Below are 57,671 nucleotides of genomic sequence, written 5' to 3' on the forward strand. Positions count from 1 at the left end.
GCCGGACGACGCGGCCCCCGAACCTGACTCGATATCGGAGAGCAGCCGGTCCGTTTCTTCGAGGAGGTCGTTGGTAGCGCGGGCGTCCCGTTCCCGGCTCTCGGTCACCTCGTCAGAGCGGTCGTTCATAGTCGATCGGTGGGCCGCCTCCATCATGGACCTTTCCCCACCAGCGACGGCCCAATCCTATCGGGTAGTGGCTGTCACATCGGTACTATGACCTGGGTCGCAACGGCCGCGTCGGGGTCTTTGCTGTCGGAACCGGTCCCTTGGTCTTCCTCCTCGTGACGGACCTCGAGCCCCAGCCCAAATATCCGGAACTGATGACCTCTCCTGTGGCTCGTCGGAACAGTGATCGCTGTCTGTGGCATGACGATCGGTTCGGCGTTTCTCGTCGCTGCCGCGTACGTCTATCACCGTTAACAGATTGCAGCCGATCGCCCGCGTCTGTCGGTGTCAACGACCGTTATCGGTACCCGCTGAGAACGTCGACGTCACCCGCCGTGCACGTTACTGTCGATCGTCGAGAACGTCAATGTCACCCGCTGTGAACGCCGTTTTTTCACTGTCATACTGGTAGTCCACTGTCATGGATGCCGAACTACTCGCGTTCGGACTCGCCGCCCTGGCGCTCGGCCTCGGGTTCCTGATCGTCTCCCGTCGGGTCTACGCCAGGCTCGAGGTATCTCCCGACGTCCGCCGGTCACTGCAGCTGTTGACGATCCTGATCGCGGCCGTACTCGTCCTCACTGGTCTCGGCCTCCTCGTGGTCGGCGTCGTCTCCTCGTCGGCGGTGCTACCGAGCTGATCGGTCGATTCGACGGACGACTCGAGAAATCGGACAACTGCCGCGTTCTCGGTTCTACAGGCGGAGCAGGCCGAGGCCGGTTCACCAGTGACCGAACCCGCGACCGTGGCCGTCGACGGCCGTTACCGGATCGAATCGAGCAGCAGCTTCTGCTCGACTCGCTTGACCTCGTGTTGGACGTCGCGAACGGCGTCGATGTTGGCCGAGATCGAGCTGATTCCTTCGTTGACGAGGAACCGGGCCATCTTTGGCTTGGAGCCAGCTTGCCCGCAAATGCTCGTATCGACGTCGTGTTCACGGCAGGTCTCGATGACGTCACCGATGAGTCGCAACACGGCGGGGTGAAGTTCGTCGAAGCGGTCGGCGACGTTCTCGTTGTTCCGGTCGACCGCGAGCGTGTACTGGGTGAGGTCGTTGGTTCCGAACGAAGCGAAGTCGATCCCGGCTTCGGCCATGTCCTCGACCGAGAGCGCGGATGCCGGCGTCTCGATCATCGCACCCCAGCGGCGTTTGTCCGGGTCGATCCCCGCTTCTATCATTTGTTCTTTCGCTCGACGGACGTCCTCGGCGTCGTTGACGAGCGGGAACATGATCTCGACGTTGTCGTATCCCATCTCGTAGAGCCGACGGAACGCCTCGAGTTCGTGTGCGAAGACGTCCGGACGATCGAGCGACCGCCGGATGCCGCGGTAACCGAGCATCGGATTGTGTTCTGCCGGTTCGTCCTCGCCGCCCTCGAGTTGGCGGAACTCGTCGGTTGGAGCATCGAGCGTGCGGACGCGAACGGGACGCGGGTAGAACTCGTCGGCGACGCCTCGGATCCCATCGACGAGTTCCGTGACGTAGGCGTCCTCACCGTTTTCCGCGATGAACTTCGCCGGCGTCTGATTCAGCGAGAGGATCATGTGTTCGGTCCGCAACAGGCCGACGCCGTCGGCGCCCGTTGCCGCCGCGCGTTCGGCAGCTTCAGGGATCGAGACGTTGACCTTCACCTCCGTCGCGGTCATCGGTTTGACTGGCGCCTGCGGGCGGACCTCCTCGACCGGTTCGGTCTCGTCTTCGGGTTCGACTTCGGCCCCTTCGAGGACGGACCCCTTGTCGCCGTCGAGCGTGACGACTTGCCCGTCGTCGAGAACGGTCGTCGCGTTGGTCGTCCCGACGATGGCGGGGACGCCAAGTTCCCGAGAGACGATGGCGGCGTGGCTGGTCATGCCGCCTTCGTCGGTGATGATGCCCGAGGCACGCTTCATCGCGGGCACCATGTCGGGCATCGTCATCTCGGTGACGATGATGTCGCCGTCGCCCACTTTGTCGAGGTCGTCGAGTTTCTGGACGATTCGTGCGGGACCGCTGACCGTCCCTGGACTCGAGCCGAGGCCGTCGACGAGAACCTCGTCCGACGAACTCGAGTCTGCCGCGTCGTCGCTTTCGGCCGCCTGAACGCTTCCGCTGCCGTCGGTGAGCCCTTTCGCCGCATCAACGGTTCCGGTCGCTTCCGCACCGCTGGACCCGTTCTCGTCGATGGTAGTGATCGGTCGCGACTGGAGCATGAAGACCTCTCCGCCGACGATTGCCCACTCGACGTCCTGGGGTTCGCCGTAGTGGTTTTCGACGCGCTCGCCGAGGTCCATGAGGGCGTCGATCTCCTCGTCGTCGATAACTCGTGCCCGTCGCTTGTCTTCTGGCACCTCGCGCTCGACGGTCTGCCCGGTCGCTTCGTCTTTCTCGTGCATGACCTTCTTCTCGGCGACGGTGACGTCGGCCGATCGGTCTTCGCGGTCGATGACGTAGTTGTCCGGCGAGACGGCGCCGGAGACGACGGCTTCGCCGAGCCCCCAGGCGGCCTCGATGATCATCGTCGGATCACCCGTCGAGGGGTGACTCGTAAACATCACGCCGGATTTCTCGGCGTCGACCATCTGCTGGACGACGACCGCGATGTTCACAGCGGAGTGGTCGAAGCCCTGTTCTTGCCGGTAGTAAATCGCCCGCTGGGTGAACAGCGAGGCCCAACACTCTCGGACGCGGTCGAAGAGGGCTTTCTCGGTTACGTTGAGGAACGTCTCCTGCTGGCCCGCGAAGGAGGCGTCGGGCAGATCCTCGGCCGTCGCCGACGAACGGACGGCGACGAACGCCTCGCCGGTGCCAATCTCGCGGTAGCTCTCTACGATTTCCGATCGGAGGTCCTCGGGGAACGGCGTTTCGAGGATGAGTTCCTGTGCACGATCCGCGGCGTCGGCCAGTGCGGCCGAATCGTCGACGTCGATGTCGACGGCCGCGAACAATTCGTCGTCGATTTCGGCTTCTTCGATGAACGATCGATAGGTGCCCGCGGTTACGACGAATCCCGGCGGAACGGGGAGCCCCGCACCCGTCAACTCGCCCAGAGAGGCGCCTTTGCCGCCGACCCGCTCGAGGTCGCCGGCACTGATTTCGTCCAGCCAGAGTACAGCCATCTCTATTGACGTGGACACTCGTCCGAATAAAGAAGGTTGCGAACGGCGGCTCTCAGTTCTCACTCGATCGCGAATTAATTTCTTCGAACATCACAGTCACGTCAATCGCGGCGGCGGTGAGAAAAACCGGGACGAGGGCTGAGATTCGTTCGCCGAGTCGGACCGACCGACTCATACAAACTACTGTACGTCATTGCCGGTGCAACCGCGACCGTCCTGCGGGTGCATCGGTACATCGGTACAGCAGACTGTATCAGGCCTCGAGTATCTCGTCGTCGTCGGCCGGGGGGACGACAATCGAGCCGTCGAGTACGATCACGCCGCGTCCGCCGACCTGTACCGCGCCGTCGAGGCGGACGCGAACCCGTCCGGGTCGATCGACGTAGTGACCCTGCTCGAGGCGGAGTTCCTCGGGCAGGTCGTCGTCGAACGCCCCGAAGTGATCGAGGTACGCGCCGATGGCCCCGCTCGCGGTGCCGGTGACGGGATCTTCAGGAACGCCGGCCCCTGGCGCGAACATTCGCCCGTGCGCGGTCGACTCAGCTTCGAGCGCATCGAACGTAAAGAGGTAGATGCCCGCGGCGTCGACCGCCTCAGTGAGCCGTTCGATCGCGGCCATGTCGGGCTCGGCGTTGCCGAGGTCCGAGAGGTACGTTATCGGGACGATCAGGAACGGTAGGCCGGTCGAAACGACCGCTAGCGGGAGGTCCGCACGCGCTCCCTCGAGTGCGGTGCGTTCGACCCCGAGCGCGTCAGCAACGCGGTCGTAGTCGACGTCGACGTCGCCGACTGTCGGCTCGTCCTGGGTCATCCAGACCGCTCCGTCGGACGCGACGTCGATCTCGAGGACGCCGACGTTCGTCTCGAGGGTCGTTATCCCGGGTTCCAGTCCTTCGTCGTGAAGGTGTGCGAAGGTACCGATCGTCGCGTGGCCACAGAGGTCGACCTCCTGTGTGGGCGTGAAATACCGAATTCGACGGTCGGCGACGTCGCTCGATCGGACGAACGCCGTTTCGCTGACGGCCATTTCGGCGGCGATCGCTTGCATCTGGTCGCTCGAGAGTCCGTTCCCGTCGGGGACGACTCCCGCCTGGTTCCCGGTCAGGGGCTCGTTCGTGAAGGCGTCGACCTGCAAGATCCGAATCGTCTCCATACGATGTGGATCGGACGACCGGCGTATCAATCCTCGGTCGACGAACGGGATCGGTCGGCGGGTGAGTCCGACGCACATCTGGCACCTGCTACAATTTGCCGATCCAGTTCGCGAGATCGGCGACGACCCGTTCGGCGACGTTGTTTCGAACGGCGTAGGCGAACTCGACCGACGGACCCTCGCCCGGCATGAACAGATGGTTGAGTTCGTCGTACGTTTCGACCGTTGTCTTCGATCGGCCCTCGAGTTCGTTCTGCCACCGTTCTAAGTCGTCGGCCACGGAGACCTGAAAGTCGCGTTTGCCCTGTACCAGATGCAGCGGCACGTCGACATCCAGTGCCGTTTGCAGGTGATCGTACGCCGCGAGGCTGTCCCAGAACGCGCCGGGTTTCCCGAGCAGGACGTCGCTCGATTCGTACTCGTCATCACGGATTCGCTTGATTTCCGCCGTCCACCGTTCGTAGACGCTCGCCAGGTCGCGCCACTTGTGCGAGCCGACCGATACCTTGTATTCGAGTTGCGTGAGCGTCAGTTCGTGATATGGCCGGGCCGGCGCAGCCAGTCCGACGATGCCGGCGAGATTCCCGTCCCGGGCGGCGATTCTCGGTGCTGCCGTTCCGCCGAGACCGTGTCCGACGACGACGATTTTGTCGGCGTCGACGCCCTCGGTACTCCGGAGTCGCTCGATCGCGACGAGCGCGTCGTCGACGGTGACGCGATTGAGGGTGTAGGCGCCGGCTTCGATCTCGCAGGCGGGGACGCGCTTGTCGTATCGAAGGGTCGCGATGCCCTGCATCGCGAGTCCCTCGGCCAGATCGACGAACGCTTTCGTTCCGCCCTGCGCGGTGTCCCGAGTCGATGGGCCGGAGTCGTGTACGAGGACGACACCGGGGCTCGCATCACCGCTCGCAGGCGTCGTCACGGTTCCCCGGAGGGAGCAAGTGTCGACCTCGAGGCGCAGATCCCGTTCCGCCACTGCACTCGGATCGACGTACGACGGTCGTTCGTACTGGTCCGCGATCCCGCAGTTGAGAAGCCGTTGTGAGTCATCCACAGCGACCCGGCACGTGTGCGCGCCGTTCTCGAACGAGAGCGTCGTGTCGATCACGACGACGTCGTTTCGCGTCGATTTGCTCGTTCCGTCGATCCCGTCGAACGCACCGGCGACAGCGGTGAAACCCATCCAGAGCCGCTCGAGTCGGGCAGGAGCGCCGTAATTGCCGCGCTCGCGTTCGACGAATCGCTTGCTCGCTCGCTCGAACCGCTGGTTCGTGAGGTCGTCGACGAACGCGTTCGCGACGTCCGTAGCGGTTTTCGTGTCGCCTTCGTCGTTCGATTTATTAGCGAGCAGTTCGGAACAGCCGGCCGCTGCCGACGCTGTCGCCGTCGATACTGCTGCGAGTACAGTCCGCCGTCGGGGTGCCATCGGTACCGGACCGTCCACAGTGTGTCGGATAAAGACGAGGTCGTTTCTCTGTGACTGTATTCAGAATTTATATTCGAAGCGCCGCGGTGTCCGCCCGCCGGTCCTGCCACGGCCGTTCGAGGACGGTCCGATGCGGTGTTCGTTCCGCACCCGTTCATACGGACTACTGTAAGTCATTACCGGTGCAACCGCAGGATAGTCGCGGTTGCACCGGTACATCGTTACAGCAGACCGTATCAATCGTCGCCCGATTCCTCGAGCGGGTCGGCGTGGTCCGCGACCGGCGAGAGGTCGCCCGATTCGTGGCTGCCAACTGGTGGCACGTTGACTGATGCCGCAGGCGAGGCATCGAGGTCGGTTCCGGCGTCGGTCTCGAGCGACTTCATTTCGCCGTCAGCCCTCGCATCCTGATCGATTCGCATCGAGCAGAACTCCGCGCCGCACATCGAGCAGAAGCGCGCTTCCTTGTAGTTGTCGCCGGGTAGGGTCTGATCGTGGAACGACCGGGCGCGGTCCGGATCGAGCGCGAGGCGGAACTGTTCGCGCCAGTCGAATTCGTAGCGAGCCTCCGAGAGGGCGTCGTCCCAGTCTCGTGCGCCGGGCCGTTCGGTGGCCACGTCGCCGGCGTGTGCGGCGATCCGGTACGCCGCGAGGCCCTCGCGCACGTCTTCTTCCTCGGGAAGGCCGAGGTGTTCCTTCGGAGTGACGTAACAGAGCATCGCGGCACCCGCCCGCGCGGCGATGGCGCTCGTGATGTGATCGTACCCCGGCGCGATGTCCGTCACGAGCGGGCCGAGGACGTAGAAGGGTGCGCCGTCGCAGTCCTCCTGTTGGCGCTCGACGTTCTCGGCTACTTTGTGCATCGGTACGTGGCCGGGCCCTTCGACCATCACCTGAACGCCGCGGTCCCGGCCGATTCGCGTGAGCTCACCCAGCGTGTCGAGTTCAGCGTACTGGGCCTCGTCGCAGGCGTCGGCCAGACAACCCGGTCGCAGGCTATCGCCGAGACTGAAGGTGACGTCGTGTTCGGCAAAGATCTCACAGATTTCCGGAAACACCTGGTAGAGCGGATTCTGCTCCCCGTTCTCTTCCATCCACTTGGCTATGATCGACCCGCCGCGGGAGACGATTCCCGTTTTTCGCCCGTCGGTCAACGGCACGTGTTCCGCGAGAATCCCCGCGTGAATCGTCATGTAATCGATGCCTTGCTCGGCCTGTTTTCCGATGACCTCGAGCAACAGGTCCTTCGTGATGTCTTCGGGGCTGCCGGCCTGCTTGACCGCCTCGTATAGCGGAACCGTCCCGAGCGGGACCGGAGAGTGCTCGACGTGGGTTTTCCGAATCTCGTCCAGATCGCTCCCCGTGCCGAGGTCCATCACCGTATCGGCACCATAGTGAACGGCGGTGTGAAGCTTCTCGAGTTCCGTCTCGAGGTCGCTCGTCGTCTCGCTGTTTCCGATGTTGGCGTTGACCTTGGTCGCGAACTCCCGGCCGATGATCATCGGGTCGAGCGCGTCGTGGTGTCGGTTCGACGGAATCACCGCCTGCCCCTCGGCGACCTGTTCGCGGACGAACTCCGGGTTGCGGTTCTCTCGCTCGGCGATGCGTTCCATCTCGGGCGTAACCGACCCGTCGCGGGCGGACTGAATCTGTGTTCGTGCCATCGATAACTAGGTTATACCACTGGATAATAAATTGCTGGGGGTACCAGACGGGTGGTGTTCACCGACCTGGCGGCCCGTATGGTCCCGTTAGTGGTGAACGGCCAGTTTCAGCCAACTTAAGGGGACCGCGCTCGAGACACCGGGTAGGTGGCCATTACATGTCCGATCTTCCGGACGATTTCGATTGCACGGTAACAAACTGGGACTACATCTACGGCCTGTGTCGGGACGTTGCCGACGACGTGCGCGACGACGAGTTCGAACCGGACGTCGTCGTCGCGCTGGCACGCGGCGGCTGGTTCGCGGGACGCTGTCTCTGTGACTTCCTCGGCCTGGACGATCTGACGAGCCTGAAGATGGAACACTACGTCGGTACCGCCGAGAAATCCGGCGAGCCGACCATCCGCTATCCGATGCCCGAGGGCAGCGTCGAGGGCAAGGACGTCCTCATCATCGACGACATCGCCGACACTGGCGGCTCGATACAGCGGGCCTACGAGTACGTCGACGACCGCAACGCCGGTGCCGTTCGCACTGCGACGCTGCAACTGTTAGGAACCAGTAAATTCCAGCCGAATTACATCGGCGAACGCCTCGAGGACTGGACCTGGGTCGTCTATCCGTGGAACTTCATCGAGGACATGATCGACCTGATCTCGAGCGCGATGGCGAAGGCCGACCAGGAGTCGTTCACGAACGACGAGATTCGACACTTTCTCACCGAACACCACGGCATCGAGCGCATCGAAATGGAGATCGCGCAGCCAAATCGGTTACCGGAAGTCCTCGCGGAGATGGAGCGGCGCCGGATTCTCGAGTCGGTCGGCTCGGATGAGTGGGCGCTCGTCGACGAATAGCGGCGGGCACCGAGCGAGGGATCGGACTGGATGTTCTCTGACGGACTGCATTCCCCTCGGCCAGGCTGTGGTCGCTCCCTATCGTCACAACAATCCCGCTTTGCTGTCAATGAAACAGAAATTTTTTACCTGCGTCGGTCGAGCCCCGTCCTGTGAAACGAATCCTCTCCAATCTCGGTATCGGTTCGGCGACGGTCGATGCGGTCCTCCCGACGACGCTGACGGCGGGCGAATCCGTCGAAGCGCGAGTCGACGTCACGGGCGGCAACGACGTGCAGGAAGTCGACGACGTCTACTTCGCGCTCGCGACGCGTTACGAGACCGACGAGAGCACACGATCGGCGAAGATCGACACGTTCCGTGCGGGCAACTCGTTCACGATCGAACCGGACGAAGAACGGTCGTTCACCGTCACGATCGACGTCCCATACCACACCCCCGTCACGCTGGGGCGAACGAGCGTCTGGCTCGATACCGGCCTCGACATCGACTGGGCGGTCGATCCGGACGACCGCGACGACCTCCAGATCGAACCCGATCCGCTTCGGCGGGCGCTGTTCGATGCACTCGAGTCGCTGGGCTTTACGCTCCGAACGGCGAAATGCGAGGGAACAGAATCGCTCTTCGCGAACCACCGATTCGTTCAGGAACTCGAGTTCGTCCCCCGCTCCGGTCCCTTCGCCGGTGAACTGGACGAACTGGAAGTCGTGCCGATTCCGGACGACGGCGGGTTCGACCTGTTGCTCGAGGTCGACCGCCGCGGCGGGTTGCTGTCGGAACACTTCGACGTCGACGAACGATCCGATCGCCTCTCGCTCAGTAACGCTGACAGCGACGACCTTGAGCGGCGACTGCGGACGGTGATCGAACGGAACTGCTGACTCGATCGTCTCGAGTCGGACGTTCGAATCCGCTCGGAGACGGCGACGCGTTATTCCGCAGCCAGTTCGGAATCCGACGTTCGGTGAGACGAACGCGAACGTGTTATTCCGTGGTCGACTCGGTATCTGCGGTTCCCGGCGGTTCCTGTTCGTTCGTCGGTTCGGCCGGTCGATCGCTCCCGTCCACGATGGTCCCTTTCCACGTTCCCCGGGTGAACCACGCGGCCGCCGCGAGTGCGCCGACGACATCGCCGACGACCACGCCCGTCCAGATGCCCGTCGGCCCCCAATCGCCGACGAAGAGCAGATAGTAGGTGACGGGGACGCGGACGATCCACAATCCCAGGACGGCGAAGACGAGCGCGGTCTTCGTGTTGCCCGCACCGCGGAACGCACCCTGGACGACCTGTAGCACACCCATGAAGACGAAGGCGACCGCAGCGAATCTGAGGTAGGTCGACCCGTAGTCGATGGTCGCCGCTTTGCCCGCTGCGTCGGCCGTCACGAACACCGAAACGAACGGTTCCGGAAACAGGAACGCGAGCGCCCCCGCCGCGAACATGATCGCTGCAATCGCACTCGCCGCGATCCGGACCGCTCGCGCCGCCCGATCGGGCTTGCCCGCACCCAGATTCTGGCCCACGATCGTATCCGTCGCCTGTCCCGTTCCCATCGCCGGCAGGAAGGCCAGTGAGATCAGCCGGTTGCCGAGCCCGTAGGCTGCGACCACCGCAGGCGGGAAGGTAACGACCATCGCCGTCATCGCGACCAGCGCGAGTGCTGTCATCGACTGCTCGAGCGCCGTCGGGATCCCGAGTCGTGTGATCGTTCCCACGTACTCCAGACGCGGTCGGAGGTGGGCCGCCCGGATGTCCGGCCCGACGTCGGTGTAGTACAGCAGGTAGAACCCGATCGCCGTCGCGATCCCCCGTGAGATGAGCGTCGCGACAGCGGCCCCCTCGACCTCGAGGCGGGGAAGGGGCCCGACGCCGAAGATGAACAGGGGGTCGAGCGCGAGATTGACGACGACGCTGACGAGCATCACGCGCATCGGCGCTCGAGTGCTGCCATAGCCGCGCATGAGCGCGACGAAGACGAAGAAGCCGAACAGGAAGGGCAGTCCCAGAAAGAAGATCCGGAGATACCCCGCGGCGAGCGGGATGATCGTGGCTCGCGTCGCTTCGTCGGCGGGCAACGCCGCCAGCATCGGGTCCGTTGCGACGAAGCCGATCGCACCCAGTCCGGCGGCGACCAGCGAGACGAACGTGAGGGTCTGTCCGGCGATCAATCCCGCTTCGCCGCTCTTTGCACCAGTGTGCTGGGCGATCAGTATCGCGCCGGCCGTCGTGAAGCCCCCGCCGATCGCGATCAGTAAGAAGAGGAGCGGAAAGGCGAGGCTCACCGCCCCGACTGCGTCGGGCGAGAGTGCGCCGAGCCAGAAGGTGTCCCCCACGTTGTAGGCGACTTGCAACAACTGGATTACCACCAGCGGCCACGCCAACCGGATCATCGGTCGGACGAGCGGGCCCTCGGTGAGGGCTCCACCGTCCACCGCCTCGCCACCATCCATATCCGCGAAGTGGGTGGGACCATACTTGGATATTTGTGAACTATGATAGCTCCAACCATTCACTCCGAACGCAGTTCGGCCGAACGGCCACGTCGGCGGTCCGCCCGTTACACGGTCGCCTCCGCCTGACCGCCGGTGAGATCCCGAGATCGGAGACTGCAACCGGACATTTAGGGGCCTGGTCCGCTCACGTTCTGCCATGACGATCGGCGTTATCGGCGGGAGCGGCATCTACGACGCACTACCACTCGAGAACACCCGTATAGAGGAGGTTTCAACGCCTTACGGCGAGCCGAGCGGAGCGGTGACACTTGGCGAACTCGGCGGGCGTTCGGTGGCGTTCGTTCCGCGCCACGGTAAGAGTCACCAGTATCCGCCGACCGACACGTCCTACCGGGCGAATATCTACGCGCTCAAGGCGGTCGGCGTCGATCGGGTGATCGCGACGAACGCGGTCGGGAGCCTGCGCGAGGATCTGCCACCCCGAACGCTGGTCGTTCCCGACCAGATTTTCGACCGAACCAAGCACCGATCAGCTTCGTTCTTCGGTGACGGGATGGTCGTCCACATGGGGTTTGCCGACCCGTACTGCCCGGAGATGGCCTCTCACCTCGCGAGCGCGGCCGAGGACGTGACCGACGGCGAGACCAAGACCGAACGAGGTGGGACCTACGTCTGCATCGAAGGGCCGCAGTTTTCGACGAGGGCCGAAAGCGAGTTCTACCGGTCCCAGGGCTGGGACATCATCGGAATGACCGCCATTCCGGAGGCCAAACTCGCTCGCGAAGCCGAACTGAGCTACGCCACGATCGCTGGCGTTACCGACTACGACGTCTGGAAGGACGACCGCGAGGTAACCCTCGAGGAAGTCCTCGAGAACGCCGCGGTCAACGAGGACGCAATCAACGCCGTCGTCGAACGCGCCATCCAGACAATGCCCGACGACTTCCACAGCGAGTTCTGGAGCGCACTCGAGGGGACGATCAATACCCCGGTTGAAGCGATTCCGGAGGAGACGCTCGAGCGCGTCGATTTGTTAGCTGGCGAGTATCTGGACCGGGAGTGACCTCAATCGCTCTCTGAACCGATGGGCAACCTCGGTTCGGTATCTCACCATCCCCTTTTTCGTGGCGAGAACACCGCCGTTTACGGCGGAGAAAGTCACTCGAACGCCCGCTCGAGTTCGAGCGCCGTGGTCTCGTCGTTCCGATCGACTCCCAGGGCCCCGCGAGAGTGCGATCGGCAGCAACTTCTGGATCACCGCGTACGTCTCGGTCCGGAATCGAAAGAGGGCGTCGTCCGGTCTGGGCATCACATCGACGAAACGTCAGTGGCTGGTGAACTACTCCGCCCTACCGCGCTCGGGCCTCCCCGGCCCTCGCTTGGTGCGGACGGAACTTCCTGTTTCTGTGTCGGAACGTGCAGGACCAGATCCCACAGCGTCCACAAGACGCGGAGCGTCTCGTGCGGCCCGGCAGAACGCCGTTGACGTTCTGCGGACGGTTCCAGACTCCGCAGGCGACTTCCCGTTACAGGTGGTTCGGAGTGTCCCACTCCTCCCGGTTGGACACTCGACCACAACCGACGATGCACGCTTGTTGTCGCGTTTGAACAACGCCGAAAGCGTGGTGAGCATCTTACTTTCACCTTCGACCGAAGGGATAATAAGAGTACCGATTCACGCGAAAACAAGCGTGCGGGCGCTGTCTCCCCTCCCTGCTCGCTTCGCTCGCTGAGGATAGCGCGGGACCGTCGGTCCCGCTGACCATGCGAACGGCGTCGCCGTGAGCAGAAGGGGGCTTAGCGCCCTCAATTACAGCTAAACGCGTGTGAGCGCTCGAGTGGGTACGGCCGACCGAAACCGAAGCAGATCAGTCGGCGATCGCTTCGCTCGGCTCCGACTCCACCGTCGCTTCCGTGACCCAGAGGTCGCCGAACAGTTCGTCCTGCTCGAGCGTGACCCGACCGCGGTGGGCCAGAAAGAGCAATGCGAGATAGGTCATCACTCGTGTACCGCCGATCTCGTCGATCTCGGCGTACAGCACCTCGTCCCGGCCCTGTCCGTACTGGTGCTCGAGTTCCGCTTCGACGTCGTCGATGACTGCCTCGATGTCTTCCTCGTGGGCCGTGTGCGTGACCTCGTCGCTCGTCGGTTCATCGTCCACTCGAAAGTCGTCGCCGGAGTGGTAGTTCAGTTCCTGAACGCCGCGACCGTATCCCGACGGCGAGTCGCTCGTGTCGTAGCTGCGCGACTCTTTCCACCACGTGTCGCGTTCGGCGGTCCGGAGTTCGCGAACCAGTTCGTCCAGCGTCTCCGGTTTCCCCCGCGCGTGTTTGCGCTCGAGACGGCGCTCCATTTCCGCCTCGAGATTCTCGACGGGATCGAATCCCGGTGGACAGTCGTTGCCGTCGTCACCGTCGGCGGCCATCGCACCGTCGTCCACGAAGGGTGCTTCCCACGGCGGGAGGTCCTCGTCTTCGGGTTCGTCGGTGGCGAACAGTGCATCACTTTTCATCCGCAGAAGGACGCTCGCGTAGAACAGCGCCCGCCCCGACGTTCGCAGATCGGCGTCGTCGAGCGCCTCGAGGAACTTGTCGGTGACCGCCACGATGTCGATATCCCACGGGTCGATCTCGCCGTCTTTCGCGAGCGTGACGAGCAGTTCGACGGGCTCGACTTCGTCTTCGCCCCCGGGCCCATCGACCGTGCCTCCCTCGTCCGCGGCGTCGGCGGAGTCACCCTCCGTGAACTCGAGCACCGACTCGTTGTCGCCCGTGCTCGCATCCAACTCGGTGGCCCTCTCGGACCTCGAATCGCCCGGTCGCGTTCGATCCTCGTGTCCGACGATGTTCAGCGGAATCTCGTCGTCTCGAGTTTCTCCGCTCGCTTTTTCGGAGGCCTCCATCGTCGTCTTCGACTCCTCGGAGCCTTGCCCGTCTCGCGGGTCGCTTCGTTCCCCGCTCGACGTTTCCGACTCGCTGCGCGACTCGCTAGTCATCAGCCGGCACCTCTCCACTACTCAGATCGATCCCAGTCACCGCGCTGACGTTGTCCTGTTGCATCGTGACGCCGATCGCTCGTTCGGAGCGATCGAGCATGGCCGTTCGGTGGGAGACGACGACGAACTGGGCCTTTTCGGAGAGTTCGTCGACCATCTCGCCGATCCGCTCGGCGTTGACCGCATCGAGGAAGGCGTCGACCTCGTCGAGCGCGTAGAACGGCGCCGGATTGTGTCGCTGGATCGCGAAGATGAACGCCAGCGCAGTCAGCGACTTTTCGCCGCCGGACATCGCGTCGAGCCGCTGGATCGGCTTGTCGCCCGGCTGGGCCTTCATCGTCAACCCGCCGTCGAACGGATCGTCCTCGTTCTCGAGGTGCAGCGTTCCCGTCCCCTCTGAGAGCTTCTCGAAAATTTCGGTGAAGTGATCGGCGATCGCCTCATATGCATCCATGAACGTCTCCTTTTTCTGGGTTTCGTACTGCTCGATGCGCTCACGGATCCCGTCGGCTTCCTCGACCAGCGTCGCTTTGCCCTCCTCGAGATCCTCGAGGTCGCTTCGAACCGCGTCGTACTCGTCGATCGCGAGCATATTCACTGGCTCCATCGCTTCCATATCCGTACCGAGGTGGTCGATCATCTCGAGGACCGTCTCGTGGTCGGGGACGTCCTCCGGATCGTAGTCCCCGACCTCCGATTCCAGCGATTCGATCTCCCACTCGAGGCTACTCGCGCGCTCGCGAGCGTTCTCGAGCTTGCTCTCGACGGCGTTAACCCGATCCTGCTGTCGGTCGCGTTCGGCTCGGGCCTCGCTCAGTTCCTCCTTGAGGTCGCTCCGATCGTCTTTCAACTCGGCGAGTTCGTCTTCGAGGTCCGCGACGGCGTCGCGTTTTTCCTCGAGCGTCTCGCGTTTTGCCTCGATCTGTGCGCCGTGTTCGTCGATCCGCTCTTCGTGTTCGGCTTTGCGGTTCTGGGCGGTCTCGATGTCGTCGTGAAGATCCTCGATTGCGTCCTCGGCGTACTCCTTCTCGAGGCTCAGTTCGTTGAGTTTGCCGTCGTGGTCCTGAATTCGCCGCTCACGCTCCGCAATCTCGGCGTCCAGTTCCTCGATCTGATCGGTCAGCTCGGGTATCTTCGAGTCCGCGAGTTCGGTCTCCAGGTCGTCGATGTCGGCTTCGATCTCCTCGACCGTCGCCGTCTTCGCTTCGATCTCGTCTGCGATCTCGTTCATCCGCTCGTCGACGGACTCGCGCTCCTCGCGCAGTTCCTTGAGGTTCGCCTCCGCCGTCTCGATCCCCGCCTCGATCGTTTCGCGTCGGTCGTCGAGCGCCTCGAGTTCGGCTTCGATCGATCGCACCTCGTCGGCCGCGTCGCTCTTGCGGTCGCGGGCGTCGTCGAGGCGCTCTTCGACGCTGTGAAGTTCCTCTCGGAGGGACTCGCGTTCGTCCTGTAACTCGGTGATCTGTTTGGCGACGCGCTCGAGTTGGCCTTCCCCACCGCCGGTAAATGAGTAGCGCGAGCCGCTGCCGGATCCGCCGGTCATCGCACCGCTCTTTTCGACCAGGTCGCCGTCCAGCGTCACCATCCGGTAGTCGCCCATGTACGAGCGAGCGGTTTCCAGATCTTCGACGACCAGGGTGTCCCCGAGGACGTACGAGAAGACGCCGGCGTACTGGGCGTCGAAGTCGACGAGGTTGTACGCGAAGTCGACGATCCCTGGGCCGCTCGGTGCGTTCGGGAGTTGCCGCTGGCTCATATCCGAAAGCGGCAGGAAGGTCGCGCGACCGGCGTTTCGGGACTTGAGGTGTTCGATACACTGCTGGCCAACGACGTCGTCGTTGACGACCACGTTCGCGAGGCGGCCACCGGCTGCCGTCTCACAGGCGACCGCGTACTCACCTGGAACGGTACCGAGCTGGGCGACAGCGCCGTGGACACCGTCGATTCCCGAGTTCAGGATCGTCGTGACCGCACGGCCGAACGAGGAATCGCCGCTTTCGCCCGCGTTGGCCTCGAGTTCGGCGTACTCCTGTTGCTTCGCCTGTATCTCGTCGTCGAGGTCGTCGGCATCCGACTGGAGGCGGCGCTTTTCGTCTTTCAGATCGTCGACGACCGCCGCGATATTCGTCCGGTTTCGCTTCGCTTTCTCGAGTTCTCGCTCGAGATCTCCCCGCCGACTCTCGATTTCCGGGATCTCCGCGCGTTTGTCCTCGATCTCGTCTTCCGTTTCGCTGATGGCGTTCGAGCGCCGACGGGCTTCGTCCAGCAGCCGATCTTGCTCGCGCTGGAGGTCGTTCTTCGCGGTCTTTTCCGTTTCCAGTTCGTCCTTTCGATCGCTCAATTCTGCTTTGAGTTCGTCGAACTCGGTATCGACGGCATCGATCTCCGCCTCGAGGTCCTCACGCTCGGCCTCACGTTGCTGAATTTCGGCCTTGATCGAGGCCTTCTCGAGTTTGTAGTCTCGCATCTCCGTCTCGAGATCCTCGATCGTCTCTTGCTTGCGGTCGATCTGAACGAACGCCTCCCGGCGATCGGATTCGGCTTCCTCGATCGCCCCTTTGCTGGCCTCGATCTTGTCCTCGAGCCGTGAGATGTCGCCTTTGATCTCCTCAATCTCGCTTTTGATCCGGAGCTGTTCGTCCTCGCCTTTCCGCTCGATCTCAGCGTTCAAGTCCTCGAGATCTTCCTGCAGGCGGACGGCTTTTCCCTCGCGTTCGTCGAGTTCACGTTGGAGTTCCCGCAGTTCGTCCGCGTGATCGTCGACATTCGACTCGAGCGAATCGAGTTCGTCGCGTTTCTCCTCGAGTTCGCTGGCCTTTTTGTACCCTTCGTACTCCTCTTTCTCGCGGCGGAGCCGGCGGTAGCGAAGGGCCTGCTGTCGTTCGTCGGCCAGTTGGTCGAGTCGGTCGCGTTTCTCTTCGATCCGGAGTTCGGCTTCGTCGATTCGTTCCTGCACCGTCTCGAGTTCCGCGAAGGCGTCTTCTTTCTTGGCGTCGAACTCCGCGACACCCGCGATTTCGTCGATGATCTCCCGGCGGGAGTGGGGTGTCATGTTGATAATCTCGGTGACGTCGCCCTGCATGACGACGTTGTAGCCCTCCGGAGTGACGCCAGCCTGGGCTAACAAATCCTGGATGTCGGAGAGATTGACCGAGCGGTCGTTGAGGTAGTAGTAGGAATAGTAGTTGTCGTCGGTCTCCTTGACGCGGCGCCGGATTGTAATCTCGTCGACGTCACCGATGTCTTCGCTCCCGGCCGCGTTGACGACCTGTGAACGCTCGAGCGTGTGATCGGAATTGTCGAGGATGACCTCGACGACGGCCTCGCGGGGTCCGTCGGTAGCGGTCCCGTCTTCGTGGCCGGGGTTGTAGATGAGGTCGGTCAGTTTCTCGGCCCGAATCCCGCGGGTCCGGGCCAGTCCGAGCGCGAAGAGAACGGCGTCGATGATGTTCGACTTGCCCGAGCCGTTCGGGCCCGTCACGACCGTGAAATCCTCGTAGAACGGGATCTTGGTTTTTCGGCCGAAGCTCTTGAAGTTGTCCAGAACGAGCGCTTTGATATACATTCTCGTTACAAGTCCTCCGTTCCACCGTGGTATGCGGCCGCGGAGTCGGGCACCGCATCACCGTTCGCGTTTGCGGCGTCGGATTCGGGTACCGACTGCAGTTATGCGACAATAATGTCGTCGTTACCTGAGTCTTCCGCTTCGTCGCCGGCAGTCTCCGTCTCACCATCGGTATCGGCCGTCGCTTCGGCCACTTCGTCGGGTTCGGCTTCCGGCGTTTCCTCGGGCTCGGACTGCGCTCCATCGCTGCGTCGCTCCGGGACGCGCGTCGGCGTGTCGGCGTCGAGTTCGCCCTCGAGAACGCGAATCCGCTCTTTCGCCTCGATAAGCTCGCCTGTCAGCCCCTCTACCGTCGACTCGAGTTCAGCGACCGTCGATTCGAGTGTTTCGACGCGGTTGTTCGACATATCAGCTAGGGACCCGTCCGACCACATAAACGTATGTCAGACGAATATATCTCTCCTTACAGTTCGGCGTCGTCGGTACGGGCCCAGGCGACGGAGACTGCAGACCGCGCGCCAGGGACTCGGACACCGATTGCCGGCGGGCTGGCCGTTCGAGAAGCCAGGAAAGCGATGGAAGTGCTCGGTACCTACGACGCCGTCAGTGCCGACGACATGATGGAGGTTGCCCCCGAATATACGGTCTGCTGTAAGTCATTGCCGGTGCAACCGCGACCGTCCTGCGGGTGCACCGGCACATCGTTACAGTAGTCCGTATACGACTCGAGCGAGGGAATCGAACGACTCGCGTCGTACGTATTGGTGATGCTTCTCGAGCGGCTGTTCGCCGAGTGACCCCCGATGGAAACGACGAATACGGAGCGGACGATGGACTCGAACGTGACGACTACCACGAACGCGACCGTGATGGTGATCGGCTCATGAGCGAGCGGCGGCGTACGCCGCCGGCGGTCGGGACGGATCGGACAAGCGGCGTCGCCGAATCGGTGATCCGCGAGATGACGCGGGAGGCGGTCCGGAAAGGCGCGATCAATCTCTCCCAGGGGATTCCGGACGCGGACGAGACCCCGGTCGAGATCGAGACGGCCGCCAAGGACGCAATCGACGTCGAGAGCCAGTACACGATCACCTGGGGGTTGCCGGACCTCAGAGACGCGGTCGCGGACCGATACGCAGACTGGAAGGGCGTCGAGTACGACCCCGAGACGGAGGTGACGATCACGAGCGGGACCAGCGAGGCGATCATGTCAACGATGCTCGCGCTCGCGGAACCGGGCGACGAGGTGATCTACTTCGAACCCGTCTACGAGAGCTACATTCCCGCCAGCCAGTTCGCCGGCGCAACGGCGGTTCCCCTCGATGTCACTGACACCCTCGAGATCGACTTCGATCGGCTCGCGACAGCGGCCGAGGACGCCCGGATTCTCGTGCTTAACACCCCGATGAACCCGACCGGGAAGGTGTTTACTCGCCACGAACTCGAGGAGATCGAGGAAATCGTCTTTGAGCACGACCTGCTCGTGTTGACCGACGAGATATACGAGCACATCGTCTATGACGACGACTATTTGAGCCCCGTCGAGGTCGGCGACCTCGCGGATCGGACGGTCGTCTGTACCGGGATGTCGAAGACCTTCAGCGTCACCGGCTGGCGAGTTGGCTTCTGTCACGCCCCCGAGTACCTCTCTCGGGAACTGCGAAAGGTCCACGACTACACGAGTATCTGCGCGCCGACGCCGTTCCAGCGCGCGGGCGTCGAGGCGCTCTCGCTGCCCGACGCCTACTATGAGGAGCTGTCGGACTCCTACGAGCGGCGCCGCGACCTGCTCTACGAGGGGCTCGTCGATGCGGGGCTCGATCCCGTCGAGCCGGACGGCGCGTACTATATCATGACCCGGTATCCGACCGACGAGGACGACCGCGAGTTCTGCTACCGGCTCGTCCGTGAGGCCGGCGTCGCCGCCGTCCCAGGGAGCAGTTTCTACACCGATCCGGACGCCGACGCGGACTGGATTCGGTTTACCTTCTCGCGCAACGAGGAGACGATTCGGGATGCGGTCGATCGACTGCGAGAGAACCGCTGGTGGTGATCGGTCCTGGGCTGCTGATGGCGGGGGCCGCCTGACGTCGAAAACCGGCGGCAACGCCGAAACCTATCGCATTGCACTAACGAGTGCCGATGGGGCGATCGCTGCCGCCGAATGCGCCGTCGACCCCGAGTCGTCGGACCTCCTGTACGCGCTCGTCCGCCCGAGCGGCCACCACGCGCAGTCGTCCCAGAACGACGGCTTCTGCTTCTTCAACAACGTCGCCGCCCGGCCGGCACCGGCGACGACGGCTACTGGTACGCGACCGACGAACTCGTCGATCCGGTTCTCGCGGCGTAGGATCCCGACGTCATACTCGTGAGCGCGGGGCAGGACCGGCTGTATGGACCCGCTCGGACAGAACGCCGTCACAAAGGCCGGCTCAGAATCGCTGGGTGAACAGGCGCGGTCACTCACGGCGGATCACGCTGGCGGCTCCCTCGCCTTCGTCCAGGAGGGTGACTATCTGATTAACCCACCGCGCGTACGCGACGCTGGGCGTCCTCGAGGGCGCTCGGACTTTAATCCGAGATCGACGACCTGTTCGCGTGGCTGTCCGGCAATCCGAACCTCGCCAGGCGAGCAGTCGACCGGGCGATCGAGACCCACAGCGACTACTGGTCGCTCGAAGAGGGTCGGAGCGATCGGTACTGATCGGTCGACGGCCGATCCACGAGCCAAAGGTCGAGGGGAGAGCGACGACGCCCCTTCGAGCCAGCGTCGGTGGCCAACCGAACCGACCTGGGCCGCGACGGGACGACTGGCCGGAAACGCCACGACGGCCGGTTCACCCGACCACCGGGACGATCGTCGCACCCGCGACCACGACGACCGCGGACCCGGTGACGCGTCAGGTGACCTGCTCGAGTCGCCGCGGCTCCACTCTCCGCGCTCGAACGTCGGTCTCTCTGCACTCCGGCGGACCGACGGGAGACTGCCAACGGCCGTGCGCTGCCGACCACCGAAGGATCGTCACGGCGAGACGGCGCGATGGTCAGTATCGGTCCGAGCAGCGCCTCTCTCGGCACGGGTCTCAGCCGACGGATGTCGCGATGTCGCTCGGGCTCGATCCGAAACAGTCGCCTTCGCGTATCGAATCTTGGCGTACTCCACTCGCGCCGGACCCTCCAGAAGCAGTCATCCGTGTGCCCGTCCCGATACACTTACAGCGATTCGCGCTCGTCCATCCGTTCGAGCGCGCCAAGGGCCGCTTGCAGAACCTTCCGCTCAGTTCGACGCAGGTTCATCGAGACGGCCGTCTTCGAGACGTTGAAGTGGTCCGCGAGTTGGTCGAGCGTCGTACCTCGTGGCGTCTCGTAGTAGCCGCGTTGAGAGGCGGCTTCGAACGTTTTCCGTTCGGTTTCGGTCAGCGACCGGCAGCCCTCGAGCATCTGCATCGCGCTCTCGGAGTTCTCGAGCAGGTCGAACAGCGTCGACGGGCCGAACTGATCGCGGTCCTTGACCCTGTAATCGTTGTGCTGCTCAAGCTCCGCGAGCGCGCAGTCTTCGTCCTCGTCCGCGTCGAATCCGACGTGCCACCGTTCACGGCCGTTCTCGATTTGGAACGGACCAGTGATGTAGCCGCCGTTCCGCTGGATCGACCGCATCGCGTTCGTCTGCTCGATTTTCGTACCAATCTGGGCGACACCGTCTCGCTTCGAGATGATATAACAGTCCGTCATATTGGGGTGTTCCCGAAGGACCCGCAGGCCATCGTCGAGTGTCTCTCTCGAATCCGCTCTGGCGATGAGCCTCGTCTCGAGCTTTTCGGCGTCGGTGTCGAGTTGCCATTGGACTGCCGAGAATGCGATATCGACGTCGTCGGTCGTATCGATGAACGGACAATCGTACTGCCGCATATCGATATCGAGGTCGATCATCGCTATTGAGAGACATACTATCATAGAATGTATTAATAGTTGTTATTACACATAGCCACTGTTGACACAAACACTGGGTAACTGATATTCTGAGGTGGTCGGCGAAACAGACACATAGCTGCTCGCTCACACTCCTCCTCGTACTCCGTTCGTCTGACGGAGATGTCACCGTTTATATGTTAATAGCGACATTTTAGAGTATCTCTACCGAATAAATCGGTGGAGAAAATGTCTCAGAACAACGTCACGCCACCGACGGTGACCCGCGACAATATCTACACGTTCTCCGACGAGTCGTTTACCGATCGAAACGTCTGTCTTGTGACGGGCGCGGCCTCAGGTATCGGACGGGCGACCGCGCTGGCGGCCGCCGGAAACGGCCTGACCGTCGCCGCCACCGACGTCGACGAGGCGGGACTCGAGGGGACGGTCGACCGCGGCACGGACCTCGGCCTCGAGGGGACGATCACGTCGATTCCCGGTAATCTGACCGTCGACGACGACCTCGAGCGTATCGTCGAGGAGGCCGCGGAACTGGGCGATCTCACGTACCTGGCGAACGTGGCGGGAATGCAACACATCGATTCGATCGATTCCTTCCCGATGGAGACCTACGACCGCATGCATCGAATCATGCTCCGGGCGCCGCTTTACCTCTCGAAACTGTGTATTCCCCACTTCCAGGGTGGCGAGAACGGCGAGGGCTGCGTCGGGAACATGGCGTCGGTCCACGGCCACTACGTCACCAGCGACAAGGTCGCGTACAACGTCTCGAAGTTCGGTCTACGCGGGCTCACGCAGTCGATCGCGGCCGAAGGGGACGGGCTGATTCGGGCGTTCTCGATCAGCACCGCCTACGTGAAGACGCCGCTAGTGACGGCCCAGCTCGAGGACACGGCCGAACAGCGCGGGATCAGCGTCGACGAGGTGATCGAAGACGTTATGCTCGGCCAGTCGCGCGTCAAGGAGATGATGGAGCCGATCGACGTCGCCAACCTCTTCCTGCTTGGCTTCTCCGATCTCGGCCGGCACCTCGACGGCGGCGACCTGTTGTTTGATGGTGGGATGACGCTAACCTACGAGTGACAATGTCTGGGAACACGAGTCCGAGCCTCGAGGACATCGACGAGATCGTCCACGAACCCGATCGGGAGTTCGTCGAGTCGACGAACGTGTACGACTTCATGCAGGCGTACGAGATCGACGATTACGACGATCTGATCGAGCGGACGACGACGGCCGTCGAGGGCGAACCCGAAAGCGGCGTCGACTGGTTCTGGGACGAACTGGTCGACTACCTCGGGATCGACTTCTACGAACCGTACGACGAGGTGCGAGACGACAGCGAGGCGGAAAGCGCCTCGGAAGAGGCGAGCAGTGCAACCGCGAATCGCGGTGGGCCGCAGTTCACGAACTGGTATCCCGGCGGGGAACTCAACGTCGCCCACAACGTCGTGGATCGCCACGCCGCCGTCGATGAGAAGCGCCGAAACAAAGTCGCGACCATCTGGGAGGGCGAGGACGGCGAGGTCCGGGAAGTGACGTATCACGAACTTCACCGGCAGTCGAACCAGGTCGCCAACGCGCTCTCCGAGCGCGGCATCGAGACCGGCGATACGGTTGCACTCTACATGCCGATGGTTCCCGAAGTCGTCTCGATCCTCTATGGCTGTTTCAAGACCGGCGCGATCGCGGTCCCGATCTTCTCCGGCTTCGGCGTGGACGCGGCCGCGACCAGGATCGCCGACTCCGAGCCCTTGGTGCTGTTCACCGGGGACGGGTTCTACCGGCGCGGCGATCCCGTCTTCCTCAAGTCCGCGGCCGACGAAGCGATCGCGGAAGCGGGGCACGTCGAGCACACGATCGTCTTCGATCGTCTCGGCTCGAGCGCTCGAGCGAGCGAACACGAGATTCCCTGGGACGACGACCGCGACGAGTGGTGGGCCGACGCCGTCGAATCACGGGACGACGAGTACGAGACGAAATCGCTCGACTCAAGCCAGGAGTCGATGCTCCTCTATTCGTCGGGGACGACCGGACAGCCGAAGGGAATCGTCCACACCCACGCGGGCGCGCAGGTCCAGTGTGCGAAGGAAGTGTACTTCGGGATGGACCTCAAACCCGCCGATCGCTTCTTCTGGGTGTCCGATATTGGCTGGATGATGGGGCCATGGACGCTGATCGGCACCCATACGTTCGGCGGCACTGCCTTCATGTACGAAGGTGCACCGGACCACCCCGAGCCGGATCGCTTCTGGGAGATGATCGACCGCCACAAACTCACGCAGTTCGGGATTTCGCCGACCGCGATCCGGGCGCTTCGCAAACACGGGGACGACTGGCTCGCCAGGCACGACCTCTCGAGTCTCAGGATCCTGGGATCGACGGGCGAACCGTGGGATCCCGAATCCTGGCAATGGTTCTACGAGAACGTGGGCGGGGAAAAATGTCCGATAATCAACATATCCGGCGGGACGGAAATCTGCGGGTGCTTCCTGATGCCGATGCCGACGGAACCGCTCAAACCCTGTACGCTCGGCGGGCCGGGACTTGGGATGGACATCGACATCGTGGACCGCGAAGGGACCTCGATCAAAGAGACGAACGAACGCGGCTACCTCGTCGCGAGGGACTCGTGTCCGTCCATGACGAAATCGCTGTGGTCGGGCGACGACCGCTATCTCGAGGAGTACTGGTCGACCTTCGAGGACATGTGGAATCACGGTGACTGGGCCCAGAAGGACGAGGACGGGTTCTGGTTCCTCCACGGCCGGGCCGACGACACGCTCAACGTCGCGGGCCGCAAAGTCGGCCCCGCAGAAGTCGAAGGGGCGCTCATCGACCACGACGCGGTCAATCAGGCCGCGGCGATCGGTGCGCCCGACGATACGACCGGCACCGCCGTCGTCACTTACGTCGTCCTCGAGTCGGGCGTCGACGAGACAGACGACCTCCGGGCGGAACTGCGCGAACAGGTCGGCGAGGAACTCGGCAAGCCGTTCCGGCCGCGCGAAGTGCTCTACGTCGACGAGTTCCCCAAAACGCAGTCGGGCAAGATCATCCGGCGGGCCATTCAGGGGACGTACGTCGGCGAGGACTTGGGTGACATGAGCAGCATCGAGAATCCAGCGGCGCTCGAGGACCTCGAGAACGCCCGCTGACGGGCGGTCCTCCTTCGAAACGGTACCGCGAGTCCCGAAACGGAGCCCGATCCGTCTGTTGCGGTGACGTCGTAGAACTGACCGTCGAAACGGCACCGACGCTGGAAGCCGACGAGCCGGCACTATCCGAACTCGAAACGGCACCGAATGCGGACTGAGCCGAGGAGCTTCGCCGTCACCTCCGTCGGCGACTCGTGAATTCCAGCGGAAATTAGCCCCATCGAACGTCTCCCAGAGCGCAAGATACCGCGTCGGCGTGTCCGTCGCGAGAACCGCGTTCGCTTCAGGTTTCGGGCCGGTGGGAGCCCGGATCGAGGACCTCTATTGGATGGACCGCGTCGCGGTCGAGCAGGTCCCCCAACTGTTCCTCGCAGGAGGTTCCGCTGACGACGACCAGTCGGTCGCGCGCTTCGGGTTCGACGAACTGACTCGCAAGTCGCTCGCCGACGTCCATGCTCAACCCGTAGTACTCGCGCTTGTAGCCGAAACTGCCGGCCATCCCACAGCATTCGACGTTGCTCTCGACGACGTCGTATCCGAGGTAGTCCAAGACGGCGGTCGTGTAGCGATCGAGTTCCAGCGTTCGCTGCTGGCAGTGCGCGTGGTAAGCGATCGCCGGGCCGTCGTCAGCCGTTCGGAGTTTCCCGGGGTCGCCGCCGTTCTCGAGCACGCCATAGACGTACTCGAGGATCTCGTAGCTGTTGTCGCGGAGTCGTTCGAACGATCGCTCGGGCAGGAGCTTCTCGTACTCGCGGCGGAACATCGCGAGGTCGCTGGGTTCGATCACGACGACGTCCCGGCCGGCGTCGACGTGCTCGGTGAGGGCCGCGTAAACGCGGCTCGCCTGCCGATCGGCGGTCGCGACCATCCCCTGTGAGAACGGCGCACGTCCGCTCTCGCCGACTGCGGGTATTCGAACGCGAACGTCGAGTGACTCCAGGACGCGGACGGCGGCCTTGCCCCGATCCGTGTCGACGTAGTTCGTGTAGGTGTCGGGATACAGGACGACCTCCTGGTCCGCGTCGGCGGTGTCGATCCGCGGCCCGCGCGTGTCGTACCAGTCTCGAAGGGTCTCGCGCTGGAACGCCGGCAGTTCCCGGCGTTCGTCGATGCCCACGACGCGCTCCATGAGCGCCCTGACGGGGCCGAGATCGGCCATCCAGTTCGAGACCGGGGCGGTGGCGCTTCCGACTTTCGCGAGCGTCTCGTAGTTTCCGAACAGTCGCTTCTGGAGGTCGAGGCCGCCGGGTTCCTCGTCGGGGACCAGTTCGTCGTACACGAACTCGAACCGACCGTCGTCGCCTTCGCGGTTGAGCCGATCCCTGACGACGGTGTTGATCCACGGGATGTCGATTCCGACCGGACAGGCGTTCACGCAGCGCGTACAGCCGGTACAGAGGTCGTTGAACTCGGCTGCGCTGTCAGTGCCGTGGACGCCGGCTTCCCACCCGGTCGCGATCCCGCCGGTGTACGTCTCCCCGCCGAAGGCGTGGCCACCGACCGACTGGAAGTTCGCACACGAGTTCGCACACGCCGAACACCGGATGCAGTACAGCGTCTCGCGAAGCTGGTCGTCCTCGCGCATCGCCGTGCGGCCGTTGTCGATCAACACGAGGTGAAAGTCTCGATGATCGTCTCGGTCAGCGAACGCGACATCGGGCTCCTCGACGTCGACGATAGGAGATTCGACCGGCGGCGTCAGCAAGGAGACGTACGAAGTGATGTCCTGACCGGTCCCCGATCGGCCGATCAGTTCGATGAAGGGGGCGAGATCCTCGACCGACGGGACGATCTTTTCGACGCCGGCGACGGCGACGTGGGTGTCCGGAACGACGGCCGACTTCCGGGCATTACCCTCGCTCGTCACCAGCATGATCGACCCCGAATCCGCGGTGATGAAGTTCGCGCCGGTCATGCCGACGTCCGCCTCCTCGATCAGTTCGCCGAGCCGTTTACGGGCGAACATCGTCAACTCCTCGGCAGTTTCGAGCGGCTCCTCAAGCTCGAATTGCTCTCCGAAGAGCCGGGCAATCTCCTCACGGGACTTGTGGATTGCCGGCGCGACGATGTGTGAGGGCGCGTCGTCGGCGAGCTGCAGGACCCACTCTCCCAGGTCGGTCTCGACGACGTCGACCCCGTCGCGTTCGAGTGCGTCGTTGACTTCGAGTTCCTCACTGGTCATCGACTTCGACTTGGCGACCCGATCAGCCCCCGTCTCGGTCGCGACGTCTCGGATGTAGCGGTTCGCGTCCGCCGCATCGTCGGCAAGGTAGACTGTGCCGCCGTTTTCCTCGACGGACGCGGTGAGGTCGTCTACGAGTTCTGGGAGCCGTTCGATCGCGTCTTCCTTGATCGCGCGGGCCTCCTCTTTCAGCGCCTCGTAGTCCTCTAGGTCCGCGACCGACTCGTATCGGCCCCGATTGAAGCCGAGCGTGTTCGCTTCGACTGCGTCCCCCTCGGTCTCGAGAAGGTGGCGAATCTGAGCGGCTTTCGCCTCACGATCGACGCTACTCATTCGTCTCATCCCCGTTTTCGAGGACGATCACGTGAACTTCCCTTGGGCCGTGAGCGCCCCGAACGAGCGCACCCATGTCGGCGGTCGCGCTTGGTCCCGTGGCGACGATAGCGCTGCCGCCGTCCCTGAGTCGGGGCCCCAGCCGGTCGATCGCCGTCCGCATGTCCGGGACGATGTCGTCCACGCGAACGACGGCGACATGCAGGTCGGAAAAGAGGCTCACCTGCTCGGTGCCCGACGGCGTCGCGGGAAGGACCACGCTTCCGTAGTCAGCAATGCCAATGGAGGCCGCCGTGATTCCCGTCGACGCCGAATTGAGGGTCGCGGGTGTCGACTCGTCTACCCAGTTCGGGAGCGAGACCGATTCGAATGGAAGCGGCGTTCCGATCGCGGGATCACGGACAATCGTCTTTAGCGTGTGATCGAACCCCGTCGGGTCGGTGTGCGTGACCGCGACGTCGAGGTCCGCGAGCGCGGCGTCGAACCGCTCTGGGATGGATCCTGTGTGGACACTCATAGCACGATGCTACGACCGTGCCTATTTTACTGTTCTGTTCGTTCATGCGTAATAAGCCGTCATCGGTGGGTCAGACGACGTCCGGTCCACTACCGCTGTCGGAAGGACCCGATGTCTCGGCAGGTCGTCGATCGATATCGATTCGATCGTTCGCGAGACGCGAATTGCTACTCGAATCGAGGCTTACTGCGACTGAATCGGGAAATTTGTGAGCGCGCTCCAGTCGCTGTAACCTCAGCACTCGTGTGTAGAGGCCACTACACACGACTGTACTTCCTCTTCACACAACTGTAGGACCTCTTCATACGACTGTAGAACCTATTCACTCATGTGAACTGGATGTAACGGGGACCACCTCTCCGGCGAATACGAGGTTATCGACTGGATCGGCCACAATTTCGTCTAATAAAGCCTCGAGAGCTTTGTTTTCGACAACCCACGTCGATTGCGTCCGATCGTCTTAGCTTCCTACCTCTGTGAACCGTAAACACGATATAACCTCACAATCGCAGCCGTTCACGGTAGTTACGAACGACGTCCGATATCGAGTCTAAATCGGCCGACAGGCGTTACAACGGACTGTTCGGCGGATCTTTCAACGTGAACGATCGAAGAGTATATAGTGACTTTCTACAGTTCCTCCTCCATGCCAGAAACAGTTCCACATGGCATCGGTAACGACCGTCCCTCGGCAGCTCCGGGGTCGAAACGTCGGGGTGGTATCCATGGCTAGCCCAGTCGAAGTGCTGATCGCCGCGACACCGTTGGTGCTCGCCGGCGTGTTGCTCGTCGGTCTTCTGTGGCCCGCGACGCGGGCGATGCCGATCGCGTATATCACGGCGGTGGTGATCGGGTTCGGCGTCTGGGGGATGCCTGGAGACTACATCGTCGCTGCGTCGATCGCCGGAGCGATGACGGCGGTCCAGATCCTCTGGATCGTCTTCGGCGCGCTGCTGTTGCTGTACACGTTGATGCAGGCGGGTGCCTTCGACAGGATCAACGAAGGATTCGCACAGATCAGCGACGATCGCCGCGTGCAAGTGGTGTTGATCGGCTTCTTCCTCGCAGCGTTCATCGAGGGGGCGGCTGGCTTCGGGACGCCCGCCGCGGTCGTTGCGCCACTGTTGCTCGCACTCGGCTTCCCAGCGCTCGCTGCAGTTATCGCCGGTCTGATCGGTCACGTTCTCGCGGTCACGTATGGTGCGGTCGGGACGCCGATCATCGTCGGAATCGAGTCCCCACTCGGGTCGACGGCGGCGACGGAGACGGCGATCACCGACGCCGGCTTCACGGTTCAGGCGTACTCGGTCGAGGTGGCCGTCTGGGCCGCGACGTACCACGCGCTGGTCGGGTTCGTCATGCCCCTGTTCGCCGTCGGCATGGTCGTCTACTTCTTCGGCGACACCGAAGAACGGAGTCTCGAGCCGGCGTGGGAGGTCGCGCCGCTGTGTCTGTTCTCCGGCCTCGCGTTCGTGGTTCCGTACTGGCTGGCGGCGCAGGTCAGCGCGGAGTTCCCCTCGCTGATGGGCGCGATGGTCGGCGGCGCGATCGTCGTCGGCGCGCTGAAGGCCGGCTACTTCGTGCCGGACGAGGAATGGGATTTCCCGGACCGCGAGAAGTGGCCCGCCCACTGGGTCGGGACGATCGAACCTGGACAGTCGAGCGGCGGTGGCGCCGTTGGCGGAACGGGCGACGGCACAGCGGTCGCTGATGGGGGGGGCGTCCAGCACGGGTCCGTCCAGCAAATGTCCCTGCTGCGCGCCTGGTCGCCGTACATCCTGCTGGTCGCGCTGCTGGTAGTCACTCGCATCGTGGATCCGCTTCCAGCACTGTTACAGCGGGAAGTCATCGGGGTAGGCAAGTTCTCGATCCTGTTCAACACGTCGTGGCCGGATATCTTCGGAACCGGGCTCGGTGGCGGCATCAGTTGGGTCTACGTGCCGGGCTTCTGGCTCTTCGTCTGTGCCCTGTTCGCGATCCCACTCTACGGAATGGACGGCGAGCGGGTGAGGGCCGCCTGGGGAGAGGCGCTCCAGAAGCTCGTCTCGCCGCTGATCGCGCTCGTGTTCGTCATCGCAATGGTGCAGGTGATGCTCCAGTCCGGCGCTCACGCCGAGGGAGCCGAGAGCATGATCTTCGTCCTCGCACAGGCGACTGCCGATCTCGTCGGACCGGCGTATCCGTTCATCGCCGCCCTCATCGGCGCGCTCGGCGCCGCGATGGCCGGCTCGAACACCGTCTCGAACATTACGTTCGGCGGGTTCCAGTTCGAGGCTGCTAGTCAGCTCGGCCTCCCTACGCAGCTTATCGTCGGCGCTCAGGCCGTCGGCGGCGCGATCGGCAACCTCGTGGCGATCCACAACGTCGTCGCCGCGGTCGCGACTGTCGGTCTCGTCGGTCAGGAGGGGCGCGTGATGCGACTGAACCTGATTCCGCTGCTGTACTACGCAATCGGGGTCGGGATCTTCGCGACGGTGTTCAGTTACGTCCTCTTCCCGGGACTCTTCTGAGTTCCCGACACGGTATTTATGACGAACGTACTCAACACGCTCGAGGAGCGTGCTTCGACCCGACCGGACGCCATCGCCGTCGACGACGGCGATCGGACGGTGACCTACCGGGAGCTATGGACGTTGACCGATTGGTTCGCGGGCGGTCTCCGGCGGAGGGGGGTCGCCGATGGTGACGCTGTGGCCGTCCACGCGCCACCCAGCGTCGACGGTCTGATCGCCTGCTACGGCGCGTTGCGAAACGGTAGCGTCGTCGTGCCCGTGCCGGAGCACCTCCTGACCGACGCGGTCGCGATCTGCCGGGATTGCGACGTCCGCGCCGTCGTTAGCATCGCCGATCGGCTCTCGGCGTTCGTGACGGCCAGGTTCGAACAATCGATCGCGGTTAGGATCGCCATCGACGACGATCCACTGCTGGCGGCTTCGATGGCCGACGTGCTCGAAGGGGACGATCTCTCGTCGGCGATCGGTCGCGATAGGGGAAGCGGGATCATGAGTTTCGGTGCGAGCCGGCACGACACCGCTCAAACCGTCGTCGCCCGCAGGGACGCCGACGCAGCCCTGCTCGCGTACGTCAGCCGAGCGGGCGAGCTGGTCGCGACGCCGATATCGCACGGGGTGATCCGCGCCTCGATCGAAATATTCGATGCGCTCGTTCCCCGCCGACTCGCCACGACGGACGTCCACCTCGGTGCACTCCCGATCACAACGGTGTCCGGTCTGATCCTGACGGCTCACGCGACGCTCTCCACTGGGGGAACCTACGCACCGCTCCCGCGGTGGGATCCGGATCGAATCCTCGAACTACTAGCGGACCGCGGGATCACGATCGCCGCACTCAGGTCCGACCAACTCGCCGACTTGCTCGACGCCGTCGACTCGGCGACCGACTCCTCGTCTGGATCGTGTCGGACGATCGCAATCGTCGGACCGACGCCGGACGAAGGGCGCTGCGAGCAGCTTCGTGCCTGGCCCAGCGTCGATTCCATCCACGTCGCGGGGTACGTGGAGACGGGGTCGGTCGCGTTCGGAACGCGATCGTCCGACGCGCTGGTGGCAGGGAGTCTCGGAACGGCAATCGGACCGATGCGCGTTCGGGTCGTCGACGAGACGTTCGCTCCGGTTCCGCCCGTACCACGATGGGCGATCCGCGACCCTCCGGACGACGCCGTTGGACGGGTGCTCGTGACCGGACCGACGCTTTCGACAGGCTACCGCGAGCCGTCGACCGCTGTGGAGAACAGGTTCGTCGAACTGGACGGCCACCGGTGGTTCGAAATCGACGACCCAGGCTACCGCACCGAAGATGGATACGTCTTCACCGTTTGAGGCGTCTCGAGCCGGGACGGCTGCACCGAGAAAGCGAACGGCCCGACCCGGCTCGAGCGGCCGATCATCCGAGCGTCGGCGTGAACCGATCGCTTCCGAGGAAATTCCAGATGTGGCCACGTTCCTCCGGGGGGTCGACGCCCGGCAACTCTTTCAGGGCAGGTTGGATCGCGTTCCACCAGCCTTCGTCGGTCTCGAACGCGGCGGGATGCTCCGGATAGACGTTCTCGAGGAAGTCAGACTTTCTCGCGGAGGGGTGGTCGATGAGGTACTGGTACGACGCGAGCAGGGCCTCCCGTCGCGCTTCGAGCGCCGGTCCTGTGCCGGGGAGATCGACCGCCATCATCGCCTCCCGAACCGCGGACGGCGGTGCCTCCTCGCCGTCCGTTCGGCCCGTCGTCGGCCGCGGTTCTACTTCGGCGTTCGTCTCGATCGGTACCCACCAAACCCGGCCGCGAGCGCCGATCTTGCGCGTCTCGAGCGTACCGTCCTCGACGAGCTCGGTGAGCTTGTTGTGCGCCGTCCGTCGCGAGCAGTCAAGGTGCTCCATGACGTCGGCCGCGGTCAGCGGCCGGCCGCGGTCCTCCCGTTCCTCGAAGGCTTCGAGGGCGGCCTCCGGCGGAATTCGATCGCTATACTGGCCGTGATTGTTACGGTCGCGATCATTCGCCATGGTTCAAGCCAGTACACACGACTGTATATGCCTTTACATTCGAGTGAATATCGGCGACAGGAGGCTTCAGACGGGTCAGAAGGGCAGTTTCGTGAGACTAGTACTGCTCCGACCGCCGGGAAGCGGTGGCCCGACGACGGACGAACGTTACAGGGTTCCATTGGCCGAGAATTGCGAGATACCGCGGACGAAGGTGGTCCTTCTCCGGCGAACGTCGCCGGTGGGGCGAGCTGGCGTGCGATGCTAGTAAACGGTCCGTCACAATTAACTCTGCCATCTTCCCATGGTGATGTATGACATGATCGATTTGGGGCGATCTTGGTGGACCCGGCCAGAGGGAGGAGGAATGGAACATGGGTGAGCCGATCAACGTCGCCCTCGCAGCCGTGCCGTTGATCGTTGTCGGCGTCCTGCTCGTCGGCTTCCTCTGGCCCGCGACGAGATCGATGCCGATCGCGTGGCTCTCCGCACTCGCCGTCGGCTTCTTCGTCTGGGGAATGCCGGTACGGTGGCTGGCCGCCGCGACGATCGAGGGGGTGCTCATTGCGGTTCAGATCCTCTGGATCGTCTTCGGCGCGCTCGTGTTGCTGTACACCATGCTCCGGGCAGGGGCGTTCGACGTCCTCAACGGCGGGTTCACGGTGATCAGCGAGGACCGACGCGTCCAGATCGTGTTGATCGCGTTCTTTCTCTCGACGTTTATCGAAGGGGCGGCCGGTTTCGGGGCACCCGCCGCGGTCGTCGCACCGCTGTTGCTCGGCCTCGGGTTTCCTGCTCTCGCCGCAGTCGTCGCCGCGCTGATCGGACACATCATCGCGGTCACCTACGGCGCAGTCGGAACGCCGATCATCGTCGGAATCAGGGAGCCGATGACGAGCGTCTCCGGCATCCGAACCGCGATCGAGGCGGAAGGGCTGACCGCAGCCCAGTTCGCTGTCAACGTCGCCGCGTGGGCCGCGACGTACCACCTGCTCGTCGGCTTCGTGATGCCTCTGTTCGTCGTCGGCATGGTCGTGTACTTCTTTGGCGATCCCGACGATAGATCGATCGGACCCGCACTCGCGGTGTGGCCACTCTGCCTGTTCGCCGGTCTGGCGTTCGGGATTCCCTACTGGCTGTCGGCGTGGTTCATCAGCGCCGAGTTCCCGTCGCTGGTGGGATCGATGGTCGGCGCAGCGATCGTGATCGGCACGCTCCGGGCAGGCTATTTCCTGCCCGACGAGGAGTGGTCGTTTCCTGACCAGGACGAGTGGCCCGACCACTGGACCGGGTCGATCCAGCCGACCGACGCCAGAAGCGTTCTGGCGAGAACGCACGACATCTCGCTCGTGCGCGCGTGGCTTCCGTACATGCTGTTAGTGGCACTCTTAATGTTCACTCGAGTCTTCGATCCGTTTCCCGCTCTGCTTCAGGGTGAGCAAGTGGCGCTGTTCGGCAGACAGGTCTCGCCGGTGCTGAAAACGGTTACGACGAGAGGCGGGGAGTTCACCGTCGGCCTGTTTCTCTTCGAATGGTCGAACGTCTTCGGCACCGACATCGGCACCGGCGTCAACTTCACCTACGTTCCCGGCACCTGGCTGCTGGTCAGCGCGATTGCGGCGGTCGGTCTCTTCGATATGAACCGCCGAGAGGTGGCCGAGGCGTGGGGGAACGCGACGAAGAAGTTGGTCTCGCCGCTGATCGCGCTCGTGTTCGTGCTCGCGATGGCGCAAGTGATGCTCCAGTCGGGCTCGCACGCCGACGGCGTCGACAGCATGATCGTCGTCCTGGGAACGGCGACGGCGAACGTGGTCGGCCCGGCGTACCCGATGGTCGCCGCCCTCATCGGCGCGCTCGGCGCGGCGCTGGTCGGCTCGAACACCGTCTCGAACATCACCTTCGGCCCGTTCCAGTTCGTCGCGGCCGAACGACTCGGCTTCTCGCGCGAACTCATCGTCGGCGCCCAGGCCGTCGGCGGCGCGATCGGCAACCTCGTGGCGATCCACAACGTCGTCGCCGCGCTCGCCACCGTGGATCTCATCGGCGAGGAAGGACGCGTCATTCGTCTCAACCTTATTCCGCTGCTTTACTACACCATCTTCGTCGGCATCTGGGCACTCCTATTCGCGTACGTGTTCTTCCCGGGGGTGTTCTGATGGCCGAGGACGCGGCCGTACTGCACGACGAACGAACTCGTACCACCGACTCAACCAATGGCAACTGATCCAACCGATTCAATCGACACGCACGACCGACCGACGACCGTCCCGGACCCTGCGCTCGATCCGCAGGCGAACTACGACTACCGAAGCGACGAGGTCGACCGACCGACGCTCGTCGCCGACCTCGACCGGCGTGTCGCCGGAGAGGTCCGGGCGGACTCGTATTCGAGACAGTTGTACGCGACCGACGCGAGCATCTACGAGATGACGCCGATCGGGGTCGTCTTCCCGCGATCGACCGCCGACGTCGCCGCGGTCATCGGATACTGCGCAGATCGCGAGATTCCGGTCCTGCCGCGCGGCGGCGGCACGAGCCTGGCTGGCCAGACCGTCAACGAGGCCGTCGTGCTCGACTTCACGAAATACATGGACAGCGTCGTCGAGATCGACGCCGACCAGCGACGGGCGACCGCCCAGACGGGTATCTATCTCGGCTCACTCAACGAGGCGCTGGCCCCACACGGCCTGAAGTTCGCTCCGGACCCTGCCTGGGGCGACAAGAGCGCACTCGGCGGTGCGATCGGTAACAACTCGACGGGCGCACACTCGTTGCAGTACGGCAAGACTGACGCCTACGTCGAGGAGGTCGACGTCGTCCTCGCCGACGGCACCGTCACGACCTTCGGCGAGGTCGACCTCAAAGCGCTCCCGGAACTCGCCGAGGGCGACGATCTCGAGTCGGCGATCTACGCTGAAGTGGCCCGTATTCTCGACGACCGAGGCGACCTAATCGAGGAGACCTACCCCGACCTCAAGCGTAACGTTTCCGGGTACAACCTCGACTGGCTCGTCGAGGATGCTCGGGGGGCCGAACGCGGGATCGGCGAACCCGACGCCGAGGGCGGAACGATCAACCTCGCGAAGCTGCTCTGTGGCAGCGAAGGAACGCTGGCGGTCGTCACCGAAGCGACGGTCTCTCTGGAACCCGTTCCCCCGGAGAAGAGCATGGCCCTGCTCGCGTACGATACAGTGCTGGACGCGATGGACGACGTCGAGCCGATCGTCGACCACGACCCGGCCGCCGTCGAGGTGTTCGACGACGTGATGATCGATCTCGCCCGTGATACGCCCGAGTTCGCCCCTGTCACCGAGTTACTCCCGGAGGGGACGGCCGCCGTCCTGATCGTCGAGTTCTACGCCGACGACGTCGCCGACGGCCAACGGAAGGTGGCGAACCTGCTCGCCGATCGCTGCCCGACGGTCGAATCGGCGGGCGAACCCGACGAGGCGGCCGATCGGACGATCACCGACGCGGACGCGCTGGCGTTCGACGCGATCGAGGCATACGACGACGACAGCCGGGGCAAGATCTGGAAGCTGCGCAAGTCCGGGTTACCGATCCTGCTCTCGCGGACGACCGACGAGAAACACGTCGCATTCATCGAGGACACCGGCATCCCGCCCGAGAACCTCAGGGCGTTCGTCGCCGATTTCCAGACGATCCTCGACGATCACGACACTTCTGCGAGTTTCTACGCCCACGCAGGGCCCGGCGTCCTCCACATCCGTCCGCTGGTGAACACGAAGACCGAGGCGGGACTAGAGGAGATGGAGTCGATTGCCGACGCCGTGACCGACCTCGTCGTGGCGTACGACGGCTCCGTCTCGGGCGAGCACGGCGACGGCCGTGCCCGGACCCAGTGGAACCGGAAGCTATACGGCGAGGAGCTGTGGGCGACCTTCCAGGCGCTGAAAACAGCGTTCGATCCGGATTGGCTCCTGAATCCGGGCCAGGTCGTCTTCCGCGACGACGAGCCGACCGACATGAAAGCGCATCACCGGTTCGGTCCCGGGTACACGTTCGAGGCCGGCCTCGACCCGGTTCTCGAGTGGGACGAGGAGAACGGCTTCCAGGGGATGGCGGAGCTCTGTCATGGGTGTGGCGGCTGTCGAGGTGAGCAGTCGACGACCGGTGGCGTGATGTGCCCGACGTTCCGGGCGAGCCACGAAGAGATCCTCTCGACGCGCGGCCGGGCGAACGCGCTCCGACAGGCGATGAAGGGGGACCTCGATCCCGAGGAGCAGTTCGACGACGAGTTCGTCGAGGAGGTTCTCGACCTTTGTATCGGCTGTAAGGGCTGTAAACACGACTGCCCCAGCGGCGTCGACATAGCGAAATTGAAAGCCGAGGTCGTCCACGAACACCACCAGCGACACGGAATCTCGATTCGCGACCGGCTCTTCGCGAACTTCGAAACGCTCGCGATGATCGGCAGCGCGACTGCACCCGTCTCCAACTGGGTCGGAAACCTCCCCGGAGCGGGCCTCCTCGCGGAGACCGTTCTCGGAATTTCCAGCGAACGCGACCTCCCGACGTTCGAACGGCAGACCTTTGCAAAGCGGATCGCCGATCGCGACCCTGCCGTCTCGGCGTCCGAGGCATCCCGTCGCGCGGTACTGGTGCCGGACATCTACACCAACCACGAGTATCCTGCGGCCGGCGAAGCAGCATTGGCCGTGCTCGAAGCCGCCGGCGTTCACGTCGATGTCGCCACGCCACGCGACGTCGGCCGCCCCGCGTTCTCGAAGGGGATGCTCGATCTCGCGGCCGAGAAAGCGCGCGGAACCGTCGACGGACTCGCCCCGCTCGTCGAGGACGGGTGGGACGTGATTCTGATCGAACCGTCGGACGCGGTGATGCTCCAGTCTGACTACTGTGACCTGCTCTCGGGGAGCGACGTCGACCGTGTCGCCGAGAGCACCTACGGAATCTGTGAGTACGTCGATCGGTTCGACCTCGACGCCAGAATCGACTTCGCCAGTGCGGACGACCACCTCGTTTACCACGGCCACTGCCACCAGAAGGCCCACGCGAAGGACCACCACGCCGTCGGTGTCCTCCGGCGGGCCGGCTACGCGGTCGATCCACTCGATTCGTCCTGCTGCGGCATGGCCGGCAGCTTCGGCTACGAGGCCGAACACTACTCGATGAGCAACGCTATCGGGGAGGTCCTGTACGAGCAGGTCGACGACAGCGAGGGCGATCGCGTCGTCACCCCCGGCGCCTCCTGTCGAACCCAGCTCGGCGATCGGCCCGGCGCGAGCGAGGAGCCGTCGACGCCGATCGAGGTCGTCGCCGAGGCGATCGACGGGACGCGATAGTACCGATCGATCGACGATACCGTAATCGACGCGATCCAAACGGGGCACCATCCTGTCGTCGGTCCGGTGACTCCCCTTTGCGTGAAAAATCGTTATGCTTCGACCCCGCCTTCTAGAAGGTGATTCAGGCCGCCACGCATCGACACGGCACTTTTCACGCCACGCCCTCGCGCGACGGCCCGCAATCACCGAGGTGAACCCACTATGGCAACGACATCGAAAGACGCCGGAACGGCTCGAGCCGTCGACCTCGACCGGTTTGAAGGCGTGGACGTGTACCAGGAACGCGACGAGCGCGCACGAATACGCGGGTACTTCCCGCTGTCGCCCGGAACGCCGAACGCGAGCGACGTCACTCCCGAGGAGCTGATGGTCGTGAGTATGGAAATCGAGCCGGACCACTACCTCCCGTCTCATCGGGACAGCAACGAAGAACTCCTGGTCGTCACCGCGGGACGAGTCGACGCGACCATCGGCGACGAGACGATATCGCTCGAGAACGGTCAGTGCGCGGTCGTCCCCGAAATGGAACCCCACGGCATCGCCAATAGCGGCGACGAAACCGCTCGAATCCTTGGGATCTTCCCGAACACCGAACTGACCGCGACGTTCGAAGAGCCACTCCACCCGTTTGGAACGAACGTCGTAGAGATCCATCGCGACGCCGGTCCAGAGTCGGACCGAGACGACTAGTTCCGTCTCGGCTTCGACGTCGGATTCGAACCGTGAACTTCGAGCCCAGAGCCCGTGCTCCAGGCGCGGGCTTCGAGTCCCGTGATCGAATTTTAGCCCCCGAGAATCGAGTTCCGGCCCCCGTGCCCCGAGAATCGGGTTCGGTCACCACGGCTAGTTTCGGCTGCGACCGGGACTCGAGCCGTCCGTCCGATCACGCTCAAGGATGACGCCGCCCGATCCGACGGCGACGTCGATGGGTGTGGTCGCCAGTCCTTCGTCGACGTCGACGCTCGAGCGCGCGAGCGCGAGTCCGAGCAACGACTGTTCCGTCGGGGCCTCGAGTTCGTGCCAGTGGACGCTCTCGTCGCGTTCGTATATCCGACCACCGTTCGCGACGGCGACCGTGTTCGTTCTGGTCGACCGGATCGATTGGAGGGCCCCCTCGCCGACCGCAAGCGGCGTCCAGTTCTCGCAGCGGGGGTCGTAGCGGTACGCGATTCCGTCAGCGCCGGCGATGAACACCGATCGGTCGCCGGCCCAGACGTCCTGGAAGTTGACCTGCGCGTTCCTGACGCCGATCCGTTTCCACTCCTTCGATGGGTCGGTGTCTGTGGGTTCCGTATCCGCCGGTTCGCCGTTTCTGGGGTCGCGATCCGCCGATCCGCCCTCGGGAGGGTCGGGGGGTCGGGGCTCGAAGTACGCCCCGCCACTCGTATCGACGGCGTAGAACCCGTCCGGACCGGCCGTCAGGCCAGCGATCGTCGAGCCGCCACCGGGTTCGACCACCGCTCCCCAGGTTGGGCAGCCATCGTCGACGATACAGTCGAGGACCTCGCCGGAGCCGTTCGCGATGCGGACGCGTTCCTCGCCGGTTCGACCGGTGACAGCGATCGCTTCCCAGGTGCTCGTCTTTTCCATCGGCGCGGAGTGATCGCTGAGATGACCGTCGGCGACGTCGTACAAGCCGAGTGCGCCGCTGTCACCGGCGAACCAGATACGACATCCGTCGTCGGTTGCGGCGATGGATCGAAGGGTGTTCTCCGCGACGCCCGGCCCCCGCTCGAGGAGGACGCGCCAACCGTCGCCTCCCCGATGGAGCAAGAGCCCGCCTTCGCCGCAGGCGTAGGGACCGTCCTGTCCGTGGACGACGCCGTGGATGGTCCGCGACGTCGGCGAGTCGGCCGGCTCCCAGGCACCGGCCTCGCCGCTGCCCTTGCCCGCGGTCTCCCCACCGGCCAGCAAGTCGGCGTTGGGATTGCCGCCGTCAGATCGCGTTTCACCCGTTCTGCTCGGGCCGACATCCTTCCGTCTCGTCCCGGCATCTTCGAGAGTCTCGGCTCTGGTGGTGTCGTCTCCATCGGGTTCGTCCTCGTCGTTCATATCGAGTTCGTCCTTGTCGTCCCCTTCCGATCCGTCTCCCTCCTCTGCAGCTTCCGTATCATCGTCCGGCGCGTCCGGCCGGTCGTCGTCTTCCGCGTCTCGTTCGTCACCGTCCGGACCCGCTCGGATCGGCGCGACGCGTCGGAGCCAGCCGACGGCGTTACGAAGCGATTCGTCGATGCGGTCGATCATCGCACCACCTCGTGCGCCGCTGCGACACGCGAGAGCCCGACGCTGTAGGCCGCTTCACGCCAACTCAACGAACAGCTCTCGCGGCGGTCGCGAACGTCCTCGACCGCGTCGGTGAGCGCGTAACCGAACTCGTTGGTCACGCGCGCGTCGCTCATCCGGTCGCGCCCGACGCTCCCGATCCACTCGAGATGGGCCGCGATCGGCCGGCCGGTCGTCGCTAGCACGTCGGGAACGACCGTGACGTCCCGGTCCTCGAGAACGCTTTGACCGCCAGGTGTCATGCTCCCGGTGGCACCTTCGACGACGATTTCGGCCCGCATCGCGTCGGCGTTCTCGGCGGTCACCGCAGTCACCGGATCCGCGAGAACTAACACGTCGACGTCTCGTTCGAGGACGTTCTGCGTTCCGGTCGTCGTCCCGTCGTCGTACGACGAGAGCGCGCCCGGCCGCTCGAGGTAGCTGGGGACCAGGTCCGTGTCGAGGCCGTTCTCGCTCTCGGGCGCGGTGAGGCCCGCCTCGTCGCTGCACATCGCGATCACGGTGCCGCCCCAGAACTCGAGCAGCCGAGCGGCCGTCGCACCGATGTGTCCCGTGCCGTAGACGGCGACCGTCGCGTCGGACAGCGGCCGGTCGTGATCCGTCTCGAGGATGTCTTGCGTGACGTGGGCGACGCTGTAACCGGCGGCTCGGGTGATTTCCCGGTGGCCGCCGAGCGCGGGCGGTTTCCCCGCCACGGCCGCATTCTGGGGGCCGTCGACGCGATTCGAGACGGCGTCGGCGACTCGAGCCATCGTGCGTTCGTCGGTTCCGACGTCCGGGACGAGGACGTCCCCGTCGGCGCCGAGGCCGGTGATTCGAGCAGCGTAGGACCGGGTGAGGCTGACCCGTTCGCTTCGCGAGAGCGTTGACGGATCGACGGCGATTCCGCCCGCTGCACCACCGAACGGGACGTCGGCAATCGCAGCGCTGATGGTCGTCGCGGCCGCGAGTCCGGCACAGTCGTTGCCGGTCAACGCGGGGTCGTATCGGTGTGGCCCCATGTAGGGGCCGCGAACACCGTCGTGGCGGACGCGGTACCCTTCGCAGACGCCGTGGGAACCGTCATCGCGTTCGAACAGTACCGTAATTCGCTGGCGGTGCGTTGGGTATAGGAGCCGCTGTTCGATATCGTCGGGAACCCCGAGACGTCGCGCGGCGGCCGTCGCGTACGTCCACGGGGCGTCGAGGTCCGGATCTATTCGACTGGATTCGTCGGTCGTCGAGTCGTTGAATGGAGTCATGCTTGTGGATACGTGGTCGTCAGTTCGGTCGTCGGACTGTTCGTCTGGGTCGGTCGGCTCGGTCGAGACAGCCGGGGCGAAACTGCCACGACCCGTTGCGGTCCGCGGTCGCTCCCAAACGCGACCGGGGACGATTCGCGCCTACGGAGGCTCACAAAAGAGACAGCGCCGCTCCCATTCGTAGTGTTCCTCGAGACGTCTGTTCGCGTGCGCACTCGGTCGGTATGCGTTGGTCCGGCCGTCGAGGGGGTGCTTCTCGACGTATCCTTCGTCGACGAGTTCGCCCAGGTTCTGGTAGAGTCGCCCCTGGTTGATCTCCTCGTCGTAGTAGCGATCGAGTTTGTCTTTGATAACGAGGCCGTGTGGGTTGCGGTCCGCGAGCATTCGGATGACGAATAGTTGGTCGCGCTTGAAACCGGTCAGATTCGTCAGCGGACGAGGGTCCGAGATATCGTTCGGTTTCGATTTGTCACTGTCGTCAGCGCCCAGTATTTCACCGTCGTCGGTGGCCGGTTCGTCACCACAGTCGGAATTCGTGGGGATGTGATTTGACATCGGGTCGTCATCGGCGGCGGGGCCGCCGAAACTACGCGCGGGGATCGAACCCGCGACCGGCCGGATCCGGGCGTAGCGAGCGGCGTCAGGGGCCGTATTCCTTCCGATGTTCGCGGTAGAGGACAGCGATGAACGCCCCCAGCGGCAGCAACCCGACGATTACGAGCAACAGTCCGGCATTGATCGTGTTGGGTAGTTGTAATCCCGCAATGAAGTACGAGAGGATGGCAATCGCAGCCGTGATCAACAGCGAGATGCACGACGCGACGAGGCCGAAACTCAGCTTCCGATACTGCCACTGGAGGTTATCCGATTGCCGTAGCTGTTTGATCAGGACGACGGTCGACGGGATCGTTATCGCGATCAATTGGGTGAGCATCAGTGCGACGTCAGTACTTGTCGTAGTCGACATGGTGGGAATCTGGAGTGTTACGAAGGTGGTCGGACTGCATGGAACTGCGATGGTCGAGTGTCGATTCGAACTGCCAATCGGTTCCTAGACGACCGGACGCGCGGCTCCCTGATGACTGGAGATGCCAGTCCCGGGAGACCGATCACCCGGCGGATTTCGGTTCGCCGGCCACGCGGGCGGCGAGCCCGGCTGGGACTACGAGCCGGGCTCTACCGCCATTCACGTGTGTGCGACGGACCGTTCTCGAGGTCCCAGGGATCTGCGGGGACGGGATCGTCGAGCCAGAGCGAGCGGCCGAGGTTTGCGAGAAAGACCAGCTGGCCGGCCACGATGACGTACGCACCGACGGTTGCGAGCTGATGGAGCGGCGCGTACGCCGCCGGGTAGGTCGCGACGCGGCGCGGGAGGACGGCGAGTCCGACGATCAGCAGCGCGCCGAAGGTCACCGCGACGCCGACGATGGTCAGCCACCCGTGCAGACGGGCGAGCCCAGGCTCGAGTCGGCGGCCGGTGAGCAAGGGGAACCAGTAGTAGGCACCCGCGACGAGGGCGAGTCCGACGAATCCGGCGAGCAGCAGGTGGAAGTGAGCGACGACGTAGTAGGTTCCGGTGTAGCGGGCGTTGATCGGGACGACGGCGAGGAAGACGCCGGTAACGCCACCGACGACGAAGAAGCCGACGGCAGCGACGGCGGCGACCATCGGTGCGGTATACCGGATCGTGCCACCCCACATCGTCAGGAGCCAGGTACAGAGCTTGGCCGAACTCGGGATCGCGACCGCCAGCGTAGTGAACATGAAGACCGTTCGAACGGCCGGACTCACGCCGGTCACGAACATGTGGTGAGCCCAGACGGTAAAGGAGACGACGCCGATCGCGAGCGTCGAATAGACCGACGATCGACGGCCGAATAGCCGCTGCCCCGCAAAACGCGGGACGACGTGGCTGACGATTCCCATCGGCGGCAGGACCAGGATGTACACCAGCGGGTGGGCGAAGAACCAGAACAGGTGCTGCCAGATCAGCGGTCCGCCGCCGACGACGACGAACGCGGTTCCGAGCGATCTATCGACGACCAACAGCGAGACCGTACCGGCCAGGGCCGGAAATGCGACGACCGACATCACACCGGCCGTCAGCACCGTCCACGTGAACGTGTCCACGTCGAGCCATCGAATCCGACGTCGCCGAAGGATCGTGACGACGAAATTCCCGGCCGTGGACGCCGTCCCCACGGCCACGAGGACGAGTCCGACGAGAACGGCGTCCACGGCCGGATTCGGAGACAGAACGCTCAGCGGCGGATACAGCGTCCAGCCGCTCGCGACGGGCTCGAGTCCGGCCAGCCCGAGAATGCCGCCGATCGTGCCCGCTCGAATCGACAGCGCCGCCGGTACCTGGAGCCAGAACGCCCAGACGCCGAGGTGCGGAAACGCCGTCCCCTCGGCGTCGATCAGCGGGGGGACGGCGGCGTACGCGAACCCCCAGATCGCCGGCAGGACGAACAGGAACAGCATCGTTAGTCCGTGGGTCGTGAAGAAGGCGTTGTAGGTCTCCGCCGACCAGCGGTTCAGCGCCGGCGTGAGGAGCGCCGTTCGGAGTGACAGCGCGTCCAGACCGCCCCACAGCCCCATCACCAGCGCGAAGCCGAGGTGCCAGCGAGCGAGCCGTCGATGATCGACGCGCGAGAGGCCAGCGAGCGCGTTCCGACCCCCCTCGAGTGCGCGTCCCGGCGTCGATGACCGCGTCATCGGTGCCGTCCGAACGCGAACGCCCGTCCCAGTTCGCGCACGCCGAGCAGCCCGACCGTCGTCGCGCCGGTGAACGCGACCAGCGGATCGATCGCGTACAGGATCCCGCCGATCAGCGGCGCGGGAACGATGGCGATCCGGACGGCGATTCGAATTTCCCGGGGGAGCCGCGGCCCGGGGACCGGACTCGCCTGCGTGTCGGATCCGATCGTCGGGCGGAGCGGATCGATCGCGGTTCGACAACCGAGCAGACCGAACAGAGAGGCGACGACGCCGGCCCTGGCCGGTGCGGCGACGAGCGCCATCGGGAGCAACGAGAGCACCGCCAGTCCGACCGCCAGGAGCGCTCGGCGATCCAATCGGGAGCGGAGGGCGGGGGCCGCCATCGATCCGAGTATCGCGCCGCCGGCCTCCGTGAGGACGAACAGGCCGAAGATGGCCACCGGTGCGAGCGAGACGCCGCCGACCGAGAGCCCGATCGACCGATACTCGACGGTCAGGAGAATCAGATAGGGCACGACCCCCGCGACCGCCACTCTGACGAGCGCGTCGCCGATGATGGCAAAGCGCCGACGATCCGGCACCCTCGAGACCGCGGTCCTGAAGTCCGAGAGCTCGAAATCACCGTCGGGTTCCGCGGCGGTCGGTCCGTCGTCTTCCCGTCGACCGCTCTCCGATCGCTCACCGTTCTCTCGCCGGTCACGTTGGGGGTCATCACCGAACGTCGGCGACCGATCGCGGCCGATCCCGACCGCGACCGCACCGACGAGGGCGAAGGCAGCGCCGGTGGTCGCGACCAGTGCGAATCCGGCACCGACGGCGTCGGCGCTCGCGACCGCGGCCGTCGAGAAGACCGCTGCGGCGGCCACACCGAACGCGCCGACGACGGTGCGGGTCGGACCGTCAGCGGTGACCGCTCGTCGGACAGTTCGGGACCCCTCGTCGGCGGTCTCGTCTCCCATCGCGGCCGACGCGCTCGAGGGTTGCGCTGGCGTGCGCGTATCGATCGGCCACAGACCTCGTGCGGGGCCGGCGATATGCCAGGCCTGGAGGAGGACGATTCCCGTCGCGAGCCACCCGATGGCCGACAGCGGGGTCCCCAGCAGGGTATCGAGCGTGGGCGATCCCGCCCAGGCGAACAGGCCGATCGCGGCGAGCGCCGTCGACAGTACGGCGGTCGCCGTCGTCTCGAGATTAGTCGCCGATCCGTGGTCGGTCACGCCCGTCGATCGTTCGGACGCGGCGACGGCGACGCCGAAGCCGAGCGTCGCCAGCGATCCGACGACGATCGGCCCGTACCCGAGCGCGGACAGAAACTCGGGAAGGTACCGCTCTGCCAGGCGAATCAGGCCGTGGCTCGCCACGAGGGCGACGAGGTACACGAGCCGGACTGGATCGTTCCGTTCGGTGCTATCGGTCGGTGAGTGTGTCATGGATACTGGGACGGGGGAATCGATCGGTTGGGTGGACGGTGAACTCGAGCGGTTCGGCGGATGTGGGTATCTCGGCAGAGCGGCGGCTGTCTGGCTCGAGCGACCGGGTGGGATCTGCGCTCGGGTCGCCGGCTTCGGGTCGGTCGGCGCGCTCACTCGAGCCCGCGATCCTCGAGCGCGTAGGCGATTCGCTCTATGAGCGAGTGGGCGTGGTAGATGACGCCGGCGACGTGGGGTGCGAGCCGGTTTCCGATGCGGACGCGCTGTTCCGGCTCGAGGGCCACGTAGACCTGGATAACGAGGATCGGGGCGGCGACGACGTTGAGGAGAGCCGTGTAGGCTCCGGAAACCGAGCCGCCACCCGTGGTGTGGGCCGGAACGAGACCGATACCGCCGAAGAGCAGTTCCACGGCGAGGCCAGCCACGACGGCCGCGAGGAAGAACGCGACGAAGATCGCGGCGGCCATGCGAGTGCCGTAGTAGCGGCGATAGGTCCGGACCAGTGGCAGGATCAGCAGGTCAGCGAAGATAAACGCGAGGACGCCGCCGAAGGAGACGCCGTTCTGCCAGAGGACGACCGCGAACGGGACGTTCCCGACCGAACAGAGGAAGGTCAACACTCCGACGACGGCGCCGATGACGACGTTCGAGACGGTCCGGGTCAGACTCCCGTCGACACCGATGCCGAAGAGGGCCGTCCACCACGCAGTGGGGACGAGCGCGGCCAGCAGTCCGGCGATGAGGAAGCCGAGGGCGATATCTCGCCACAGCATGTCCCACTCGCGGATCGCGTTGGCGGTCGCCGACCGCCACCGATCACCCGACAGGAGTTCCGGGCCGGCGGTGACCGCCTCTCGGTCGTCGGGATCGTACGCACCACGACAGCCACCACAGCAGAAGTACCGACGCTCTCCGTCGAACATCCCCGAAACCGTCTCGTCGTCGACCGGATCGGCGGCCATCCCACAGGTCGCACACTCGGTCTCCTCGAGCGCCTTCGCGTGTTCCCGCGCGCGTTCGACCCACGGTCGGGGAACGAACCGACGAAAGACGACCGCGATCACGGCGACGGCGACGAGTCCGCCGACGATTTCGGCGGCGGCGAACTGCCAGCCGAGCAGGACCGTAACGACGAGGGCGAGCTCGAGGACGAGATCCGTACTCGCGAACTGGAACGCGCCCAGGCTGGCAGCGGCCGAGGCGCCCTTGGTGAACAGCGTCCGTGTCGCCGCCACCGCCGAGAACGAACAGCTCGATGACGAGGCGCCGAAGAGGGTTCCGTAGCCAATCTCCCGCCAGCCGTCGTCGCCTATGTAGTCACTGAGCCGGTCCTCGGAGACGAACTCCTGGATGGCCCCGGTTATCGTAAAGCCGAGGACGAGCGCCCACCAGGTGTCCCAGGCCATCCGAAACGCGATGATCGCACCGGAGAGGATTCCCAGCAGAAGCGCACCGAGCATGCCGACGAGCCGGGCCGCGAACCCGAACCCGCCGCCGTTAGGGGCGATCCCCGAGTCGGTCGGCTGAACGCTCGAGAGTCGTGTCGGAAGGAGAGGGCCGTGATCGATCGTCTGCTGGAGCAGGGTGGAAAGCGGTCCACCCGCTGCCAGCACGGGGTCTGATACGTCGGTGATGAGGTGTATCGCTGAGAGCATAGCGTGATCGAAGTGATCGTCGACGTCGTCTTCGGACCCGCGTCGCACGTCACGCGTTCGCCAGACCCGCGTTGAACGTCACAAGTAGGGTGTTGGATGGAGTTGTAGCTGTGCTGTTGGGCCAGGAGGTCATCCGCGCCAGGTGCGCGTCGTCCGGGCCTACCAACACTAATAACCAATAGATTGCGCCCTATAAAATTGGACGAAACCTAGAGGATCCGTACCGAAACGGGGGCGGTCCGATCGATACGAAGTTTCGACTGATCGTCTCGGACGCGCAGCCGCTGGGAGCGGACGAATGTTCGTGACGAGCTCGCTATGGGCTCTTAACGGGTCAAGAGGCCTATCTCACGGTGGCGATTGTAGAGGTAGGCGAGACAGACCGTCAGCGACGAGAGCAGGAACGCGACGACCGTCATCGCGATCGCGATGCCGAATCCCGCGGCTAGTCCGGAGAGGACGCCGAGAATCAATGGGGCGGCGATTGCCGCGCCGACGTATATCTCTCGGTCGGGATTCCACGAGTCGATTTCGTCGGCGACGACGTCGACGTCGTGCCAGATCGCAGGCAACGTGACGGCGCCCACTGCAGTGACGACGATTAGGAGGGCGACACTGCCGAAGCCGGTCGCCAGAACCGAACCGCCGCCGGTGAGACGGGCAAGCGAAACGATTCCGAGCAGACTCAAGACGGGATAACCGATGAGGACGTACCAGTACCACGGCGCGCGATCGGTCGGATCGATGGCTGTGAGATCAGTACGTGACATGACGCATCCGCCGTTGGAACTCCCCCTTCATAAAATGTCTATATTCACAACATTGTCGCACTAAATATCTGAAACATACGTCTAGAGCGCCCAATGGGTCCGTATCTTTATTGTAGACACTCTCAGTATTGTGTCAGTTTATACCACTGGCACTGCTAGCCGGGGTGCCCGGTCGGACCGCACTGACGGTTCGATCGAACTCCAACAATGATTGGTAAATACGCATTCTGTCCAACCAGCGGAGCCTCTCTTTCGCGAGAAGCTCACTACGACGAACAGGGCCGTCCGGAGCGCGTTCCACAGTCCGACAACCTCTCGCCGAATGCCGCCCTCGAGTCCCCGCTGACGATGGGAAAACGTCGGTCCTCGAGGCGCGCCCTGACGACCTATTTCCGGCGGTGTCACCGCCGGCACGCCGATCCGAACGAGGATCTCGGCCGTCGCGCCGCGCTCGCGATTGGTCGGCTCAAGCGACGAGCGTGTGGCCGTCAGGAACGGGACCTCATCGTCTGGTTCGCGCTCGGCGAACGCCTGGCTCGGGACGGGTTCGACGTGGACTGGATGACGTCCCACGCCGAACCACGGTGTCCGGACTGTAGCGGCCGGTTAACCTACGCCATGGAACCCGACGGACCGGTCGGCCGCTGCGGTGGATCGTGTGACGATACCGGAGACGACCGTCTCGATACGATCCGCGAAACCGTCTGCTCGCTGTTCGCGCAAACTTTCCCCGACGATCCAAGCCCAGACACCGATGCGCTCGAACTACTGTGATCGATCGCGACAGGTCTCGCCGGTCCGGACGTTCCACGGAAACGTCGAATATGCGTCTGCTGACGGTGATAACCTCATCGCAGTCGAGTACGGACGAGATTACGGCGATCATCGACCGCCACGATCTCGAGTACAGCCTCACCGACCACACCGACGGCGAGAGCCGAACGATCACGGTTCCGACGCCCGCCCACGCGGTGGAGCCTCTCGAGGACGATCTGGAGTCGGTCGAGGGCGACGTGTCGATCGTCGTCGAGGAACCGATGGCGATCGTGGGGACGGGGCGGGACCATTCGGTGTCCGACGGAAAACGCGAGTGGCTTTCGTTCGAGCGGATCTCTCGAAGCGAATTGCGCTCGAAAGCCCAGTCACAGTTACCCTCGCTCGTCATATTCGCGGCGATGACGGCGATCAGCGGCGTCGTCGCCACAACCGGGGTCCTGCTGAACTCGCTTGCAGTCCTGGTCGGCGCGATGGTAATCGCTCCGTTGCTTGGGCCGGCGATGGCCTCGAGCGCCGCGACCGTCCTCGACGAGCGACGACTGTTCGTCCGCGGCATCAAACATCAGGTCCTCGGAATCGGCGTTGCCACGACGAGCGCCCTCGCGTTCGCGGTGTTCGCACGAACCTCGAGGGTCATCACCGGTGCGGTCGATCTTCAGGCGAGTCTCGGGCTCGGCAGCCACGGCTTGCCGCCGTCGTTGCTCGTCACCGTTGCGGTCTGTTCGGGAATCGCCGGCGGACTGGGAATGGCGACGACGGGCATCACGGATCTCATCGGCGTAATGATCGCTGCCGCGATCATGCCGCCGATCGGTGTCGTCGGTGTTGGCGTCGCCTGGGGCGAGCCCGCTGCGGTCCTCGGTTCGCTCGTCGTCGTCGCGGTCAACGTCATCGCGATCAACGTCGGAGCGATCGCGACGCTCTGGACCGTGGGATTTCACCCGTCGGATCGCTCGCGAATCAGGACCACGCGGGGGGCCATCATTCGGCGGGTCGTCGTCCTGACCGCGCTCCTCTTGCTCTCGATTCGCCTCCTCGAGACCGTCTCCAACGGTCTTTGAACCGACCTCACACGACAACCCAAATATATGACTGACGATTCTTCCCGATCGGCTCCCGTAGGGGAGTCCGACACGTCGCCGACCACTCGTGACCGCACCGGTGCAGATTCGACGCGCGAGGGACCGGCATCCAGCGGAGACGAAACGGATTCCGAAACGATCACCGATGCTGACCGTTCGAGCGATGGCGAGGACGAGACCTCGGTCGCCATTTCGCTCGTTCACTACGTGCTCCGGTTGACCGTCGCCGCGCTCTCGGCGGTCGTCCGCATTCTCTGGATCGGCGGCCGGATTACAGCCCGATATCTCACCGACACACCGTCCCGTCGCCGGGGGCGGCGGTGGCTTCTGCTCGAGGGCGATCGGCGAGCGATCGGCGGCGGGTTCGTCGCCGGCATCTTCGTCCTCGCACTCGTCCTCGGTGTCAGCGACGTCATCGGCGTCCGGGAGAGTCGGTTCGTCACGACGATGTTCAGTACGATGATCGCGGGACTGTTCTCGTTCATCCCAATCGTCGTCGCAGTCAACCAGTTGATCATCTCGCGATTGTTCGGCACGCCGGATCGGCTCACCGACCGCATCGACGGCGTCCGGGAGTTCCGAAGTCGCGTCGAGGCCCAGACCGAAGGCGACGGCGTCAGCCCGACCGATCCTGCCCCCTTCCTCGCACGGCTGGCCGGCACACTCGGCAGCCGTGCAGACGAGCTCGCGACCGAATGTGAAGAGGCGGATCGTACCGCGGACGGCAGCGAACGCAGCCGGGTCGGTGACGGTCGGTCCGACGACACACCGATCTCCGCCCTCGAGTCGATCTGTCGGTTCGCAGCGCGGACGCGAGAACACACCAGCGGTCTCTCCTCGCAACTAACCGGCGAGACGGACTCGGTGTTCGCCGTCGTACTGCCGACGATCGACCACGACTATGCCGGTGCCGCGAACGAGGCACGACGGCTCCGGCGGCGTTTCGACGACGATCTGTCGGACAGCGTCAGAGACCTGCTCTCGGAGCTTCGGGAACTGTTCGTCACCGCGGACGCGACCCGACAGTACTTCACGACGATCTACCTCCAGCGGGAACTCGCGCGGCTCTCGCGACTCATCACCTACAGCGGCACCGCCGCGATCTTGCTCTCGTCGCTCGTCATCATGATCTACGCGAGCGGCTACCCGCCCGTCGCCTTCGAGGGGTGGCTGCTCGTTCTCGTGAGTCTCGCGCTCGCAGTGGCATTTAGCCCGCTCGCGGTGCTGTTCGCCTACGTCGTTCGCATCTCGGCGATCCTCATGCGAACCTCGGCACCGGGGGCATTCACCCCTCCAGGTGAGTTCCACGAGTCACACGAGTCGGCTACTCAGATCGGACCGACAACTACAGGTGGACCGGAACCGATCGGGGATTCGGCTCGAGCAGCCAAGACCGTCGCTCGGTCGAGCGAAGAATCGTCTCGTGCGACCGAGACCGGTGACCAGTCGAACGAGAGCCGATGACGGCCGATCGTCATCCGAGTCGCCGCCGCCTCCTCGCATCGGTCGGCACCGCGGTCGCGTCGCTCACGCTGGCCGGCTGCGGCAGCGCCGACAGCGAATGGGTCGCAGCTGACGTTCCTACCGATGCAACGTTGTACGACGTCGTCCCAACGGCGGAGGGCGCTTACGCCGTCGGCGAGGACGGTATCGTCCTCGCTCGCGACGACGGCGACTGGACCGTCGCCCTCGAGAACGGGCTCTCTGACACGGGCGACGGCCTTCGAACCGCGGCGGTCACGAGCAACGGGCAGGGGCTGTGGGTCGCCGGCGACAGCGGCGCACTCGGCTTGTACGACGTCGTCGCCGACCACGTCGCGGACTTCTCGGCGCCGTTGGAGAAGACGACCTCCTGGACGGCGATCGCGGCTGCCGGACTGGCCGGCGACGAACGGCTCACGGCGATCAACAGCTCCGGCGAACTCCTCCGGGGGCGCCGCCAGGGCGCGACAGTCAAGTGGGGCGACGTTAGCAAACCCGGCAGCGGCTCGAGCGTGACCGACGTCGACCTCACGTCGCTCGCGTACGGCTACATCGTCGACACGGACGGCGGGGTGTTCGAGTCACGCGACGGCGGGGTCACCTGGACACAAATCGGGATCGAGGGCGCGGGCGTCGACTTCGCGGCGGTCGCGGCGACCGACACTGGACACGTCACGGTCGCCGGCGGTAACGGGGCAGTTTACGGCTACAACGGCGTCAACTGGTCGCGTGCAACCCTCAGCGAGCAACCGATCGCAGCGCTTGCGAGAAACCGCGACACCGCGCTTGCGGTCTCGTCGGCGGGCACGATCTACGAACGGAGCTTCGACGGCTGGGAGCCGCTCGATCGCCTTCGGCCCGGCAACGAACTGCACGCGGTCGCGCTCGGCACGGCCCGGTCGCCTCAGCTTGTCGTCGGCGAGTCCGGCACGGTTCTCGAGCGTCGGTACTGATTCGTCCTGAATCCGGACCCGAGGAAGGCGGTCAGTGTGGACCGAACGGGTTCGTCGCCGTCTCCAGTCGAAACAGTTCGTCTATCCGATCGAAGTCGTCGTCGAACGCGTAGATACATTCAATTCCGCTCGACTGCATATACGCGACGATACACGCGTCAACGAACGAAAAACCCTCGTATCGCCGAAACAGCGATTTTGCTGCCGCCAGTTCGTCCGATTGGAGCGTAGCGATGTGAAATCGTGCATTTTCTTCCACACGATCGAGAAAGTCGACGGCAGCATCGTGACCTGCATGCGTCGTGAGACCGTTGAGCGTCTCTCCGAGTACGTAATCGAGCACGACGGCTTCCGGAAGAGATCCGTCGTCGATACCGCGAAGAACAGGAAGTCCATCACTGTGTGCTGCATCTCGGCGGTAGGTTGCTGCGAATAATACGGAAGTATCGACGACTGCACGCGACATTTACTCGACTCCCCACGCGTCGTGATCCGTCGTCGCGTCAGTTTCTTCGTCACCGTCGTATCCCGTGAAATCAGTGAACGATCCGCCGCGGCGGTGGACGACTTCGACCCGCATCGTGCCGTCGTCTTCGACGCTCCATCGAAGCCGATCACCGTCGTCGATTTCGAGTCGGCGACGGATTCGAGCGGGAATGTTCGCCTGGTTTCCGGACACCTTGCTTTCGGCGTCGACTCCGTCAGTGCTCATATCCGTAGTACGTCACCGAAAGTACAAATATAGTGTGGTCGCACACTACCAAAACGAAGTCACGACGACTCCGCCCCGGGAAGGTGTGGGTATCTCGAGTCGATCGAACACCGCGACTCCGTCCCGTTACGTTTTACCCCGACCAGCCCGAATCGGGGCTCAATGACTGCCCAGACCGTCCAGCAGGGCGACCTCGTGACCGTCATTGGCCTCGAGGTCCACGTCCAGCTGGAGACCGACACGAAAATCTTCTGCGCCTGTTCGACCGAGCCGACCGACGTGCCCAACGACAACGTCTGTCCAGTCTGTCTCGGCCTGCCGGGCTCGCTGCCGGTTCTCAACGAAGCCGCCGTCGAGGCAGCCGTCAAGATCGGAAAGGCGATCGACGCCGACATCCCCGCGGAGACGCGCTTCCACCGGAAAAACTACTACTACCCGGACCTGCCCAAGAACTTCCAGATCACCCAGTACGACGAGCCGATCTGCCAGGACGGCGAACTCGAGATATCCGTCGAAGGGGCGCGTCGAACCGTTTCGATCGAGCGCGCTCACCTAGAGGAAGATCCAGGCAGTCTCCAGCACGTGGGCGGCGGTGGTGGAATCGATTCGGCGGAGTACACCCTCGTCGACTATAACCGGGCGGGCACGCCGCTGATGGAAATCGTCACGGCTCCTGACTTCCGCAGCCCGAGCGAAGTGCGGGCCTTTCTGGCCGAACTCGAGGAGGTCCTCGAGTATCTGGGTGTCTTCGACGCCGAGCGCGACGGCAGCCTGCGGATCGACGCCAACCTCTCGATCATCCCCGACGAGGAAATCGAAAGCGACGACATCACCGACATCGGCGAGGACGCGCTCGCAGCAGCAAACCGGACCGAGGTCAAGAACATCTCGAGTCACAAGGGCGCACAAAAGGCACTGGCCTACGAGGAGACGCGCCAGAAGAACGCGATTCAGCGCGGACGCGCGGTCGAACAGGAGACCCGCCACTGGGACGAGTCCCGCGGGATCACGGTCTCGATGCGCTCGAAGGAAGAAGAGAGGGACTACCGATATTTCGAGGAGGCCGACCTCCCGCCGCTGCGCGTCTCGAACTGGAAAGACGAGGTCGCGATTCCGGAACTGCCCACGGCCCGCCGCGAGCGGTTTCAGGAGGAATACGACCTGAGTGAGGAGGCTGCCTCGAAGCTCACCTCGACGAAACAGGTCGCGGACTTCTACGAGAACGTCGCAGGCGAGTTCGATCCCGACCTCGCAGCGACCTGGGTCGCGGACAATCTGCTCGGCGAACTCAACTACCGCGACATCGAGATTACCGAGATCGAGAATCGACTCGAAGAAGTGACTCGCCTCGTCGAGCTCGTCGCCGAGGACGAGATCACGGCCAAAAACGCCCACGAGACGGTCTTGCGCTCGATGCTCGACGACGGTCGGACGCCGGACGAGGTCGTCGCCGAGGAGGGACTGGGCAAAACCGGCGAGGACGAAGTAAAGGGGGCCGTCATCGAGGCGATCGACGAGAACCCGGGTGCTGTCGACGACTACGAGTCGGGCGACGACGGCGCGATCAACTTCCTCGTGGGGCAGGTCATGCAAAAGACCGGTGGCAGCGCGGACCCTGGCGACGTCAACCAGCTGCTGCGGGACGAACTCGAGGGATAGGCACCGAACGTGAACGCCGTGAGCGTTCGGCTTTTTGGTCCAGATTTTTCGAGGAGTGGTTGTGAGCCTCGCTCATCGCCGTCATACTCTCTCCCGGTGGCGTGGTCGGCCCCGCGAGCGTGACGTTCGCCCGGACGACGGCCGCCGTCTACGTGGTCTATGGCCTCGCGCTCGGCTACTACCGATCTCGATGAAATGCGACATCTGCGACCGACGAGACGAGCGCGACGAGAGTTAGGCCGACCTCGCGGCCGCCGGCGACGTCTCCCGACAGACGATCAACGCGACCGAGCGCGACCGGTACGATCCGTCGCTGGAGCTCGCGTTCAAACTCGCGAATCACTTCGACTGCGCCATCGAGGACCGTCTCGACCCCAGACTCACTGGCACGGCCGAGGAGTGACCGGTCGCACCCGTCACGAGCGGAGACCGCGATAGCACGGCTCCAACGACGGCCCGACGAACGCCGATAGCAGTCCCGATCCGCTATCATGCGAATTATTAGTGGGTAGCGTGTGGGTAGCCGACATGGACCGCATTTTACTCGGTAACGAGGTGTTCGAAGGCCGAAATAACGCGTACGTACTGGCGGACGAAACCCTCGCGCTCGTCGATACTGGCGTCGCCATCGAGTCCATCCGTGGGGATCTCCGCGACGGACTCGCCGAGCGCGGTTACGAGTTCGCCGACGTCGACGACATTCTCCTCACACACTTCCACGTCGACCACGCCGGACTGGCCGGCGAAATCCAGGCCGAAAGCGGCGCGACGGTCTACGTCCACGAGGCCGATGCGCCGCTGATTGCGCAGGACCCGGATGCCGTCGCCGCGGTCCGGGACCGTCGCCGCGAACTCTTTGCGCAGTGGGGGGTTCCGGACGATGCACGAGCCGAACTCCCAGACTTCTTCGAATCGAACGACATTCGGGGACCGCCAGCCGATCCGACACCGATCGAAGACGGCGACGTCCTCGAGATTGGCGGTCGAACGCTCGAGACGGTCCACGCGCCGGGTCACGCGGCGGGGCTCTGTTGGTTCGAGACCGAACGCGGATCCGAAGCGTTCGTCGGTGACGCCGTCTTGCCGGTCTACACGCCGAACGTCGGCGGTGCCGACGTCCGGGTGGACCGCCCGCTCGAGAAGTACGTCACCACGTTAGAACGGATGGTCGACCGCGACTACGACCGGGTCTGGCCCGGCCACCGCGGTCCGATCGAGAACCCGACCGAACGCGCCGAGACGGTACTCGAGCACCACCGCGAGCGTACCGAGGCGATTCTCGATATTCTCCGCGACCACGGGCCGGCCGACGCCTGGACGGTGAGCACGCATCTGTTCGGCGAACTCGAGGGGATCCACATCGTACACGGACCCGGAGAGGCGTACGCCCACCTGGACCACCTTCGACACGAGGGAATCGTCTCGTTCCAGCGCGGCGAGTATCGGTTGCGTGGTGGAGCGGTCGAAATCGACAGCTATTTTTGATCGGCTATCACCTGTGGCGGCTCGTTGTGGGATGAAAACCGTGTAGTACGTATCGGTTCGATTCGGGTACACACGACACGACCGCGCCGACTCGAGGCGAACCGCTCTCACCGATCCGACTCGAGGCCACCACCGAACGTCGAGACGGCGTCCCGGAAGGCGTCGGGAATCCGAGTTGGCTCGCGGGTCTTCCGGTCGACAGCGACGTGTGTGACCGTTCCGTCGGCGAGAATCTCGCCGTCGGCACGTCGGCGGGCGCGGTACGGGAACGTAAGACTCGAGGTCCCGATCTCGGGCGCACACAGCTCGTTGTCGATGACGTCCCCGAGTTTGGCTCCCTCGCGGTAGTTCAGTTCGCTGTTGACGACGTGGATGTCCCAGCCGTCCTCGTGCATACGGTCGTAACCGTAGTCGATTTCCCGCAGGAACGCCGCGACGGCTTCGTCCTGAAAGGTGAAGTACTCGCCATAGAAGACGACGCCCTGCAAATCGGTCTCGGCGAACCGGACACGGTTCTCGAAGACGGGCCGGAATTCGGAGCGCTCGGCCGAGTCCGCCACTTCGTCGGTGTTGTTTCCCATATCGTCATCGCTGTTGCAACCGGCAAAACCGTACCGACCACGGCAACCTCGTGGCGGTACCGCACAGGTACACGGCGGTATCGGATTCGGAGTCGGGTGCAGCCCGATCCCAGAGATGGCACAGCGCGGACACGAGGATGACGGCGATGACACTGGGGAGTACCATGCCGCCTGTCTCACCGAGAGTGGGGGTCGGTGCGGCCGAAACCGGTCATCGGAACCGCCGGAGTGGCGGCGGAGTCGAGGTGACCGTTCCGTCTTCGGACCGAGACGATACCACGACCCCTAGAGCCCGTTTTGCATCGCCTCGAGGTCTTCTGCGGCGTGGCCACAGATCACCCGGGCATCGCGACGTCGTTCGAGGTCTTTGAGGAACCGTAGGCTCTCGACCCAGTCGCGCTTGCTCCAGAGCAGTCCGCCGCCCATCGGCAGTTCCCGTTCGTAGTTCGCCCGCGTGTAGGCCTGATCTCCGGCGAGGATCACCGTCCCGTCGTCGAGGTCGAGTACGACGCCGAGCAGGCCGGGCGTGTGACCGGGCAGCCGAACGAACTCGACCCCGTCGAAGAGGTGCCGTCGGTCGCGGTGAACGATCTCCCACTCGAGGTCGCGGTCGAAATCGCTAGCGACGTACGCTTCGTCACCAGCGTCAGTCTTGGCGGCGTAGTAAGCGTACTTCAGCTCCTCCTCGTGGACGAAGATCGGGGTGTCGGTTCCCTCGAACGCGTAGAGGCCGCCGGCGTGGTCGAGGTGGAGGTGCGTCTGAATCACGTAATCGATGTCGGACACGTCGTAGCCGGCATCGGCCAGGTCGTCCTCGAGCGGACGCAGACCGGTGTGTTCGAAGGCGGCGTACAACTCGTCGGGCCAGTGGCCGTCGGCGGCGTCGGGATGGGATCCCGTGTCCCAGAGGAGCGTTCCCTCGGGATGGTTGATGACGATGTTGTACACCGGTCCTTCCCCCATGATCGTCTCCGGGTTCGGTTCGTCGGCCGTGCCGCGGACGATCCCTTCGATAGTGTTGTTGACGTCGCTAGTGATTGTCCCGCGATCAATCGGCGTGAGTGTCGCGTCGACCATACGCGATTCACGTCCGACGGGTGCTTATGCGTGCCGACGGGCGCTCGTAGACTCCGACGGGCGCGTATGGCGGATCGATCGTCCCCGATCGGTCCCCGGAACACGTAGCCCGGTACAGTCCGTGCTCGCTGTCAATGCTTGCCGTAGCCCTACCCCGCTTCGAGACGTACCGGGCACATGGTCAGAGCTTCGACGATCGTTCTCGTCGTCGGCGTCGGTCTACTGTTCGTTCCGATTCCACCCGTCGCAACGATTCTCGGCGCCCTCGTTATCCTCGCTGGCGCCGGACTCAGGATCCTGACTGACCACTGACGACCGACACCCGCCCATCGACGACTGAACACTGACAACTGACGGCCGATCGCTGACCGAACGGCGGCCGCCGAATCCCGATCCACGACACACGCCGACACTGAGACGGGTACACGGGCGCCGGTTCCGAC

At 64.2% G+C, this 57,671-nt stretch carries 46 protein-coding genes and 1 pseudogene (1 of these 47 only partly in view); 22 read left to right on the top strand and 25 right to left on the bottom strand.

Annotated elements, in window-relative coordinates:
* On the bottom strand, positions 1 to 129 hold the start of the coding sequence (locus NJU76_RS10530) for an MFS transporter (RefSeq protein WP_254528273.1). 498 nt of this gene lie to the left of the window's left edge; 129 of the gene's 627 nt are visible here — the first part of the coding sequence; its start codon is at positions 127 to 129; its stop codon lies beyond the left edge, outside the window.
* Between the two features lie 460 nt (positions 130 to 589).
* Here NJU76_RS10530 and NJU76_RS10535 point away from each other — a divergent pair, with 460 nt between their 5' ends.
* Complete coding sequence (locus tag NJU76_RS10535; protein ID WP_254528276.1) at positions 590 to 808, top strand: hypothetical protein; 219 nt, start codon at positions 590 to 592, stop codon at positions 806 to 808.
* A gap of 122 nt (positions 809 to 930) precedes the next feature.
* Here the strand turns inward: NJU76_RS10535 and ppsA are convergent, their stop codons facing one another.
* From ppsA to thiC, 4 genes are all read right to left on the bottom strand, one after another.
* A complete protein-coding gene (gene ppsA / locus NJU76_RS10540; RefSeq protein ID WP_254528282.1) occupies positions 931 to 3,264 on the bottom strand; it encodes a phosphoenolpyruvate synthase in 2,334 nt (777 codons plus the stop codon).
* 253 nt (positions 3,265 to 3,517) lie between these two features.
* Complete coding sequence (locus tag NJU76_RS10545) at positions 3,518 to 4,417, bottom strand: PhzF family phenazine biosynthesis protein (RefSeq protein WP_254528284.1); 900 nt, start codon at positions 4,415 to 4,417, stop codon at positions 3,518 to 3,520.
* An 88-nt stretch (positions 4,418 to 4,505) separates the two neighbouring features.
* Positions 4,506 to 5,843, bottom strand: coding sequence for an alpha/beta hydrolase (locus NJU76_RS10550; RefSeq protein ID WP_254528285.1), 1,338 nt, complete (start codon positions 5,841 to 5,843; stop codon positions 4,506 to 4,508).
* Positions 5,844 to 6,079: 236 nt separating this feature from the next.
* Positions 6,080 to 7,507, bottom strand: a complete 1,428-nt coding sequence (gene thiC / locus NJU76_RS10555; RefSeq protein ID WP_254528289.1) for a phosphomethylpyrimidine synthase ThiC — start codon at positions 7,505 to 7,507, stop codon at positions 6,080 to 6,082.
* Positions 7,508 to 7,665: 158 nt separating this feature from the next.
* Here thiC and NJU76_RS10560 point away from each other — a divergent pair, with 158 nt between their 5' ends.
* Positions 7,666 to 8,364, top strand: a complete 699-nt coding sequence (locus NJU76_RS10560; protein WP_254528291.1) for a phosphoribosyltransferase — start codon at positions 7,666 to 7,668, stop codon at positions 8,362 to 8,364.
* A 152-nt stretch (positions 8,365 to 8,516) separates the two neighbouring features.
* Positions 8,517 to 9,245, top strand: a complete 729-nt coding sequence (locus NJU76_RS10565) for a sporulation protein (protein ID WP_254528294.1) — start codon at positions 8,517 to 8,519, stop codon at positions 9,243 to 9,245.
* A 103-nt stretch (positions 9,246 to 9,348) separates the two neighbouring features.
* On the opposite strand, the gene NJU76_RS10570 is transcribed toward NJU76_RS10565, so the two are convergent.
* Entirely contained in the window at positions 9,349 to 10,815 is a 1,467-nt protein-coding gene (locus tag NJU76_RS10570) for an MATE family efflux transporter (protein ID WP_254528297.1), read from the bottom strand.
* A gap of 199 nt (positions 10,816 to 11,014) precedes the next feature.
* Here NJU76_RS10570 and mtnP point away from each other — a divergent pair, with 199 nt between their 5' ends.
* Positions 11,015 to 11,881 (top strand): S-methyl-5'-thioadenosine phosphorylase, encoded by an 867-nt coding sequence (gene mtnP / locus NJU76_RS10575; RefSeq protein WP_254528306.1) that lies wholly within the window; start codon positions 11,015 to 11,017, stop codon positions 11,879 to 11,881.
* 805 nt (positions 11,882 to 12,686) lie between these two features.
* Here mtnP and NJU76_RS10580 read toward each other — a convergent pair.
* From NJU76_RS10580 to NJU76_RS10590, 3 genes are all read right to left on the bottom strand, one after another.
* Positions 12,687 to 13,814, bottom strand: coding sequence for a segregation and condensation protein A (locus tag NJU76_RS10580; protein WP_254528308.1), 1,128 nt, complete (start codon positions 13,812 to 13,814; stop codon positions 12,687 to 12,689).
* Positions 13,807 to 17,379 (bottom strand): chromosome segregation protein SMC, encoded by a 3,573-nt coding sequence (smc, locus tag NJU76_RS10585; protein WP_254528310.1) that lies wholly within the window; start codon positions 17,377 to 17,379, stop codon positions 13,807 to 13,809. Before smc ends, NJU76_RS10580 begins: the two co-directional genes overlap by 8 nt.
* A 101-nt stretch (positions 17,380 to 17,480) precedes the next feature.
* Positions 17,481 to 17,786, bottom strand: coding sequence for a DUF7518 family protein (locus NJU76_RS10590; protein ID WP_254528312.1), 306 nt, complete (start codon positions 17,784 to 17,786; stop codon positions 17,481 to 17,483).
* Positions 17,787 to 17,819: 33 nt separating this feature from the next.
* Here NJU76_RS10590 and NJU76_RS10595 point away from each other — a divergent pair, with 33 nt between their 5' ends.
* The 3 genes from NJU76_RS10595 (at position 17,820) to NJU76_RS27035 (ending at position 19,751) form a co-directional block, all read left to right on the top strand.
* Positions 17,820 to 18,092 carry an arginase family protein gene (locus NJU76_RS10595; RefSeq protein WP_425604266.1) on the top strand — a complete coding sequence of 91 codons (273 nt, stop codon included), beginning with the start codon at positions 17,820 to 17,822 and terminating at the stop codon, positions 18,090 to 18,092.
* A gap of 170 nt (positions 18,093 to 18,262) precedes the next feature.
* Positions 18,263 to 19,432, top strand: coding sequence for a pyridoxal phosphate-dependent aminotransferase (locus tag NJU76_RS10600; protein ID WP_340681232.1), 1,170 nt, complete (start codon positions 18,263 to 18,265; stop codon positions 19,430 to 19,432).
* On the top strand, positions 19,395 to 19,751 hold the full coding sequence (locus tag NJU76_RS27035; RefSeq protein ID WP_425604267.1) for a hypothetical protein: 357 nt from the start codon (positions 19,395 to 19,397) through the stop codon (positions 19,749 to 19,751). Before NJU76_RS10600 ends, NJU76_RS27035 begins: the two co-directional genes overlap by 38 nt.
* An 841-nt stretch (positions 19,752 to 20,592) precedes the next feature.
* On the opposite strand, the gene NJU76_RS10610 is transcribed toward NJU76_RS27035, so the two are convergent.
* Positions 20,593 to 21,309 carry a helix-turn-helix domain-containing protein gene (locus tag NJU76_RS10610; RefSeq protein ID WP_254528316.1) on the bottom strand — a complete coding sequence of 239 codons (717 nt, stop codon included), beginning with the start codon at positions 21,307 to 21,309 and terminating at the stop codon, positions 20,593 to 20,595.
* Positions 21,310 to 21,537: 228 nt separating this feature from the next.
* Here NJU76_RS10610 and NJU76_RS10615 point away from each other — a divergent pair, with 228 nt between their 5' ends.
* The gene (locus NJU76_RS10615) at positions 21,538 to 22,395 is read left to right on the top strand and encodes an SDR family oxidoreductase (protein WP_254528317.1); all 858 of its coding nucleotides are present in this window, start codon (positions 21,538 to 21,540) and stop codon (positions 22,393 to 22,395) included.
* Positions 22,396 to 22,397: 2 nt separating this feature from the next.
* On the top strand, positions 22,398 to 24,470 hold the full coding sequence (locus NJU76_RS10620) for an AMP-binding protein (RefSeq protein ID WP_254528318.1): 2,073 nt from the start codon (positions 22,398 to 22,400) through the stop codon (positions 24,468 to 24,470).
* Between the two features lie 283 nt (positions 24,471 to 24,753).
* On the opposite strand, the gene NJU76_RS10625 is transcribed toward NJU76_RS10620, so the two are convergent.
* Entirely contained in the window at positions 24,754 to 26,985 is a 2,232-nt protein-coding gene (locus tag NJU76_RS10625) for an LUD domain-containing protein (protein ID WP_254528319.1), read from the bottom strand.
* A complete protein-coding gene (locus tag NJU76_RS10630) occupies positions 26,978 to 27,502 on the bottom strand; it encodes an LUD domain-containing protein (protein WP_254528320.1) in 525 nt (174 codons plus the stop codon). The genes NJU76_RS10625 and NJU76_RS10630 overlap by 8 nt, the downstream gene beginning before the upstream one ends.
* A gap of 725 nt (positions 27,503 to 28,227) precedes the next feature.
* On the opposite strand from NJU76_RS10630, the gene NJU76_RS10635 reads away from it, so the two are divergent.
* The gene (locus NJU76_RS10635; protein ID WP_254528322.1) at positions 28,228 to 30,012 is read left to right on the top strand and encodes an L-lactate permease; all 1,785 of its coding nucleotides are present in this window, start codon (positions 28,228 to 28,230) and stop codon (positions 30,010 to 30,012) included.
* Positions 30,013 to 30,030: 18 nt separating this feature from the next.
* Positions 30,031 to 31,341 carry an AMP-binding protein gene (locus tag NJU76_RS10640; protein ID WP_254528324.1) on the top strand — a complete coding sequence of 437 codons (1,311 nt, stop codon included), beginning with the start codon at positions 30,031 to 30,033 and terminating at the stop codon, positions 31,339 to 31,341.
* A gap of 64 nt (positions 31,342 to 31,405) precedes the next feature.
* On the opposite strand, the gene NJU76_RS10645 is transcribed toward NJU76_RS10640, so the two are convergent.
* Positions 31,406 to 32,014: an ArsR family transcriptional regulator gene (locus tag NJU76_RS10645; RefSeq protein ID WP_254528326.1), complete on the bottom strand. Its 609-nt coding sequence runs from the start codon at positions 32,012 to 32,014 to the stop codon at positions 31,406 to 31,408.
* 353 nt (positions 32,015 to 32,367) lie between these two features.
* Here NJU76_RS10645 and NJU76_RS10650 point away from each other — a divergent pair, with 353 nt between their 5' ends.
* The 3 genes from NJU76_RS10650 to NJU76_RS10660 all read left to right on the top strand — a co-directional run bounded on the left by NJU76_RS10650 (position 32,368) and on the right by NJU76_RS10660 (position 38,010).
* On the top strand, positions 32,368 to 34,149 hold the full coding sequence (locus NJU76_RS10650; RefSeq protein WP_254528328.1) for an L-lactate permease: 1,782 nt from the start codon (positions 32,368 to 32,370) through the stop codon (positions 34,147 to 34,149).
* A gap of 57 nt (positions 34,150 to 34,206) precedes the next feature.
* Positions 34,207 to 37,317, top strand: a complete 3,111-nt coding sequence (locus tag NJU76_RS10655; RefSeq protein ID WP_254528330.1) for an FAD-binding and (Fe-S)-binding domain-containing protein — start codon at positions 34,207 to 34,209, stop codon at positions 37,315 to 37,317.
* A 204-nt stretch (positions 37,318 to 37,521) separates the two neighbouring features.
* Positions 37,522 to 38,010, top strand: coding sequence for a cupin domain-containing protein (locus NJU76_RS10660; protein ID WP_254528332.1), 489 nt, complete (start codon positions 37,522 to 37,524; stop codon positions 38,008 to 38,010).
* A 153-nt stretch (positions 38,011 to 38,163) separates the two neighbouring features.
* Here the strand turns inward: NJU76_RS10660 and NJU76_RS10665 are convergent, their stop codons facing one another.
* From NJU76_RS10665 to NJU76_RS10700, 8 genes are all read right to left on the bottom strand, one after another.
* Positions 38,164 to 39,564: a hypothetical protein gene (locus tag NJU76_RS10665; RefSeq protein ID WP_254528334.1), complete on the bottom strand. Its 1,401-nt coding sequence runs from the start codon at positions 39,562 to 39,564 to the stop codon at positions 38,164 to 38,166.
* Positions 39,561 to 40,844, bottom strand: a complete 1,284-nt coding sequence (locus NJU76_RS10670) for a Glu/Leu/Phe/Val family dehydrogenase (RefSeq protein WP_254528336.1) — start codon at positions 40,842 to 40,844, stop codon at positions 39,561 to 39,563. Before NJU76_RS10670 ends, NJU76_RS10665 begins: the two co-directional genes overlap by 4 nt.
* Before the next feature lie 141 nt (positions 40,845 to 40,985).
* Positions 40,986 to 41,399, bottom strand: a complete 414-nt coding sequence (locus NJU76_RS10675) for a PadR family transcriptional regulator (RefSeq protein ID WP_254528338.1) — start codon at positions 41,397 to 41,399, stop codon at positions 40,986 to 40,988.
* A gap of 85 nt (positions 41,400 to 41,484) precedes the next feature.
* A complete protein-coding gene (locus NJU76_RS10680) occupies positions 41,485 to 41,811 on the bottom strand; it encodes a hypothetical protein (protein ID WP_254528340.1) in 327 nt (108 codons plus the stop codon).
* 209 nt (positions 41,812 to 42,020) lie between these two features.
* Positions 42,021 to 43,562 carry a cytochrome c oxidase subunit I gene (locus NJU76_RS10685; protein WP_254528345.1) on the bottom strand — a complete coding sequence of 514 codons (1,542 nt, stop codon included), beginning with the start codon at positions 43,560 to 43,562 and terminating at the stop codon, positions 42,021 to 42,023.
* Positions 43,559 to 44,995 (bottom strand): transporter, encoded by a 1,437-nt coding sequence (locus tag NJU76_RS10690; protein ID WP_254528347.1) that lies wholly within the window; start codon positions 44,993 to 44,995, stop codon positions 43,559 to 43,561. The genes NJU76_RS10685 and NJU76_RS10690 overlap by 4 nt, the downstream gene beginning before the upstream one ends.
* Before the next feature lie 152 nt (positions 44,996 to 45,147).
* Complete coding sequence (locus NJU76_RS10695; RefSeq protein WP_254528349.1) at positions 45,148 to 46,698, bottom strand: permease; 1,551 nt, start codon at positions 46,696 to 46,698, stop codon at positions 45,148 to 45,150.
* 278 nt (positions 46,699 to 46,976) lie between these two features.
* Positions 46,977 to 47,420, bottom strand: coding sequence for a hypothetical protein (locus tag NJU76_RS10700; protein WP_254528351.1), 444 nt, complete (start codon positions 47,418 to 47,420; stop codon positions 46,977 to 46,979).
* Between the two features lie 207 nt (positions 47,421 to 47,627).
* On the opposite strand from NJU76_RS10700, the gene NJU76_RS10705 reads away from it, so the two are divergent.
* The 4 genes from NJU76_RS10705 to NJU76_RS10720 all read left to right on the top strand — a co-directional run bounded on the left by NJU76_RS10705 (position 47,628) and on the right by NJU76_RS10720 (position 51,714).
* On the top strand, positions 47,628 to 48,194 hold the full coding sequence (locus NJU76_RS10705) for a hypothetical protein (protein WP_254528353.1): 567 nt from the start codon (positions 47,628 to 47,630) through the stop codon (positions 48,192 to 48,194).
* A gap of 65 nt (positions 48,195 to 48,259) precedes the next feature.
* Entirely contained in the window at positions 48,260 to 49,258 is a 999-nt protein-coding gene (locus NJU76_RS10710; RefSeq protein ID WP_254528355.1) for a TIGR00341 family protein, read from the top strand.
* Positions 49,259 to 49,285: 27 nt separating this feature from the next.
* Entirely contained in the window at positions 49,286 to 50,743 is a 1,458-nt protein-coding gene (locus NJU76_RS10715; protein ID WP_254528357.1) for a DUF7972 family membrane protein, read from the top strand.
* Positions 50,740 to 51,714, top strand: coding sequence for a WD40/YVTN/BNR-like repeat-containing protein (locus tag NJU76_RS10720; RefSeq protein WP_254528359.1), 975 nt, complete (start codon positions 50,740 to 50,742; stop codon positions 51,712 to 51,714). The genes NJU76_RS10715 and NJU76_RS10720 overlap by 4 nt, the downstream gene beginning before the upstream one ends.
* Positions 51,715 to 51,745: 31 nt before the next feature.
* Here the strand turns inward: NJU76_RS10720 and NJU76_RS10725 are convergent, their stop codons facing one another.
* Together NJU76_RS10725 and NJU76_RS10730 are read right to left on the bottom strand one after the other, a co-directional pair.
* Entirely contained in the window at positions 51,746 to 52,180 is a 435-nt protein-coding gene (locus NJU76_RS10725) for a type II toxin-antitoxin system VapC family toxin (RefSeq protein ID WP_254528365.1), read from the bottom strand.
* A complete protein-coding gene (locus NJU76_RS10730) occupies positions 52,181 to 52,426 on the bottom strand; it encodes an AbrB/MazE/SpoVT family DNA-binding domain-containing protein (RefSeq protein ID WP_254522551.1) in 246 nt (81 codons plus the stop codon).
* A gap of 162 nt (positions 52,427 to 52,588) precedes the next feature.
* On the opposite strand from NJU76_RS10730, the gene gatB reads away from it, so the two are divergent.
* The 3 genes and pseudogenes from gatB (at position 52,589) to NJU76_RS10745 (ending at position 55,570) form a co-directional block, all read left to right on the top strand.
* Entirely contained in the window at positions 52,589 to 54,085 is a 1,497-nt protein-coding gene (gene gatB / locus NJU76_RS10735) for an Asp-tRNA(Asn)/Glu-tRNA(Gln) amidotransferase subunit GatB (protein WP_254528367.1), read from the top strand.
* Positions 54,086 to 54,275: 190 nt separating this feature from the next.
* Positions 54,276 to 54,488, top strand: a pseudogene (locus tag NJU76_RS26900) (helix-turn-helix transcriptional regulator).
* A 125-nt stretch (positions 54,489 to 54,613) separates the two neighbouring features.
* A complete protein-coding gene (locus tag NJU76_RS10745; protein WP_254528369.1) occupies positions 54,614 to 55,570 on the top strand; it encodes an MBL fold metallo-hydrolase in 957 nt (318 codons plus the stop codon).
* A gap of 107 nt (positions 55,571 to 55,677) precedes the next feature.
* On the opposite strand, the gene NJU76_RS10750 is transcribed toward NJU76_RS10745, so the two are convergent.
* Both NJU76_RS10750 and NJU76_RS10755 read right to left on the bottom strand, forming a co-directional pair.
* Positions 55,678 to 56,151, bottom strand: coding sequence for an acyl-CoA thioesterase (locus NJU76_RS10750; RefSeq protein WP_254528371.1), 474 nt, complete (start codon positions 56,149 to 56,151; stop codon positions 55,678 to 55,680).
* 285 nt (positions 56,152 to 56,436) lie between these two features.
* Positions 56,437 to 57,228 carry an N-acyl homoserine lactonase family protein gene (locus NJU76_RS10755; protein ID WP_254528373.1) on the bottom strand — a complete coding sequence of 264 codons (792 nt, stop codon included), beginning with the start codon at positions 57,226 to 57,228 and terminating at the stop codon, positions 56,437 to 56,439.
* Positions 57,229 to 57,405: 177 nt separating this feature from the next.
* Here NJU76_RS10755 and NJU76_RS10760 point away from each other — a divergent pair, with 177 nt between their 5' ends.
* Positions 57,406 to 57,540: a transporter gene (locus NJU76_RS10760; protein ID WP_254528375.1), complete on the top strand. Its 135-nt coding sequence runs from the start codon at positions 57,406 to 57,408 to the stop codon at positions 57,538 to 57,540.
* The last annotated feature ends 131 nt before the right edge of the window (positions 57,541 to 57,671 follow it).

Origin of the sequence: Natrinema gelatinilyticum (assembly GCF_024266705.1) — an archaeon.
Classification (GTDB): Archaea; Halobacteriota; Halobacteria; order Halobacteriales; family Natrialbaceae; genus Natrinema; species Natrinema gelatinilyticum.

Coding starts and splice junctions, on each gene's coding strand:
- NJU76_RS10535 (WP_254528276.1), top strand. CDS start 590: ATGGATGCCGAACTACTCGCGTTCGGACTCGCCGCCCTGGCGCTCGGC.
- ppsA (WP_254528282.1), bottom strand. CDS start 3,264: ATGGCTGTACTCTGGCTGGACGAAATCAGTGCCGGCGACCTCGAGCGG.
- NJU76_RS10545 (WP_254528284.1), bottom strand. CDS start 4,417: ATGGAGACGATTCGGATCTTGCAGGTCGACGCCTTCACGAACGAGCCC.
- NJU76_RS10550 (WP_254528285.1), bottom strand. CDS start 5,843: ATGGCACCCCGACGGCGGACTGTACTCGCAGCAGTATCGACGGCGACA.
- thiC (WP_254528289.1), bottom strand. CDS start 7,507: ATGGCACGAACACAGATTCAGTCCGCCCGCGACGGGTCGGTTACGCCC.
- NJU76_RS10560 (WP_254528291.1), top strand. CDS start 7,666: ATGTCCGATCTTCCGGACGATTTCGATTGCACGGTAACAAACTGGGAC.
- NJU76_RS10570 (WP_254528297.1), bottom strand. CDS start 10,815: ATGGATGGTGGCGAGGCGGTGGACGGTGGAGCCCTCACCGAGGGCCCG.
- mtnP (WP_254528306.1), top strand. CDS start 11,015: ATGACGATCGGCGTTATCGGCGGGAGCGGCATCTACGACGCACTACCA.
- NJU76_RS10580 (WP_254528308.1), bottom strand. CDS start 13,814: ATGACTAGCGAGTCGCGCAGCGAGTCGGAAACGTCGAGCGGGGAACGA.
- smc (WP_254528310.1), bottom strand. CDS start 17,379: ATGTATATCAAAGCGCTCGTTCTGGACAACTTCAAGAGCTTCGGCCGA.
- NJU76_RS10590 (WP_254528312.1), bottom strand. CDS start 17,786: ATGTCGAACAACCGCGTCGAAACACTCGAATCGACGGTCGCTGAACTC.
- NJU76_RS10595 (WP_425604266.1), top strand. CDS start 17,820: ATGTCAGACGAATATATCTCTCCTTACAGTTCGGCGTCGTCGGTACGG.
- NJU76_RS10600 (WP_340681232.1), top strand. CDS start 18,263: ATGAGCGAGCGGCGGCGTACGCCGCCGGCGGTCGGGACGGATCGGACA.
- NJU76_RS27035 (WP_425604267.1), top strand. CDS start 19,395: ATGCGGTCGATCGACTGCGAGAGAACCGCTGGTGGTGATCGGTCCTGG.
- NJU76_RS10610 (WP_254528316.1), bottom strand. CDS start 21,309: ATGATCGACCTCGATATCGATATGCGGCAGTACGATTGTCCGTTCATC.
- NJU76_RS10615 (WP_254528317.1), top strand. CDS start 21,538: ATGTCTCAGAACAACGTCACGCCACCGACGGTGACCCGCGACAATATC.
- NJU76_RS10620 (WP_254528318.1), top strand. CDS start 22,398: ATGTCTGGGAACACGAGTCCGAGCCTCGAGGACATCGACGAGATCGTC.
- NJU76_RS10625 (WP_254528319.1), bottom strand. CDS start 26,985: ATGAGTAGCGTCGATCGTGAGGCGAAAGCCGCTCAGATTCGCCACCTT.
- NJU76_RS10630 (WP_254528320.1), bottom strand. CDS start 27,502: ATGAGTGTCCACACAGGATCCATCCCAGAGCGGTTCGACGCCGCGCTC.
- NJU76_RS10635 (WP_254528322.1), top strand. CDS start 28,228: ATGGCTAGCCCAGTCGAAGTGCTGATCGCCGCGACACCGTTGGTGCTC.
- NJU76_RS10640 (WP_254528324.1), top strand. CDS start 30,031: ATGACGAACGTACTCAACACGCTCGAGGAGCGTGCTTCGACCCGACCG.
- NJU76_RS10645 (WP_254528326.1), bottom strand. CDS start 32,014: ATGGCGAATGATCGCGACCGTAACAATCACGGCCAGTATAGCGATCGA.
- NJU76_RS10650 (WP_254528328.1), top strand. CDS start 32,368: ATGGGTGAGCCGATCAACGTCGCCCTCGCAGCCGTGCCGTTGATCGTT.
- NJU76_RS10655 (WP_254528330.1), top strand. CDS start 34,207: ATGGCAACTGATCCAACCGATTCAATCGACACGCACGACCGACCGACG.
- NJU76_RS10660 (WP_254528332.1), top strand. CDS start 37,522: ATGGCAACGACATCGAAAGACGCCGGAACGGCTCGAGCCGTCGACCTC.
- NJU76_RS10665 (WP_254528334.1), bottom strand. CDS start 39,564: ATGATCGACCGCATCGACGAATCGCTTCGTAACGCCGTCGGCTGGCTC.
- NJU76_RS10670 (WP_254528336.1), bottom strand. CDS start 40,844: ATGACTCCATTCAACGACTCGACGACCGACGAATCCAGTCGAATAGAT.
- NJU76_RS10675 (WP_254528338.1), bottom strand. CDS start 41,399: ATGTCAAATCACATCCCCACGAATTCCGACTGTGGTGACGAACCGGCC.
- NJU76_RS10680 (WP_254528340.1), bottom strand. CDS start 41,811: ATGTCGACTACGACAAGTACTGACGTCGCACTGATGCTCACCCAATTG.
- NJU76_RS10685 (WP_254528345.1), bottom strand. CDS start 43,562: ATGACGCGGTCATCGACGCCGGGACGCGCACTCGAGGGGGGTCGGAAC.
- NJU76_RS10690 (WP_254528347.1), bottom strand. CDS start 44,995: ATGACACACTCACCGACCGATAGCACCGAACGGAACGATCCAGTCCGG.
- NJU76_RS10700 (WP_254528351.1), bottom strand. CDS start 47,420: ATGTCACGTACTGATCTCACAGCCATCGATCCGACCGATCGCGCGCCG.
- NJU76_RS10705 (WP_254528353.1), top strand. CDS start 47,628: ATGATTGGTAAATACGCATTCTGTCCAACCAGCGGAGCCTCTCTTTCG.
- NJU76_RS10715 (WP_254528357.1), top strand. CDS start 49,286: ATGACTGACGATTCTTCCCGATCGGCTCCCGTAGGGGAGTCCGACACG.
- NJU76_RS10720 (WP_254528359.1), top strand. CDS start 50,740: ATGACGGCCGATCGTCATCCGAGTCGCCGCCGCCTCCTCGCATCGGTC.
- NJU76_RS10725 (WP_254528365.1), bottom strand. CDS start 52,180: ATGTCGCGTGCAGTCGTCGATACTTCCGTATTATTCGCAGCAACCTAC.
- NJU76_RS10730 (WP_254522551.1), bottom strand. CDS start 52,426: ATGAGCACTGACGGAGTCGACGCCGAAAGCAAGGTGTCCGGAAACCAG.
- gatB (WP_254528367.1), top strand. CDS start 52,589: ATGACTGCCCAGACCGTCCAGCAGGGCGACCTCGTGACCGTCATTGGC.
- NJU76_RS10745 (WP_254528369.1), top strand. CDS start 54,614: ATGGACCGCATTTTACTCGGTAACGAGGTGTTCGAAGGCCGAAATAAC.
- NJU76_RS10750 (WP_254528371.1), bottom strand. CDS start 56,151: ATGGGAAACAACACCGACGAAGTGGCGGACTCGGCCGAGCGCTCCGAA.
- NJU76_RS10755 (WP_254528373.1), bottom strand. CDS start 57,228: ATGGTCGACGCGACACTCACGCCGATTGATCGCGGGACAATCACTAGC.
- NJU76_RS10760 (WP_254528375.1), top strand. CDS start 57,406: ATGGTCAGAGCTTCGACGATCGTTCTCGTCGTCGGCGTCGGTCTACTG.